Source organism: Streptomyces sp. NPDC002884, from assembly GCF_040295245.1.
Classification (GTDB): domain Bacteria; phylum Actinomycetota; class Actinomycetes; order Streptomycetales; family Streptomycetaceae; genus Streptomyces.
The window spans coordinates 1-57,671 of the sequence record NZ_JBEOVB010000005.1; the positions used below are offsets into that span (position 1 = coordinate 1).

Genomic DNA, 57,671 nt, shown 5'->3' on the forward strand with positions numbered 1-57,671 from the left:
CGTGGTGCCGCCCGGCGAGGGCCGGCACCACTGGGCTCCAGGAGCCGCCCGCGGACCCCGATCCGTGGATGAGCACCAGCGGCGGCGCCTGCCGCAGGCCGTCATGGACCACGTGTATCCCGTGCGCGTGCTTGACGTCGTAGTTACCCATGTACAGGACGATGCCGGGGCCACCGACTGTCCGTCTTGTACAAATGTCGTCGCGGGGATGACGATCGCCAAGCACTTTTGTCTCCACGGCGGGCAGGATCTGCTGACCCCCCGCCCGCACCGCCGTCTCGTTCAGAACCGGGTTGCGCAGGTCAATCGTTTGGCCATCGCCTGCGATCAGCTGAAGGCCATGCACGACCGCCCCTCTGAGAGGCCGCGCCGGCGCGGGTCGAGGCCGGTGACGCGGATCCGGCGTGCCGCACGTGCGGCGGGATCCTGAAGTCGGCCACGGTGATGTTCGGCGAGCGGCTCGACCCGGTGGTGCCGGGCGAGGCCGCCGCCGTCACCAAGGCCTGCCACGTCTTCGTCGCCGTCGGCACCGGCCTCCAGGTCCAGCCCGCCGCCGGGCCGGCCGGCGTCGCCGCCGACCACGGGGCCCGGCTCGTCGTCAACGCCGAGCCGACGCCGTACGACGAGATCGCCGACGAGGTCGTGCGGGAGCCGATCGGGACGGCGCTGCCGAAGCTGTTGCGGGAACTGACCGGGCCTGAGTTCTGACGGAGTTCTGACGGGACGTCCGCCGTCACCCCAGGTAGGCGGGGGCGACGGCGGACCTCATGAGGGTGCGGGCCGCGCCGCCTCCGTCGGCGGGGACGGTCCACAGGTCCGAGCCGTAGTCGCCGGGGAGGGCGTAGACGAGGGTGGAGTCGTCGGCCCACAGGGCCTGGTCGTCGATGTTGCGGCGCTCGGCGGTGGCGGTCTCCTTCAGGGTGCGCAGGTCGAGGACGTACAGCCGCCAGGGGGCGTCGGGCGAGGCTCCCGGGACGCGTTTCTTGTAGGCGATCCGGGTGCCGTCGGGCGAGAGCGAGGGGCATTCGACGTTGCCGTGCAAGGTGGTGAGGGTGCGTGCGCCGACGTCGCCGCGGACCAGGTAGGTCCGGCCGCCGGACGCCAGCGTGGCGTAGAAGCGGGTGTCGTCCGCGAAGGTGACGCCCCAGATGTTGATGTCCGCCGCGCGGTAGGTCCGGCCGTCCCTGATGATGCGGAAGGTCTCCAGGTTGTCGTCGACGGCCCAGGTCCGGGTGTCGGCGATGGCGGTGCGGGTGGAGAAGGCGGTGCCGGCGTAGGAGTCCCCGCTGACGAATACCGTCCAGGCCACCAGATGACCGGAGGGTGAGACCCGGGCCCGGGTGGGGATGCCCGGCGCCGGGAAGCGGTGCAGCTCGTGCAGGTGCGCGTCGAGCACCACCGCCCGGTAGGTGTCCCGCAGCGCGCCGTGTACGGCCTGGAGGCAGACGCCGGTTCCCGCGGCCGCGTGGAAGCGCAGGCACTTGACGCCGGACGCGGTGCGCGGCCCCTGCGGATCGTCGGCGGGCACGGTGGCGATCTCGTCGCGGTGCGGGCCCCAGGCCAGGTTGCGCACCAGCAGCCGGCGGCCGGACGTCGGCCGGAGCGAGACCGTACCGGCCCGCACGGTCGGACCGTCGGCCCGCTGCTCGTCGCGCAGGCCCGACCGGTGGGCTGCGTACAGCACCGACCCGGTGCCGACCGTGCCGAGCAGCACCACGGCGACCAGCAGGACCGTCAGGCGGATCGTCCGGCTCATGCGGGCACCTCATCGGTGGTTCGGAGGACGAACGAGGCCACGACGGCGCTGACGGCCAGCGCGGCGGCGGTGACCGCGAGGGCGGTGCGCCCGCCCCACAGGCTCCAGGCCGCGCCGAAGGCGAGCGAGCAGGTGAAGCGGGCCAGGGCCTGGCCGGTGCCGACCAGTGCCTGACCGGCGCCCTGTCGGCGGTCCGGCACGGCGCCTGCGGTGGCGGCCGCGAGGACCCCGTCGGTGGCGGCGTAGAAGGTGCCGTGCAGGACGAGGACGGCCACCACGGCGGGGGCGCCCTGCCAGGGAGAGAGCACCAGGCCGTAGCCGAGCAGCAGGACGCCGTGGCCGGCCAGGAAGAGCCGGCGGCTGCCGACGCGGTCGGCGAGGACGCCGAGCGGGAGTGCGAGCACCAGGAAGACGGCGGCGGTGCCGAGCGGCAGCAACGGGAAGAGAGCGGCGGACAGGGCCCCTTCGCGCTGGAGCAGCAGATAGAGGAAGGAGTCGCTGACGGTGGTCAGGCCGAGCAGGGTCGCGCACACGGTGAGCCTGCGCAGTTCGGGGCGGCGCAGCAGCCCCGGCGCGTCCCGGAGCACGGGCCGGGCCGGTTCGGGTGGTTGCGCCGCCCCGGCGGGGACGAGGTGGCGCGGCACGAAGAGCACCAGCACCAGGACTCCGAGCACGGCGACGCAGCCGCTGACGGCGAAGACGGCGTCGTAGCCGTCTACGGTGGCCCGCAGCACGGCGAAGGCGACCAGCGGGCCGAGCAGCGCGCCGGTGGTGTCCATGGCGCGGTGCACCCCGAACGCCCGTCCCCGGTACCGCGGTTCGGTGGCCAACGAGATCATCGCGTCCCGGGGGGCGGTCCGCAGCCCCTTGCCGGTGCGGTCGGCGGCGAGCACGGCGCCGATCACGGGAACGGTGTGGGCGAGCAGCAGCAACGGCTTGCACAACGCCGACAGGCCGTAGCCGAGGCCGGCCACGACCTTGTGCCGACGGCCTCCCCGGTCGGCGAGATGGCCCCCGGCCAGCCGGACCAGGGCCCCGACACCGTTGTTGATGCCGTCGAGGAGCCCGAACCCGAGCGGCGAGAGACCGAGGCCGGCCACGACGTAGAGCGGCAGGACGGCGGTGACCATCTCCGAGGAGACGTCCGTGATCAGGCTGACCGCGCCGAGGGCCAGCACGGTGGAGGGCACGGCGGCCCGCCGCCGCCCCGGACGGAGGTCCGGGGCGGCGGCGGGCTCGGGGCTGCGGGAGTCCGCGAGATACACGGGCGTCAGTTCCAGATGCCGGTGATGTCGGACGCCGAGGAGGCGTTGCCCGCGTGTGTGGTCAGACCGGCCAGGTCCTCCACGGTCCGCAGGACGTTGTAGTGGTTGTAGGTGGTGGAGCTGGAGCTGCCGGGAGTGACGTGCTGCCCGTAGAAAACGGTGGGGATGCGGTTGCCGGACAGCTTGTTGTCCTCGTCGAAGGTGACGGCGAGGATGCTGTTGTGGGTCCTGGCCCAGGTGGCGTAGGCGCCCAGGTTGTTCTTGATCCAGGTGTCGCCCGTGGAGACCGAGCAGTCGTGCATGTCACTGCACAGGTTCGGGACGACGAACGAGACCTTCGGGAGGGTGGTCCAGTCGGTCGGGAACTGCGTCATCGTCCTGGCGGTGCTCGTGGGCACATTGGAGAACCCGAACCACGGGTTGTGCTTCTGGGCGTAGTTGCCGCTGCTGCACGTCGTGGAGCCCTGGCTGGGCAGCGACTCGTTGTAGCTGGCCCAGGTCTTGCCCGCGGCGATCAGTTCCGAGGCGAGGTTCGGCTGGGAGAGGGACCCGACCGGCACGCAGCTGTCGTCGGTGCGGCCCTGGCCGGAGCCCGAGAACAGCATGTAGTAGTTCGGCTCGCTGGGGTGGGTGAGACCGTAGGACCGGGTCAGGTCGGCGCCGCCCGCCTTGAGGGTGTTGTTGAGGTAGGGGGCGCCGGAGCTCCCGATCACCTGTGAGTAGGCGTGGTTCTCCATCACCACGACCACCACGTGGTCGGGGGTCGGGAGAGCGGCCGCCTGAGCGGTGGAGGCCGTGGCGGTCCACACGCCGATCGACGTGGCGGTGAGGGCGAGGGCCCCGGCGAGTGCGGCGAGGGGGCGTCGGTTGCGCGGGGATGCCTTGACGGCGGCCATGACTGTCCTCCGGACAGTAGTGACGGACGTGCGGGGGGCAGCGCCGCAACCCTAGGAGCCCCGGACCGGGCCTGGGTGAAGGCCAGACGAACGGTGGGCCCCACCGGGCAAAGGTCGTCCCCGGCACAGGTCATGCACAGGTCATGGACAGCAGGAGCCCCGGGCCACCCGCCCGGTCGCCGTCGTGGGGACCGGGCGCCCACCCGGACTGGCCGGTGGGGCCCGGTCCGGATGCGCGGTCCCTACGCCTCGAGCCGGAAGAGGGCCGTGTCGCCGGGGGTAGCCCCGCCCTCGAAGTCCAGCAGGCGCCGCTTGCGCTCCAGACCGCCGCCGTAGCCGGTGAGGCCGCCGCCTGCGCCGATCACGCGGTGGCAGGGCACGATGATGCCGATGGGATTCCGGCCGTTGGCGAGGCCCACCGCGCGGGAGGCGGCCGGATTGCCGAGGGCTTCGGCGAGTTCGCCGTAGGTGCGGGTCTCGCCGTACGGGATCTTCCGGAGTTCGGCCCATACGGACCGCTGGAACGGGGTTCCGTGCAGGCGGAGTTCGAGAGCGAAGTCCTTCGACTCGCCCGCGAAATAGGCCTCCAGCTGTTCCTCCGCCGCACGGAAGAGGGTGTCGTCGCGGGGGCCGAAATCCTCCTCCGGTGGGCGGTGTCGCTGTTCGGTCATGTAGAGGCCGCACAGGACGCCGTCGTCGGCGACGAGCGTGAGAGGGCCGTACGGGCTGTCGACGATCGTGTGCTGTTTCACTGAAGTTCCTTACACGGGCAGGAAGTTGATCGGATGACTGTCGGTCGCCCAGAGGTACTGGACGGCGTACGCCCGCCAGGGGCGCCAGCCCGCCGCGCGGGCGGTGAGCGCCGCCGGGGTGGAGGGCAGGCCCAACTGCTGTGCGGCGCGCCGGACTCCGAGGTCGGTGGGGAGGAAGGCGTCGGGGTCGCCGAGGGCCCGCATCGCGATGACGTCGACCGTCCAGGGTCCGAAGCCGGGCAGCGCGAGCAGCGCGGCGCGCGCCTTCGGCCAGTCGCTCTCCACACCCAGGTGCAGTGAGCCGTCGGCGAGGTGTCCGACGAGGGTGGTGAAGGTGGTGCGGCGCGTACGGGGCATCGCCAGCGTCTCGGGGTCGACGGCGGCGAGCGCCTCGGCGGTCGGGAACAGGTGGGTGAGGCCGCCCTCCGGGTCGTCGACCGGTTCGCCGTGCGCGGTGACCAGGCGGGCCGCGTGGGTCCGGGCGGCCGCCGTGGAGACCTGCTGCCCCAGCACGGCGCGGACGGCGAACTCCGCCTCGTCGACCGTACGGGGCACCCGGCGGCCGGGGGCCTTGTCCACCAGGGGTGCGAGCAGCGGATCCGTGCGCAGCTGGTCGTCGACGGCGACCGGGTCGGCGTCCAGGTCGAGCATGCGCCGGCAGCGGCTGATCGCGACCGTGAGGTCGCGCAGGTCGCTGAGGGTGAGGCGGCAGCCGATGTGGTCGGGGTTCGGGGTGAGCGCCACGATGCCGTGCCCGTACGGCAGCCGGAGCGTGCGCCGGAACGCGCCGTCCCGCCACTCCTCGACACCCGGGACGCCGGTGGCGGCGAGGTGCCCGAAGAGGTTGTCGGGGTTGAGCGGGGCCCGGAAGGGGAGGCGCAGGGCGAGCGTGCCGGGCGTGGCCGGACGGGCCGAGGGGTTCTTGCGCGGGACACGGGCGCGCAGTTCGCTCGGGGAGAGCGCGAAGACCTCGCGCACGGTGTCGTTGAAGGTACGGATGGAGGCGAAGCCGGACGCGAACGCCGCCTCAGCCATGGGGAGTTCGGTCGTCTCGATGAGCAGGCGAGCGGTCTGGGCGCGCTGCGCGCGGGCCAACGCGAGTGGGCCCGCGCCGAGTTCGGCGAGGAGTTGGCGCTCGACCTGGCGGGTGCTGTAGCCGAGGCGGGCCGCCAGTCCGGGTACGCCTTCACGGTCGACGACGCCGTCGGCGATCAGGCGCATGGCGCGGGCGACCAGATCGGCGCGCTGGTTCCACTCCGGGGAGCCGGGCGTGGTGTCGGGCCGGCAGCGCTTGCAGGCGCGGAAGCCGGCCTGCTGACAGGCGGCGGCGCTCGGGTGGAAGACCATGTTCTGCGGCTTGGGCGGCACGACGGGGCAGCTGGGCCGGCAGTAGATGCCGGTGGTCAGGACCGCGGTGAAGAACCAGCCGTCGAACCGCGCGTCCTTGGACCGCACGGCGCGCACACAGTGCTCGCGATCGGTGTACATCCCGTTCTGCATACGTCCAGCATCCACCGGCCGCCGATCGGGCGCTGGCGAGAATCCGACATCGGCCTCGCACGGCCCGGCACCGCCCGCCGGCTCCTGCGAAGGGGGCCGGAGGCCCTCCCGCCGGCCCTCAGCCCGCCCTCTCCTGCCAGGTCGCCAGCGACCAGATCACGAACACGTCGATCGCCATGACGACGATCGACCAGAGCGGCTGGTAGGGCAGGAACAGGAACTGGGTGACCAGGCTCAGCGCGGCGAGGAAGATGCCCGTGAAACGCGCCCAGGTCATGCCCTTGAGCAGGGCCGCGCCGGTCGCCGCCGCGACCACGCCGAGGACGAGGTGGATCCAGCCCCAGCCGGTGAGATCGAGCTCGTAGGCGTACGAGCCGACGCGGGCGTAGATGTCGTCCTCGGCGATGGCCGCGATGCCCTGGAGGACGGCGAGCACGCCGCTGCACAGCAGCAGCACGCCGGCGAAGACGACGCCGCTGTCGGCCCGGCTGCCGTGCGTGCCGGACCCGGACGGGCCGCCGCGCGGCGTGGACCAGGCGCCGCCTATCTCACCGTGCGGCTCTCCGGTCGGGGAGTGCGAGCTCATGCGGGGCTGTCCTTTCGGTGGGGCCGGGTCGCGAGGAAGTCGACGATGCCCAGCGCGAAGAGCAGGGCGAGAGCCAGGCCGACCACGACCCAGCCGGTCGGGTACGGCCACAGGACAAAGGCCAGGACGGCTCCCGCGGTCAGGATCCAGGTGATCCAGGTGCGGTAGCGGTCGACGAACGGGCCGACGGGACCGGTGCTCAGTCCGGCGTGATCGGCGGTCCCGCGCACGGCGCCGATGCCCGAGTGCCAGAGCCGCCGCACCAGAGCGGCGTGACGGCCGGGCCCGGTCAGCCAGGCCGCGAGGGCGATCACCACGCCGAGGGCGACCACCGACCGCACGGAGGTGCGCAGGAACCGGGTGAGCGTGTCGTACACCGACCCGGCGGCCGGCTGGGAGACGCCGGCCGGGAGCGCGTCCAGGTAGACGACCCGGAAGACGGTCAGCGCGACGCCCAGCAGGAGGGTGGCGAAGGCGAAGCAGAGCGCGGCGACGATCAGGACGCGGCGGCGGTGCGCCGAGAGCAGCACGCCCGCCGCCACCAGCAGGACCGCGATCACGGGAAGCCAGACACCGGCCAGCTGGAGCAGCCGGAAGTAGGTCTTGACCTTGCCGATGTCCTCGGACTCCACGACGGTGAAGTTCGTGTGGATCTCGGGGATCTTCCCCGCGACCGTCATCCCGGAGTCGACGAGCCGTTGCTTGACCTGCTCGACGACCGGGGCGAGGTCGATCGTCACCGTGTCGTTCTCGATCTTCACCGCGCCGCCGCCGCTGCCCGTGAGGGCCTTCTCGACGGAACTGTGGATGCGGCGGTTGGCGTCGACCCAGATCCTCTCGAAGGCGTCGGAGGCCATGACCGCCTGCGCCTTGTCGTGCACGAAGCTGCCGACGGCGCTCTCGAGCGAGGGCCCCAGCCTGCCGAGGGCCTTCTCCAGCAGCGGACGCTGGGCCGGGGCCGCGTCCTGGAGGAGGGCGGTGAGGTCCAGGCGTTCCATCAGCGCGTTCGTGACGCGGGTGGCGGCCGCGTTCTGGATGTCCTTGTCGGAGGCCAGCGGGCGGACGGTGTCGACATAGCGTCCGGTGTCGCCCACGATGCTCGAGGTCCAGGCCGCCACCACGCCCAGCGGGGCCAGGACACAGCCGAGGACGATGAGGACGACCGCGACGATCGAGCGGACCCGGTGGTGGGTGGGACGACGGGTGCGCTCCTCCTCCAGTGCCGCGATACGGGCTCTGAGCGCGTCCAGCTCCGCGTCGGCGGGGACACCGCTTTCCGGCATGGCGGACTCCCTCGCCGTCGGTCGGGTCCGGCCCGGGGTCGGTCCGGTGGATGCCAGCACATCCCGGCCGTGCGGCGGCGGCGAGCGAAGCGGGGCCGTTCGGGTGAACGACCCCGCCCGTACGGGGGCCGCTACATGTTGATCATGTGCCCGGCCAGTCCGTGGACGGCCTCCTTGACGGCCTCGCCCAGCGTCGGGTGGGCGTGCACGTTGCGGGCGACCTCGTGGACGGTGAGGTCCCACTGCTGGGCGAGCGTCAGCTCGGGAAGCAGTTCGGTGACGTCGGGACCGATCAGATGACCGCCGATCAGCTCGCCGTACCGGGCGTCGCTGATCAGTTTCACGAAACCGGTGGTGTCGCCGAGGCCGTGCGACTTCCCGTTCGCGGTGAACGGGAACTTGGCCACCTTGACGTCGTAACCCTTTTCCCGCGCCTGGGCCTCGGTGTAGCCGAAGCTGGCGACCTGGGGCTGGCAGTAGGTGGCGCGCGGGATCATGGCGTAGTCCAGCTCCATGGTCTCCGCGTCGGCGAGGGTCTCGGCGGCGATGACGCCCATGGCCTCGGCCGCGTGCGCGAGCATCAGTTTCGCGGTGACGTCGCCGATGGCGTAGATGTGCGGGACGGAGGTGCGACAGCGGCCGTCGACGTCGATCGCGCCGCGCTCGGTGACCGCCACGCCCGTGTTCTCCAGGCCGTAGCCGGTGACGTTCGGGGCGAAGCCGATCGCCTGGAGCACCTTGTCGGACTCCAGGACCTGCTGGGCGCCGTCCTTGCCGGTGACGGTGACACGGACCCGCGGACCGGACTCGTCGATGGACTCCACCCGGGTGGAGGTGAGTACGTCGATGCCCAGCTTCCGGTACTGCTTGGCCAGTTCGGCGGAGACCTCGGCGTCCTCCAGGGGGGCGACCCGGTCCAGGAACTCGACGATCGTGACCTTCACACCGTAGTTGTGCAGGACGTACGCGAACTCGATGCCGATGGCGCCGGCGCCCGCGATGACGATCGACTGCGGAAGGTCGTCGGCGAGGATCTGCTCCTCGTACGTCACCACGCGCGCGCTGCGCTTGGTGCCGGGGAGCAGCTTGGGGGTGGCGCCGGTGGCGATGATGCAGTGGTCGAAACCGATGGTGCGGGTCTCCCCGTCGTAACCGGTTACCCGCAGGGTTCGGTCGTCGACGAAGGCGCCGCGGCCGTCGAACTCGGTGATCTTGTTCTTCTTCATCAGGTAGTGGACGCCCTTGACCCGGCCGTCGGCGACCTTGCGGCTGCGGCGGTACGCCTCTCCGTAGTCGAAGGAGACCTGTCCGTCGACCTTGATGCCGAAGGTCTTCGCCTCACGGGTGAAGATGTGGGCGAGTTCGGCGTTGCGCAGGAGGGCCTTGGTGGGGATGCAGCCCACATTGAGGCAGACGCCGCCCCAGTACTTCTCCTCGACGACGGCGACGCGCTTGCCCAGCTGGGCGGCGCGGACCGCGGCGACGTAGCCGCCCGGACCGGCGCCGAGGACCACGACGTCGAAGCGTTCGTCCTGCTCGGTCATGGATTCGTTTCCTTTTCCGTGGAGTGCGATACGGGTGATACGTGCTGCCGTTCCGATTCTCGCGCGCCGCCGGGGAGAATGTGTGAGTGATCGATCACTGCTGTGCGGAGATGACCCGCCAGGCCGACTGGCGTTGCCGGGCCCACGCCGATGTCTTCGACTGCCCGGACGCGCTGGTGCGGTTCGAACCGAGGTTCCGGGAGTACGGGCTGATCGTCCACGACGGGGGGTCGGCCTCCCGGGAGATCGGCTTCTGCCCGTGGTGCGGCGCGCGGCTGCCGGAGTCGCTGCGCGACCGGTGGTCGCAGGCACTCGAGGCACGCGGGATCGACCCCTGGGAGGACGCTGTGCCGCCGGAGTTCGAGGACGACCGGTGGCTGCGGGAAGGCCACACCGGCCCGGCGTCGGCCGGCGAGGACCCACCGCGTGCCGGCTGAAGCGCTCCGAGAGCGCCGGCGGTACGGCCAGGTCCGGCATCCATGGCCGAACCCGTGTCCGTACCGCCGGCGGCGGTGAAACTGGTGGAACCGGTTACTCGGAGGTCGCCGTCGGCCGCCGCGACGCGGCCGTCGCCCTGCCGACGTCGGTCAACGGCCGGAGCCGATAGGTGTACGCGTAGTCGCGGTCGGCGAACAGCTTGTACTCGTCGTGGGTGTGCGCGCCCCAGCTGTTGTCGCCGCCGACGCCCATCTGCCGGTGGTTCAGGCGCAGTACGACCTCCTTGCGAGGGGTGAGCTGGTAGTCGTGGCGGGCTCCGACGGACAGGTCCTCCGGAGTGAGGTGCGAGGCGTTGAACTCCAGCAGCGGCTCGCCGCTGACCAGCAGGCCGGTGCCGTCGCCGCCGGTGAGGGCGACCCAGCGGACGTCGGTCCTGTTGCCGTTCTCCTGGGGCCGCAGATAGGAGGTCCACTGCCCGGTGACGGTGCCGGAGTAGCGGCCCACGTCGGTGGCGTCGTTGCGGTCCCAGTGGTTCTCCTCGGGACCGCGGCCGTAGTAGTGCAGCTTCTCCAGGCGGGCGGGCAGGAACAGCAGCGTGCCGATCTCCGGGATGTACGGCAGGGAGGCGGCGCCCGGGTGCAGGGTGTTGTCGACCTTGATCTCACCGTTTCCGAAAACGGTGTAGGTGGTGGTGTACGTCGACTCCGTCGTGGTGGGCAGCGTCCCGGCGACCTTGATCTCGACGGCCCGGTCGCGCAGCGCCCGCACGCTCACATCGGTCACCCTGCGACGCGCGCTGGCGTCGCGCCAGGTCTGGTTGCGGGTGTGCTGTCCGTTTCCCCGGTCGTTGTCGGTCGGGGCGCGCCAGAAGTTGGGGGCCGGTCCCGAGGAGATCAATGGGGTGCCGTCGGCCTCGTAGGAGGTGATGACGCCGGTCTCCTTGTCGACGGTGACCGAGAAGTTCCGGCCCTTGACGGTGACCGATCCGGCACTGTCCCGATGACTGAGCGCCGGGACGCCGGCCAGTGGCACGGGCGTGACGGCGGGGCTCCCGGCGTCGACGGCGAGTTGCTGCCTCGCCACCTCGAAGCCGGACTTCGCCCACTTCGTCTTCTCCCTGGTGGTGAACGACAGGTGGAGGAAGTACTCGGCGCCCGGCGCCGGGTGGTCCGGCAGCTCGAAGGGGACGGTGACGTCCTTGCTCGACAGCGCGGGCACGTCGAGCAGGTCACGGCCCAGCTTTCCGCGCCGGACCACTTCGCCGTCCCGCACGAGTTCCCAACGTCCGTCGAATTCCCGGAGGTTGGTGAACAGGTACTCGTTGGTGAGGGTGACCGCCGCGCCCGGGGTGAGCAGGTCGCCGCCGGCGGCAGGTGCGGCGTGGACGGCCTGGTAGATCCGCTTGACCTCGGCGGACTTGCCGGTGGCCCCGCGGTCGGCGGTGACGATGCCGTCGCCGGAGAAGGCCCCGTCGTTGGGGTTGTCGCCCCAGTCGCCGCCGTAGGCACGGAACGACTTCTCGCGAGGGCGTTTCTCGGTGAGGCCGACGGTGGCGGCGTCGAACCAGAACCGTACGCCGTCGTCGCCGGGACCACGCCCGGCGACGGCCAGTTCGGCCGCGCTCAGCGCCCGGGCGTACACGCGTGCCCGCCGGACGGTGCCGCTGAACTCCCGGGTCGGGTTGTCGACATCGGTGGCCAGGGACAGGGGCGCGGTGTTGTTGCCGGGGCGCACCGTGGTGGTGCGGGTGGCGCGGACCGCGCCGTCGACGTACAGGGTCAGCGTGCCGGCCGCCGCGTCGAAGACGCCGGCGACATGGTGCTCGGAGCCGGTCCAGTCGTCCGGCAGTGCCCAGCTCGCGGTGATCCACTGGCCGCTGCCGTAGATGAAGAACTCGAGGGTCCGGTTCGTCTGCTTCAGGGCGTACTGGGTGTCGCCCTTGGCGAGGATCGGCTGGTGGTAACCGGTTACGTGCGGGGTGACCCACGCTTCCAGCGTGAGGGAGCCGGTGAGGTCCAGCGATGCGTCACGGGCGAAAACGGTTGCACCGGAGATGCCCGCGTCGCGGGTGAAGGCGCCTCCGGAGGCGATGAGCTCGCCCCGGAGAGCGGCGGGCCCGGCCTCGGTGAACAGCTTGCGGACGGGGGTGGGCCAGTCGAGGGCCTGGTCGGCGAAGTCCCAGATCCAGCCGCCCTGGAGCACTTCATGACGGCGGATCAGGTCCCAGTACTTCTTGAAGTTCCCGCTGGAGTTCCCCATCGCGTGGGAGTACTCGATCATCACGTACGGCCGGGTGTCGCTCGTGTCCGCGGCCCGCGCCGCGACGCGGGCGGGGGTGTCGTACATCTCGGAGCGGATGTCGCTGATCCCCTGGCGGTCGTCGCCCTCGTACTGGATGACGCGGGTGGTGTCGTAGGAGCGGATCCAGTCGTGCATGGCGTTGAACGTGGTGCCGCCGCCGGCCTCGTTGCCGAGCGACCAGATGACGACCGAGGCGTGGTTCTTGTCGCGGTGGACCATGTTCTGGGCACGGGCCACGCAGGCCCTCGTCCACTCCGCGTGGTTGCCCGGGTACTCGCCCCGGATGCCGTGGGTCTCGAGGTTGGTCTCGTCCACGAGGTACAGGCCGTACTCGTCGGCGAGCTCCAGCCACAGCGGGTTGTTGGGGTAGTGCGAGGTGCGGACGGTGTTGATGTTCAGCCGCTTGATGATCCCGATGTCCTCGACGAGGTCGGCGCGGGTGAGGGCCGAGCCACGGGTCGGGTGCATCTCGTGCCGGTTGGTGCCCCGGAAGGAGACCGGCTTGCCGTTGATGCGCATCAGGCCGTCCTTGAGCGCGAACTCGCGCAGGCCCACGCGGTGGGAAAGGGTTTCGATCACCTTTCCCGACGGGTCGCGCAGGCGGAGCACGGCGGTGTAGAGGTACGGATGCTCGGCCGACCACAGGCGTGGCGCGGGCACGGCCTTCGCGGCCCGTACGGCCGTCTCCTCCCCGGAGCCGAGCGCGACGGCCTGCTGCAGGGGCCGGGGCCACACCGGGTGCCCGCTCCCGTCGTACAGCTGGGTCTCGACGGAGTACGTGCCGGCGCCCTGTCCGCCGTAGTCCCGCACGCTCGCGGTGACCGACAGTTCGGCCGTCCTGTAGTCGTCGCCCAGCGGGGTGTCCAGCCTGAAGTCACGCAGGTGCACGGCCGGTGTGGAGTACAGGTAGACCGAGCGGAAGATGCCGCTCAGCCGGATCATGTCCTGGTCCTCCAGCCAGTCGCCGTCCGAGTAGCGGTAGACCTCCACCGCGATCTGGTTGGTGCCCGGCTTGAGGTGCGGAGTGATGTCGTACTCGGCGGGGTCGTAGGAATCCTCGTGGTAACCGACCAACTCACCGTTGATCCACACGTAGTGGGCGGACTTGACCCCCTCGAAGTGAAGGAACGTGCGCCGTCCCGCCCAGCCGCCCGGGACCGTGAAGGTGCGACGGTACTGGCCCACGGGGTTGTAGCGGGTGGGGGCGGCCGGTGGCTGCGCCTCCTCCCCCAGCCCGTTGGCGCCCCACCACGGATAGGTGATGTTGATGTAGATCGGGCGGTCGTGACCGTGCAACTGCCAGGCGGCGGGCACCGGGATGGTGTCCCAGCCGCTGTCGTCGACGTCGGTGCGGTGGAAGTCGGGGTCCCGGTCGTCGGGACGGTCGGCGTGGGCGAACTTCCAGGTGCCGTCGAGGCTCAGCCGGTAGGGCGAGCGGGTCCGGTCGGCGGCGAGCGCCTGGGCGAGGTCCGCGTACGGCATGAGCGTGGTGTGCGGTGCTTCGGTGCCGAGCCGGAAGACGTCGATGGCGCCGTTCCACTCCGGGGTGCCGTCCGCGGCGACGGCCCGGCGGGCGGTGGACGGCGCGGACAGGGCGAGCGCGCCGAGGACGGCGGCCGACCCTTCGAGCAGACGACGACGGCTGACGACCGTCCGCCGGGGGTGGTCCGGTTCCACCCACTGGGGGCGGTCCGGCCGGTCCATGGACGACACATGCGGGTGCGACATGACCACGACCTTCCTCGGGGCGACCCGTGCGGCTTCGCACGGACGGAGGGTGCGTCAGATCTTGTCCACTCCTGTTGAAAAAACGAACATAGACGCGCCGCGATGTCCGAATATCAACTCTCTTCGGCGCAACGCCACTTGGTACCCGCGCTCCCCACGGGCTTTTTTGGTGACTCCCGTCAGTAGACGTCCCGCACGTACCGCTTGTCGGAGGCGAGCTGCTTCACATAGGCCGCCGCCTCCGCCTCGCTCAGGCCGCCGTGCAGGACCGCCACGTCACGCAGGGCCACGTCGACGTCCTTGGCCATCCGGGAGGCGTCGCCGCAGACGTAGAAGTGGGCGCCGTCCTGGAGCCAGGACCACAGATGGGAGCCGTGCTCGCGGATCCGGTCCTGGACGTAGACCTTGGCGCGCTGGTCGCGGGAGAAGGCGGTGTCCAGCCGGGCGAGGATGCCGTCGCCCCGGAGAGCGGCCAGCTCCTCCTCGTAGTAGAAGTCCGTCGCCCGGTGCTGCTCGCCGAAGAACAGCCAGTTGGGAGCCCGGTGCCCCCGTGCCCGGCGCTCCTCGAGGAAGCCGACGAAAGGCGCCACGCCGGTGCCGGGGCCGACCATCACCATCGGGGTCGCCGGGTCCGCCGGCGGGCGGAAGTGCGGGGAGCGCTGCACATGGACGGCCACCTCGGTGCCGGGCTCGGCGTCGGCCAGGAAGGGCGAGCAGACGCCCTGCCGGGGGCGGCCGGCCAGGTTCTCGTACCGCACGACGGAGACGGTGAGCGAGACGAGATGACGGTCGGTCAGCGGACTGGACGAGATGGAGTACAGCCGCGGCTGCAGCCGTCCCAGCAGCTCGGCCCACTCCTGCGCGCCGGCCCGGACACCGAACTCGGCGGCCACGTCGACGGCCTGGCGGCCCCAGGACCACTTCGCCAGCTCGTCCTTGTTGTCGGGGCGCAGCAGCTTGCGCAGTTCCCGCGGGTCGCGGGTGCGGTCGGCGGTGAAGCGCAGCAGGGCCGGGGTGATCCGGGTGATGTCCAGGTGGCGCAGGAAGGCCTCGCCGAGCTCGACCTCCCCGACGCCGTTCACCTGCACGCGTGCCTGCGCGTCGAGTCCGGTGACGCCCAGCCACTCCGCGACCATGTCCGGCGAGTTGAGGGGGCGTACGCCCAGGGCGTCGCCCGCCTCGTAGACGAGCGGGGTCTCACTGTCGCGGGTGTCGAAGGTGAAGCGGCGGACCTCCTTGCCGGAGCCCGGCAGACTCAGCAGCCGGTTGCCGGTCAGCCGGGCGACGACGGGAGCGGGGCGCCTGGGGCGGGCAGCGGCGGGGGCCTTCGAAACGGTGCCGGAACCGGTTTCCGCAACGATTGCCGACGCGCGAGCGGCGGCGGGACCCGCGGTCGCCGGGATCTGGGCCGGAGCCGCGGGCACCAGCTCCGTGGCCTCCTTCAGGGCGGTGGCCACCTGGTCGAGCCAGGCCTCCGCCTCCGTCTCGAAGTCCGGCTCGCAGTCGGTGCGGGGGGCCAGCCGGACCGCGCCGAGTTCGTCCAACCGCCGGTCCAGCCGCCGCCCGTGCCCGCAGAAGTCGTCGTACGAGGAGTCCCCGAAGGCGAGGACGGCGTAGCGGTGGCCTTCCAGCCGACCGGTGTCCAGCGCGGCGAGGCCGTCCCAGAAGCCGGCGCCGTTGTCGGGGGCGTCGCCGTCGCCGAAGGTGCTGGTGATCAGCAGCAGGTCGGCGTCGGAGGGCAGCGCGGCCGGGTCGGCCTCGTCCATGGCGACGAGGGACGCCGGGTGACCGCCCGCCGTGAGCCGCTCGGCGGTGGTGGTCGCGAAGTCCTCGGCGTTGCCGGTCTGCGAGGCCCACAGGATCACCACCCGGCGCGCCGGGGTCGTCGGACCTGAGGGTGCGGTGGCGGTACGGGAGTACATGCCGGCGAGGGTGCCGTTGACCCACAGCGCGTGCTCGGGAGCGAAGGGCGCGTCCGCCGGCAGCACCGGTACGCCGGGGGCGCCGGCCGGGATCCCGGCGAGGAAACCGACCAGGTACTGCCGTTCGCGCTCGGTCAGGACCGGCGGCGGGGCGGGGCGCAGACCGAAGACCTCGGCCGCGGACGGCAGGACGGCGGTCGGCACGAGGACGGCGCCGGGTCCTTCCGGCAGCGGGGCCCGGTCGCCCGGCGCGTTGCCGAGGAGGTTCCGCGGCGCCGGGGTCTCCGTGGCCGGCGGCTGCACGGTAACCGGTGTCGACACCTTCGTCAGGGAGACCGCGCACACCTTCAGCTCGGGCTGGAAGGACAGCGGGTCGACGGCGTCGCTGGTGACGGCGTTGACGCTGAGGTACTCGCCGAACAGGTCGTTCCAGTGGAACGGCGCGAAGCAGGAACCGGGCAGGACGCGGTCGGTGACGACGGCCGGCAGGACGGCCCGGCCGCGCCGCGAGGCGACCTCGACGGAGTCGCCGTCGGCCACGCCGAGCGCGGCGGCGTCCTCGGGGTGCACCTCCACGAAGGGGCCGGGGTTCAGCTTGTTGAGCTTGGCCACCCTCGCGGTCTTCGTCAGGGTGTGCCACTGGTGCTGGAGGCGGCCGGTGTTCAGGAAGAACGGGTAGTCGTCGTCCGGCATCTCGGCGGGCGGGACATGCGGACGCGGGTGGAAGACCGCGCGGCCGGAAGCCGTGGGAAAGGTGAGCGAGCCGTCCTCGTTCACATAGCGGATCGGGTTGCGGTCGGGCCCGTCGGCGGTGGCCGCCGGCCACTGCACCGGGGTGGCGCGCAGCCGGTCGTAGGTCACTCCGCGCAGGTCGTAGCCGGTCTGCGCGTTGTGGGCGCGCTTGATCTCCTCGAAGACCTGCTCGGCGGTGTCGTAGGTGAAACCGCTTTCGTAACCCATGGCGCGGGCGACGGCCGCGATGAGCTGCCAGTCCGCCATGGCCTCGCCGGGCGGGTCGGCGGCGGGGCGGGCGAGGGTGAGGTTGCGCTCGCTGTTGATGAGGACGCCCTCGGTCTCGGTCCACAGCGCGCCCGGCAGGACGATGTCGGCGTAAGCGTTTGTCTCCGTTTCGGCGAAGACGTCCTGCGCGACGACGAACTCGGCGGCTTCCAGCCCCTCGATGACCGTCCTGCGGTTGGCGACGGAGGCGACCGGGTTGGTGCAGATGATCCAGCAGGCCTTGATGTCGCCCTCGGCCATCTTCCGGAACATCTCGATCGTGCCCTTGCCGACGCCGTCGGCCCTGATCGTGCCCGGCGCGAGCCCCCACAGGTCCTCGACGAAGGCACGGTCGCCCTCGACGAGGACGGAGCGCTGACCGGGCAGCCCCGGGCCCATGTAACCCATTTCCCGGCCGCCCATGGCATTGGGCTGGCCGGTGAGGGAGAAGGGGCCGCTGCCCGGGCGGCAGATCCTGCCGGTGGCGAGGTGGAGGTTGATGAGCGCGTTGGTGTTCCAGGTGCCGTGCGTGGACTGGTTGAGGCCCATGGTCCAGCAGCTGGTCCACTCCCCCGCCTCGCCGATCAGCCGGGCCGCCGCACGGAGGTCGTCCTCCGGTATGCCGGTGATCTCCGCGACCGTCGCGGGCGCGTAGTCGGCGAGGAACGCCGGCATGGCCTCCCAGCCCTCGGTGTACGCGGCGACGAAGTCGGGGTCGGTGTGGCCGTTCTCGTGCAGGAGACGGAGCAGACCGTTGAGGAGGGCGAGGTCGGTGCCCGGCGCGACCTGGAGGAACAGGTCGGCCTTCGCGGCGGTGGCGGTGCGGCGCGGGTCGACGACGATCAGTTTGGCGCCCGCCTTCACCCGGTCCATCATCCGGAGGAACAGGATCGGGTGGCAGTCGGCCATGTTGGAACCGATGACGAGGAAGACGTCCGCCTTGTCGAGGTCCTCGTACGAACCGGGCGGGCCGTCGGCGCCGAGCGAGAGCTTGTAACCGGTTCCCGCGCTTGCCATGCACAGGCGGGAGTTCGACTCGATCTGGTTGGTACGGAGATAGCCCTTGGCCAGCTTGTTGGCCAGGTACTGCGCTTCGAGGCTCATCTGGCCGGACACGTAGAGGGCGACCGCGTCGGGGCCGTGTTCGTCGACGATCGCCCGCAGCCGCCGTGCCGTCTCGGCGATCGCCGCGTCCACGGGGGCGGGCTCCGGTTCCGCGCCGCGGTCCGAGCGGACGAGCGCGCCGGTCAGCCGGCCGGGCGCGGCGAGCATGTCGGCGGTGGTCGCGCCCTTGGTGCACAGCCGGCCGAAGTTCGCCGGGTGCTGCTTGTCGCCGGACGCCTTCAGGACCGTACGGCGCCCGTCCGGTCCGCGGCCGATGTCGAGGAGCATGCCGCAGCCCACACCGCAGTACGAGCAGACCGTGCGCACCTGGGTCGTGGTCGCGCTGTCGGTCCGCGGGTCCAACGCGGCCACGGGCGCCCCTTTCCTTCTGACGATCAGCCTGGTGAGAGCCTTTGCAAGCCTCTGCGACGGTACGAACCGTGCATTACACAGGTGTCTCCCGGACCGGCCGCCGGGAGTTAAGCCCGGCGCACACCGGGGGGCGGGCGGATGTGAGCGAGCCGCTGCCGCCGCAGGTGGGCAGGCTACCCGGAGCCGCGAACGGACACGTTCGGCGTCCGCGGGGGGCCTCGTCCGTGGGGGCCTCGTCCGTGGGCGGGCCGCGTCCTAGCAGGGAGGGGGCCGCGTCCGCGCGAGGCGGGGGCCGCATCCACGCGAGGCGGGGGCCGCGTCCATGCGGGGAGCGCGTCAGCGTCCATAGGGGCGCGGCCCGTGGAGGGCCGGCCCATGAGGGGGGCGGCCCGCTAGGGGGGCGGCCCATGAGGGGGTCGGCGCATGAGGGGGTCGGCCCATGAGGGGGGCTGGTTCCGGCCGGGGTTCAGTGCGGGGGCGATCTCCCCCGCCGCGCCGCGCCGGCGGTCAGGTCCTGCCGCGACGGCCTATGCGGGCGGGGCTCGCGCCACCGCCCGCACAGGCCGTTGCCCACGGGCGGGAACGGTCCCGGCCGTTCCCGCTCCGCGTCCGGCGGATCACCGTGCTCTCCCGTGCCGTGCCCGAGAGAACGAGCCGGTCGAGCGAAGGCCCATGACGGACCGGGCGGCTCCTCGGCAGCTCCTAGGCGTAGGTCTCGAACTCGGCCACCCTCGGGGTGGCGGTCGAGCCCGTGATCTCGAAGGTGACCTTCTTCAGGGAGGTGGACGTGAAGGAGATGGTTCCCGCTCCGCTGCCCGAGGTCAGCACCGCCCCGGTGTCGGCGTTGAGCAGCCGCCAGGAACCGATGTTGCCGGTGGCGCCGGAGGCCTCCCTGATGTTGATCTTGGAGACGGTGGTCGCCGAGCCCCACTTGATCGAGATGGAACCAGTCGAGCCGCTCGGCGACCAGTAGGTGCTCGTGTCGCCGTCGCGGACGTTGCCGTAGCTGGTGCCGGACGCCTTGCTGGAACCGTCGGAGTCGGCGCCGATGCTCAGGTTGGTCCCGGAGGGCGTCGACGTCGCGGTGGCCGTCGGCGAGGCGGTGGCGGTCGGCGTGGCGGTGGAGGTCGACGTGGCCGTCGCGGTGGGCGTCGTCGCCGCGCAGTTGCCGTCCGACACCTTCAGGCCGTTGTTGGCGCCCGCCGTCGCGGTCACGATCGACGGCACGCAGGAGGCGGCGTCGAGGGTGTAGGCGTAGGGAATGCTGACGGTCGTGTTCGACGTCGGGTTCGGCCCGGCGGGGTTGTTGTCCTCACCCGGCTCCGACCAGGTCACGTTGTCGAAGATGTTTCCGCTGACCTGCCAGTATCCGGGCAGGTCGGTGTAGAAGGTGCCGAGGACGTCCTTGGAGTCCTTGAAGTAGTTGTTGTCGACCTTGGCCTTGCCGCCGGCCCGGGGGTTGATGCCCGATTCGTTCAGGCTGACGTAGTAGTTGTTGTAGACGTGGGCGGTGGCGCCGCGCAGCAGGGGCGTACGGGAGTCGATGTTCTCGTAACGGTTGTGGTGGAAGGTGACCGGCCCGTTGGCGAGGTCGCTGTCGCTGGAGCCGACGAGACCGCCACGGCCGGAGTTGCGCAGGATGCTGTAGGACAGGGTCACGTACTGGGTGCTGTCCTTCATGTCGAACAGGCCGTCGAAGCCCTCCGACTCACCGCCCGAGGCGATCAGCGTGGCGTGGTCGACCCAGACGTTGTGGACGTCGGACTCCATGCCGATGGCGTCACCGCCGTTGGAGGTGGGCGAGCCCGACTTCTTCACGTTCTGGACGGTCACGTTCTGGACGATGACGTTGCTGGACTGGCGGATATGGATGCCGATCTGGTCGAAAACGGCTCCGCCGCCGACGCCGACGAGGGTGACGTTGCTGATGCCCTTCAGCTCGATCACGCCGGCGGCGGTGTTGCAGCCGGCGCCCGACACCTTCGCGGTGTTGCCGACGGTGACCGTCCCCTCGACCTGGATGGTGATCGGGGTGCTGGTACTGGCCCGGCCGCACAGGGCCTCGTGGATCTGGGTGCCCGTGGTGGCCTTGACCGTCGTCCCGCCGGCGCCGCCGGTGGTGCCGCCGTTCTGAGTGGCGAACCCGGTCGCGCCGGCGGCGGCCGCCGACGCCGTGGGCATACCCAGGACCACGCCTGTCGCCGCCGCCAGGGCCAGCGTGCCGAGTGCCGCGGAGAGTCGCAGAGCGACTGGCTTTCTCATCCTCGCCTCGTCTTTCGTCATCGCGTACCGGGGGTGCCGCGCACGTCCGTGCGGGATTCGAGGGCCGAGGGCCGTCGAGGGCGCGCACCCATGCCATGTCCATGCCATATATGTGCCGAAGCAGGCCCCTGCCCGTCCGATCCGCATGCCGTTCTCGTCGCGGGCCGGAAGGGACGGTGCCGTTGATGTGGCGACGGCAGCACCGCCGCGGTACCTGTTGTGCCGTGGCGCCCGTGACGCCTGTGGTGTCAGCGGTGCCGGTGGTGTCCGTGGTGCCGGTGGTGTCCGTGGTGCCTTTGGTGTCAGTGGCGCCTTTGGCATCTGTGGTGCTGTTGGTGCCAGGGGTGCCAGCGGTGCGACCGCCGCGCGTGCGGGTGACGCGGTCGGCGCCAGGCCGTCGAGGCGCATGCCTGCCAGGCGATGCGGACGAAGGCACCACTGAGGGCGGGACGGCCGGGGGAACGGGGCCGTACAGGTCCCGGCCGACCCCTGATACGGGTGCCCGCCACCGCGGCCACGGCGACGAGCGCGATGCGTCCGCGCCCCCGGAGCGCATCCCGGAATCCTGGCGCGTCGACATTCTCGGTGCGGTCAGCCCTGGTCAGCCTTGCGCCGGATCGGTTGCGGCACGCGGGCTGACCCACGGCCGATACCGCGGGCCGCTTTCTCCGGCACGGTCAGCAGGTGCCGGGAAAGCGCTTTCTCCCCGTGAGGATAGGGCGGCCACTACCGGCTGACAAGTATGTGAACGCTGATCGACTGGTCAGACATCCGCCCCTGCACGACGGAAGCATCCCCTGCACGACAGGAACACCCTCCGCACGGCGGGAGACCCGGCCCCGGTGTCCCGCACAGTCCGGGGTTCATGTACGTGAACTCCAGCGGGCGTGGTGCAGGGTGGCCGGCCGTCGGTGTCGTCAGGCGACTGCCAGGAGGATGGCCGTGTACTGCGCGGTGAAGGCGGCGATGGTCAGGGCGTGGAAGACCTCGTGGAAGCCGAACCAGGCAGGTGAGGGGTCGGGGCGTTTGAGTCCGTAGACGACCGCACCCGCCGTGTAGAGCAGACCGCCGACGATGACGAGTACGACGACCGCGGTGCCGCCGGCGCGTGCGAAGTCGGGCAGGTTGAAGACGGCCACCCAGCCCAGGGCGATGTAGCACGGCGTGTACAGCCACCTCGGAGCCCCGATCCACAGGATGCGGAAGGCGATGCCGGCCAGCGCGCCCGCCCACACCACGGCCAGCAGCACTCGCTGCCGGCTCTCGGGCAGCAGCAACACCGCCAACGGGGTGTAGGTGCCCGCGATGATCAGGAAGATGTTCGCGTGGTCCAGCCGCCGCAGGACCGCCTCCCCGCGCGGGCCCCACGTTCCGCGGTGGTAGACCGCGCTGGTGCCGAACAGCAGGCTGGCCGACAGCGCGTACACCGTGCAGGCCGCCACCGCGGCTGCCGAGCGCGAGACGACGATCAGGACGATGCCGCCGGCCAGCGCCAGGGGGAACACGCCGGCGTGCAGCCAGCCACGCATCTTCGGCTTCAGCACAGCCGCCGCGCGCTCCACCCCGCTTTCCAGGCCGGCGACAGTCCGCCCGGCGGTCCGCCGACCGGTCGGGCCGGGGGGTGCGTCGGTCGCCGGGGGGCGCAGGGCGTCGAGTGTGGCGTCGGGGGCGGGCTGGGGATCCCGTCCGGGTACCGGCGGTTGGGCGTCTTCGGCGATCATGCGCTCTTATTCTGAAGTCGGCGGTGGGGGCGGCCCGGCGCGTCGTTGGAACCTGTGGTTCAGGTGTCGACTGTGTGCCGGGAGGGGGCGCGGCGGTGTTCGGCGTCGACGCGCCGGGCTTCTTCGAGCCGGTCCTCGAGGATGACGATGCGGCAGGCGGCCTCGACGGGCGTGTTGTGGCCGACGAGTTCGCGGGCGCGGGCGGCGATCCGCGGCCGGTAGCGGGAGCAGTAGGGGTAGGGGTAGGGGTAGGGGTAGGGGCGCTGTCCGCCCCCGGACCGCGGCAAGCTAGTGCGGCGGGCCGTGCCGATGGCACGCGGGAAGCCCTGCGTGGCACCGAGCATCTCCGCGGCCCGGCAGCCCATCGGGTCAGCGGAACAGCCGTCGTCGTCGAGACGGCCGAAACAATCGCCTGCTGTCACCTGCACCTCTTCATGGAACGCGGAGAGGAGCCTTGGCACCGTACGGCGCCAAGGCCCGAAAGAACTACTACACCATCCGCCGGCCCCGCTCCCGTGCCGGCCTTCTGCCACCGCACACCCGACCCGCCTGCAACCGCTCTGGCTCCGGAACTCCACCGCCGCACCGTCCTGCGCACTGCAACTGCGGTACCGCCGCCCGACAGTTCGCGTCCGCCGGACCCTCCTGCCTCTCCGGCTTTTCGGGCTCGGTGCGGTGAGGAACGACCGTGGAGCGCCGCTCCGCCGAGTGCCTGCCCTGCACCTCGAACGCCGCCTGCGCCGTCGCCGTCCCGACTGCGAGTACGGGACTCCAGGATCGCGAGAGCCCGGGACTCCAGGATCGCGAGAGCCCGGGACTCCAGGATCGCGAGAGCCGGGACTCCAGGGTCGCGAGCCGGAGACTTCAGGGCTGCGAGAGCCGGGACTCCAGGGTCGCGGGTCGGAGGCTTCAGGGCTGTGAGTGCGGGACTCCAGGGCCGTGAGCGGGGGCGTTGCGTCCGGTTGCGGCGGGACCCTTTGCCAAAGCCTGATGGCATGGCCGCGTCAAATCTGTCAGGCTTCCGGCAGCCGTCGCGCACCGCCCTCCGGCACACCCACGCCGTCGGGGACAGCCACCGAGCAGGCCGGAAACCCGGCCGCCGCAAAGGAGCCACGTGTGAGACCCACCCCCCGCAAGGCCTTCGCCACGAGCGCGCTCACCCTCGCCGCGCTGGCCGCCGTCTCGCTCCCCGCCACACCCGCGGCAGCCGCGCCGGAGCGGGCCGCCCCGGTCGCGACGGCGCCCGGGACCGCCGCCCCCGCGACAGCCGTCGCAGCGGACGGAATCGCCTCCACGAGCGTCGCAGCGCCCGGCAGCGCGGCTGTCGCGCCCGCAAAGGCGGCTGCCGCGGCCGACGCCTGCACACCGGCCCAGGTGGTCACCAACGGTGGCTTCGAGAGCGGCGTCTCGCCGTGGACCCAGTCCTCGACCAGCGTGATCACCAGCCGCACCGGGCAGAGCGCGCACGGCGGCACCGCCTTCGCCTGGCTGGACGGCGTGGGCAGCACCCACACCGACACCCTTTCGCAGAGCGTCACGATCCCGTCCGGGTGCGCCGCCGCCACCCTCACGTTCTGGCTGCACATCGACACGGCCGAGACGACCTCGTCCACCGCGTACGACAAGCTGACGGCCAAGATCGGCACGACGACGCTGGCCACGTACTCGAACCTCGACAAGAACACCGGCTACGTGCAGAAGTCGTTCGACGTGTCGGCGTTCGCGGGCCAGACCGTGAGCCTCGCCTTCACCGGCACCGAGGACTCCAGCCTCCAGTCGAGCTTCGTCCTCGACGACCTCGCGCTCAACACCTCCGGCGACACCGCTCCGCCCGCCGACTCCACGCGCACCCCGGCGGCGCCGTCGTACACCGTCAGCCTGACCAGCAACACGGCCGGCACGGTCTGGACCGGGCACGAGAGCGCGACCTTCACCAACGCCTCCTCGACCGCGCTCAGTGAGGTGTACCTGCGGCTCTGGGACAACTACCACGGCACCTGCACCTCGATGCCGATCGCGGTCAGCAACGTCACCGGCGGCACGGCGGGCGCCCTCTCCGTGGGCTGCACGGCCCTCCAGATCACGCTCGCCAGTCCCCTGGCCCAGGGGCAGAGCGCCACGATCGGCTTCGATCTGGGTATCACCGTGCCCAGCGGCGCCGACCGGTTCGGCTACGACGGGGCGTTCAGCTTCATCGGCAACGCGCTGCCCCTGCTGGCGGTGAAGGACGGGACGGGCTGGCACCTGGACCCGTACACGAACAACGGCGAGTCGTTCTACTCGCTGGCCGCGGACTTCAGGGTGACCCTCGACCACCCGACCACGCTCCTGGTGCCGGCCACCGGCGCCTCGGTCGACGTTGCCGGCAGCAGCGGCCGCACCGTCACCACGGCCACCGCCACCAAGGTCCGCGACTTCGCTTGGGCGGCCGGCCCGTTCAGCAAGATCTCCGGCGCCTCGACCGCCGGGACACCGATCAACGTCTACTCCGTCACCGGCATCAGTTCGGCCAACGCGCAGTCGATGCTCACCACCGCCAAGACCGCCGTGGACGCGCACGCCTCCCGCTTCGGCGCCTACCCGTACGGCGAGTTGGACGCCGTCATCGACAACAACTTCTGGTTCGGCGGCATGGAGTACCCCGGCTTCGTCCTCGACCTGGTCAGCACCACGGCGCTGACCCATGAGATCGGCCACCAGTGGTGGTACGGGATCGTCGGCGACGACGAGTACAACAGCCCCTGGCTGGACGAGTCGTTCACCGACTACGCCACCGACCTGGCGCTGGGCAAGACGGGCACCAGCTGCTGGAGCAGCGTCTCATGGGCCTCGTCGGCGGAGAAGATCACCAACTCGATGGCCTACTGGGACACGCACTCCTCCCGGTACTCCACCGTCGTCTACGGCTACGGCAAGTGCGCCCTGCACGACCTGCGGCGGCTCATCGGCGACACCGCGATGGCCAAGCTGCTGAAGGACTACGCCACTTCGCACTGGTACGGCGTCTCCACCACGGCCGAGTTCAAGGCGGCCGCCCAGGCCGCCACGACCACGGACCTGACGTCGTTCTGGACCACCCACCGCATCGAGGGCTGACCCGGCTCGGGCCACCGTCGATCGCCCAACGCCCAACGCCCAACGCCCAACGCCCAACGCCCAACGCCCAACGCCCACCGGCTCCGGGGGTGACGCCGGACGGCGTCACCCCCGGAGCCGGTGCCGGTCGTCGCCCCTCGCGGTCCGGTCAGTGGATCAGCTCGGCGAACACCTGGTACGCCTTGTCGTCGAAGAGCACGAACCGCACCTCTTCGACCGCCGTCCGCGCCGTGCGCACCGCCTCGACCGCGATACGGGCGGCATCCGCCATCGGCCAGCCGTACACCCCGGTCGAGACGGCCGGGAACGCGACGGTACGCGCGCCCAGCTCGTCCGCGACCTCCAGCGACGCGCGGTAGCAGGAGGCCAGCAGGGAGGGGTCGCTGCCGGAGGCCTGGTACACGGGGCCCACGGTGTGGATCACCCAGCGCGCGTCCAGTTCCCCCGCGGTCGTGGCGACCGCCCGGCCGGTGGCCAGGCCCTTGCCGTAGTGGGAGGCGCGCAGCCGACGGCAGTCGGCGAGGATCTCGGGGCCGCCCCGGCGGTGGATGGCACCGTCGACGCCACCGCCGCCGAGCAGCGAGGAGTTGGCCGCGTTGACGATGGCGTCCACGGACTGCCGGGTGATGTCGCCCTGGACGATGGTGATCGTGGTCATGACGGTGTGTATACCAACGGGAACCGGCCGTCCGCTCAGCTTTGTTGCCGCAGCCTGCGCCATACGGCCTTCGCCGCGTTGTGGCCCGACATCCCGTGCACGCCGGGTCCGGGTGGGGTGGCCGAGGAGCAGATGAAGACGGCCGGGTGCGGAGTGGCGTACGGGAACGGCGTCAGCTTGGGACGCAGCAGGATCTGGAGTCCGGAGACCGCTCCGGAGGCGATGTCCCCGCCCACGTAGTTGGCGTTGCGGGCGGCGAGTTCGGCGGGGCCCGCGGTGGCACGGGCGAGGACCCGGTCGCGGAACCCCGGTGCGAAGCGCTCCAGTTGGCGTTCCATGGCGTCGGTGAGATCGCCGGTCCAGCCGCTGGGCACATGGCCGTAGGCCCAGAAGACGTGCCGGCCGGCCGGGGCCCGGCCGGGGTCGACGACACCGGGCTGCACCGTGATCATGAAGGGCCGGTCGGGCGCCCGGTCCTCCCGGGAGACCGCTCTGAGGGCGGCGCCGATCTCCGCGCTGTCCGCGCCGATCTGTACGGTGCCGGCGGCGCGGGCCTCCTTCGCGGTCCACGGGACCGGACCGTCGAGCGCGTAATCGATCTTGAAGACGCCGGGTCCGTACCGGTATCCCTCGTAGTAGTTGCCGAAGCCGGCGATGCGGCCGAGCGCGGTGGGCGAGGTGTCGAAGATGTAGGCGCGGGCCGGGGGCAGGTCGTCGAGGCGCTTGACCTCGTAGTCGGTGTGGATACTGCCGCCGAGATCCTTGAGGTAGGCGGCGAGGGCGTCCGAGATGGACTGGGAGCCGCCGCGGGCCACCGGCCAGCCGCGGGCGTGCGCGGCGAGGGCGAAGACCAGGCCGATGGCGCCGGTGGCGAAGCCGCTCAGCGGGGCCATGACATGCCCGACGAGTCCGGCGAAGAACGTCCTGGCCCGTTCGTCGCGGAAGCGGCGGATCAGCCAGCTGGACGGGGGCAGGCCGACGAGGCCGAACCGGGCCAGGGTGACCGGGTCGCGCGGGAGCGCGGTCAGCGGCAGTGACATGAAGTCGCGGGCCAGGGTGTCCCACTTGGGCAGGAAGGGCTCGACCAGCCGGCGGTACGTGCCCGCGTCACGCGGCCCGAAGGAGGCGGCCGTCTCGGCGACCGACCTCGACAGCACCGCGGCACTGCCGTCGGGGAAGGGGTGGGCCATGGGGAGCTCGGCGTGCAGCCACTCCAGGCCGTAGCGCTCCAGGGGCAGCGCGCGGAACGCGGGTGAGTTGATGCCGAGGGGGTGCGCGGCGGAGCACGGGTCGTGGTGGAATCCCGGCAGCGTGAGTTCCTCGGTGCGTGCTCCCCCGCCCACGGTGTCCCGCGCTTCGAAGATCGCCACGGAGAAGCCACGCCTGGCCAGCTCCACCGCCGCGGTCAGCCCGTTGGGCCCCGCTCCCACCACGACCGCATCGAGCATCGACGGCACTTCGACCCCTTCGTCAGCCGGTGACCTCCGTAGACCGGTGGCCCCCACAAGCAGGATATGCCGGGGGTACGACAACACCTGCGGCACGGGGCCCTCGAAACATCCCCGAATGCCACGATCGAACCGTCCCGGGAGGGCGTCCGCAGGGCTCTGCGTACAGGTCCCGGACGCGGCCCAGGGTCTCCCGACGCGGCAGGGTCCGGCTCGCGCCCGGCCGGAGCGGCGTCAGTCCCGTCGAGATCGCCGCGCCGGAATCTCCCCGGCCCGCCTCACCTCGGGTCCGGCCCGACGCCCGACAGCAGTCCCGCCACGCGGCGGGCCGTCGCCGCGTCCCGGGCCGCCGTGAACGGCAGGGAGTTGCCGCCCGTGACGCGGAACGGCCCGCCGTCGAGAGTGAGATGGGCACCGCCCGCCTCCTCGACCAGCAGCAGGCCGGCCGCATGGTCCCAGGCCGCCTCCCAGGAGAACGCCGTGGCGTCCAACTCGCCCCGGGCTATGGCGAGATACTCCAGCCCGGCCGATCCGCACGCGCGCGGTGCGACGCCGTCCGTCCACACACCCAGCAGGGCACGCTTCTGCTCGTCGGTCGTGTAATCGGGGTGGGACGTGGCCACCTCGAGGTCGCGGCCCGGCTCGGGCGGACCGGCGAACAGTCGCTCCCCGTCCAGGAAGGCGCCGCCGCCGCGGACGGCCGTGGCCAGCTGGTCGCGGGCGGGAGCGTAGGTCCAGGAGGCGAGCAGGACGCCGTGCCGGACGAGCGCGACCAGGGTGCAGAAGCCGTCGTCGCCGTGCACGAACTGCCGTGTCCCGTCGACCGGGTCGACGATCCAGACCGGCGCGTCGCCCTGTATCGCCCCGTACGTGGCCGGGTTGGCGTGCACGGCCTCCTCGCCGACGACGACGGAGCCGGGCAGGAGAGCGCCCAGGGCCCGTGTGAGGTACAGCTCGGCATTGCGGTCGGCGTCCGTCACCAGGTCGTGGGGTCCGCTCTTCTGGTCGACCTCGTGCGCGCCGAGCTGCCGGAAGCGGGGCATGATCTCGGCCGCGGCGGCCTTGCGGACCGCCTCCTCCACGTCGGCCGAGTGGCGGGCGAGAAACTCGTCGATGGTTTCCGTGTCTACGATCATGCCTCCATGAGAGCACGCCCCACTGACAATCCCCACCTGCCCGGTGCATCCCGGGTGGAATCGGGATGAAGAACGGGAACGCGTCCCTCCGCTCACCCGCGTAAGCCGCGCTCCGCGCACCCGCATCCGCCGCCCTCCGCTCAGCCGCGTAAGCCGCGCTCCGCGCACCCGTGCCGCCGACCCGCCCCCGCACGCGCGTCTCGGCGATCCGCCCCGCACGCGCGCCGGAGACCCGGGCCGGAGACCCGCGCCGCCGACCCGTGCCGCATCCGCGTCAGCGGCCCACCGCGTATCCCTGCATCCCGCGCGGGTTCGCGGCGGCGAGCAGGATCCCGGTCTCCGGGTCGCGGGCGACCGCGCACAGCCGGCCCTCGGACCACGGGTCGCCGAGGGTCACGTCATGGCCGCGTCGGCGCAGCTCCTCCACCACCCCGGACGGCATCCGGGACTCCACGGTGACGCTGCCCGGCCGCATGCCGCGCGGATAGAAGGAACCGGGGAAGGCGTCGTTGTGCCAGTTCGGAGCGTCGATCGCGCCCTGGAGGTCGAGACCGCCGCGCACCCGCGGGCGGAGCGCGACGGCCAGCAGGAAGTGCAGCTGCCACTGGTCCTGCTGGTCCCCGCCGGGGGTGCCGAACGCCAGCACCGGCACCCCGTCGCGCAGCGCGATCGAGGGGGTGAGGGTGGTGCGGGGGCGGCGGCCGGGCGTCAGCGAGTTCGGCAGGCCCTCCTCCAGCCAGGTCATCTGGAGCCGGGTGCCGAGCGGGAAGCCCAGCTCGGGCACGACCGGGTTGGACTGCAGCCAGCCTCCGCTGGGCGTGGCGGCGACCATGTTGCCCCAGCGGTCGACGACGTCGAGGTGGCAGGTGTCCCCCCGGGTGACCCCGTCCGCGCCGACCTCCGGTTCGCCCGGGACGGGGTACGTCGTGTTCTTGGCGACCGTCGGCTCGCCGGCGCCCAGGGAGCCGAAGGCGGGGTCGTCGCCGGTGACCACGTACGCGTGCCTGCTCAGCCGCGGGACACGCCCGCCGGGGCTGCCGGGCCGCAGCTCGTACGACGCCTTGTCGCCGATCAGCCGGCGCCGGTCCGCGTTGTAACCGGCGTCGAGCAGCTCGCCCAGCGGGACCTCGGCCGCGTCGCCGTACCAGGCCTCACGGTCGGCCATGGCGAGCTTGCAGCCCTCGATCAGGAGGTGGACGTAGTCGGCGGAGCCGTACGCGGGCAGCTCGGGCGGGAGCAGGGCGAGCTGCTGGAGCAGGACCGGGCCCTGGCTCCAGGGGCCGGCCTTGCACACCGTCCAGCCGTTCCGGTCGTACGTCGCCGGTGCCTCGTAGGACGCGGACCAGGCCGCGAGATCGGCGGCCGTGAGCGTGCCGGCGTGGCGCTCCCCGCTGGTGTCCATGGTGGGCCGCGCGGCCTGCCGGACGAGGGCCTCGGCGACGAACCCGGTCCGCCACACCGCTCGCGCGGCCTCGATCCGCGCCTCCCGGTCGCCCGCCCCGGCGGTCTCGGCGAGCAGTCTCCTCCAGGTGGCGGCGAGGGCGGGGTTGCGCAGCAGCGCGCCGGGGCGCGGCGGCCTCCCGTCCGGCAGGTACACCTCCGCCGACGAGGTCCACTCCGTCTCGAACAGCCCCCGTACGGTCTCGACGGTCGCGCCGACGTTCTCCACGGGCGCGTGCCCGTGTTCGGCGTATCCGACGGCGTACTTCAGTACGTCGTCGAGGGACTTGGTGCCGTGGTCGCGCAGCAGGAGCATCCAGGCGTCGAACGCGCCGGGCACGGCCGCGGCCAGCGGTCCGGTGCCGGGGACGAGGTCCAGGCCGAGTGCCCGGTAGTGGGCGACCGTCGCGCCCGCCGGCGCCACTCCCTGCCCGCACAGCACGCGCACCTCGCCGCCGGCCGGGGCGAGCAGGATGGGGACCTCCCCCGCGGGCCCGTTGAGATGCGGTTCGACGACGTGCAGCACGAAGGCGCCGGCGACGGCCGCGTCGTAGGCGTTGCCGCCGCCCTCCAGGACGGCCATGGCCGACTGCGAGGCCAGCCAGTGGGTGGAGGACACCATGCCGAAGGTTCCCTGGAGGGTGGGGCGGGTGGTGAACACGGGGGGCTCCTCACTGCGCTGCGACCGCTCTCCCGGGATCGTACGCACCAGGCGCCGCGCGCCCGCGCCGTTCCCTGGCCCGTGCCCCATGAACAACCGCGATGTCCCGGTTGGTTCGGGCCCCTTCGTCACCGCGCAGCCACGGAGCGAGTTCACGCTTCCGCCCCACAGGGAGTCGTGTGACACTGGCGTCTCCTGTCCGCACTGCGGACCCCGTCCGCACCGTCCCCCACGAAAGTGCGCCGTGCGCTCACTCCCACTGCCGCTCGCCCTCACCGCGCGCCTGACCCCCGTGGTCGTGCTCGCCTGCGCGGGCTGGGCGATGTCGTCCGGGCCCCTCACCGAAGAGCAGGACACGGCGGCCAAGGACACGCAGAAGACCCAGTCCGAGAAGACGTCCGGACCCTCCTCCACGGCCGTGTCCAAGACGTACGCCGCCGCGCCCGCACCGTGCACCAGCGTCGCCGCGAAGACGGTCACCGCACTCGTGCCGGCCGCCAAGACGGCGGGCAAGGAGATCCCGTCCACGGACACCGATCTGCGCCGCACCTGCTCCTGGAACGCGCTCAAGGGATACGACTACCGGTGGCTCGACATCTCCTTCGAGATCACGGAGTCGGACGACGCGGCACAGACCTCGTACAAGGAGCGGACCGGCGAGAAGAGCGGCGGCGGCGCGGTCCCGGGGCTCGGTGACGAGGCGTACTCGGTGGTGAACCTCACGACCGAGGACAAGCAGCAGACCCGTGAGGGCATCGTCTTCGCCCGGGTGTCCAACGCGCTGGTGGTCGTCAACTACAACGGCAGCGACTTCGAGACGAAGAAGGCGCCCAGCACCGACGAGATCAACAAGGGCGCGATCAAGGCCGCGAAGGAAGTGGTGGCCGCCCTGCTGAACGGCAAGAAGAGCTGAGCGCTCCCGTCGCACCTCGCGCAGACCGAGCCGCACGGGCCGAGCCGCGCAGACCTGGCCGCACAAAGCACGACGCACGGACCGAGACGGGCGAACGGCCGGAGGAGCGCGGTCGCTCCTCCGGCCGTTCGCGCACCGTCCGTCAGACGGCGTCCTGTTCCTGTTCCTGCCGTGGGGGCAGCAGCAGCATCAGGGCCAGATACAGCACCATCGAGGTGCCGAGCCCGACCGCCCAGCCGTAGTCGGCGAGGGATTCCAGCGCCGGGATCGGCCGTCCGTCGACCAGCGGCTTGAAGCTGGCGCCGCCGACGGCGAGCACTCCGCCGGTCACGAAGGCCACCACGGCCCGCCAGTTCCAACCGCCGTCGTACCAGTAGCGGCCGCCCGTGCGGTACAGATCGGTCAGGTCGAGCTTGCCGCGGCGCAGGATCCAGTAGTCGGCGATGAGGATGCCGGCGACCGTGCCCAGCAGACCGCCGACCAGACCGAGCCAGGTGAAGATGTATCCCTGCGGGTCGGAGTACAGCTTCCACGGGAAGATCAGCACGCCGAGTACACAGGTGGCGAGGGCGCCGGTACGGAAACTGATCTTCCGGGGCGCGATGTTGGAGAAGTCGAAGGCCGGCGAGACCAGGTTGGCCGCGACGTTCACGGACAGGGTCGCCACCAGCACGGTCACCAGCGCGAACAGCAGACCGAAGACGTTGTCCGTCTTGGCGGCGAGCTGTACCGGATCCCAGATCGTCTCGCCGTACACGGCCTGCGAACCGGAGGTGACCATCACCGACAGCAGCGCGAACAGCGTCATGGTGGTCGGCAGACCGAGCGCCTGTCCCCAGGTCTGCGCTTTCTGCGACTTTCCGTACCGCGTGAAGTCCGGGATGTTCAGCGACAGCGTCGACCAGAAACCGATCATGCCCATCAGGGAAGGCCAGAACAGCTTCCAGAAGTCGCCGCCCCAGCCGAGCTTGGACGGCTGGTCGAGCAACGGGCCGAAACCGCCTGCCTTGTTGCTCATCCAGATCAGCATGACCAGCGCGCCGACCAGGACGAACGGCGCCGCCCAGTTCTCGAAGCGGCGGATCGTCTCCATGCCCCGGTAGATGATCGCGACCTGGATCGCCCAGAAGATCGCGAACGACAGCCACATCGTCCAGGCGTAGCCGCCGATCTCACCGGCGTCGCTCCAGCCGTTTCCGATCAGTTTCCCGGCGAGGAAGTAGATCGCCTCGCCGCCGATCCAGGTCTGGATGCCGAACCAGCCGCAGGCCACCAACGCCCGTACGACGGCGGGCAGGTTGGCGCCGCGGACCCCGAAGGAGGCGCGGGCGAAGACCGGGAAGGGGATCCCGTACTTCGGCCCCGCGTGCCCGGTGAGCAGCATCGGGACCAGCACGATGACGTTGGCCAGGGCGATGGTGAGCACCGCCTGCTTCCAGTCCATGCCGACGGCTATCAGACCGGAGGCGAGCGTCCACGACGCCGTGTTGTGGGCCATGCCGACCCACAGCGCGGAGAAGTTGTACGTGGTCCAGGTGCGCTTCTCCACGGGGACCGGAAGCAGGTCCTCGTTGGCGTAGGGGCCGCTGGGCTGCGGCGAACCAGGGGCGATCTCCACCCGGCCGTCGGCGAGGGTGACTTGTGAAGTCGGCGGTATGGCCGTGGGAGCGGTGTCGGTCATGGGCAGGCCAATCAAACGAGGGGCGGATCCGGAAAGGCCGTGCGGGCTCCGGCCCCCTCCTCCGGGACGTCGGAGGAGGGGAGAACTGGAGTGGGGGGATGGGGAGTCGAGCGGTTTCCATGGTTTTCCGACGCCCTACGGCGGTCCGTGACGCCGTAGGGCGGCCGTGACGCCGTAGGGCGGCCGTGACGCCGTAGGGCGGTCCGTGCGCGCGGGTCAGCCGTTGACGGCCGGGATCACCCGCGCCCCGTAGGCGTCGATGGTGGCCTCCTGGGCGTCGTGCATGTCGTAGACGGCGAACTGGTCCACGCCGAGCGCACGCAGCGCCTCGAGCTTCTCGATGTGCTTCTCGACCGGGCCGATGACGCAGAACCGGTCGACGATCTCGTCGGGCACGAACGCCGTGTCGGGGTTGTCGGCCCGCCCGTGGTGCGAGTAGTCGTACCCCTCACGGGACTTGATGTAGTCGGTGAGTTCGTCCGGTACGGCGGCGGAGTGCTCGCCGTACTTGGACACCAGGTCGGCGACATGGTTGCCGACCATCCCGCCGAACCAGCGGCACTGCTCACGCGCGTGGGCGAGCGCCTCGGGCGAGTCGTCCTCGGTGACGTACGCCGGTGCGGCGACGCAGATCTTCACCTCGTCGGGGTCACGGCCGGCGGCGACGGCGGCGTCCTTGACGGCCTTCACCATGTACTCGGTGAGATAGAGGTCGGCGAGCTGGAGGATGAAGCCGTCGGCCTCCTCGCCGGTCATCTTCAGCGCCTTGGGGCCGTACGCGGCCATCCAGACGGGAAGTTGCGCGTCCTCCTTGATCCACGGGAACCTGACGACCGTGCCGCCGAGGTCCGCCTCCTGGCCCGAGCCGAGCGCCCTGATGACCTTCATGGCCTCGCTGATCCGGGCGAGCGTGTTCGGGGCACGGCCGGCGACCCGCATCGCGGAGTCGCCGCGGCCGATGCCGCACACCGTGCGGTTGCCGAACATGTCGTTGAGGGTGGCGAAGGTGGAGGCGGTGACCTCCCAGGTGCGGGTGCCCGGGTTGGTCACCATCGGGCCCACCGTCAGCCTGCTGGTGTTCGCCAGGATCTGGCTGTAGATCACAAACGGTTCCTGCCAGAGCACGGCGGAGTCGAAGGTCCAGCCGTACGTGAAGCCGTTGCCCTCGGCGCGCTTCATCAGCTCGACGACCTTCGAGGCCGGCGGGTCGGTCTGCAGGACGAGTCCGAAGTCCATGTGCGCTGCTCCTAGTTGAGGTACTGACAGGTGGAGCGCGGGGTGTAGGCGCCGTGACCGGCGTGTCCGGTGTACTCCCGCTCGGTGATGACGAGTTCGCCCCGCGACAGGACCGTCTCGACGCGGCCGGTGAGCCGCTTGCCCTCGTACGCCGAGTAGTCGACGTTCATGTGGTGCGTGTCCGCGGAGATGATCTGCTCGGCGTGCGGGTCGTAGATCACGACGTCGGCGTCGGCGCCCGGCGCGATGGTGCCCTTCTTCGGGTACATGCCGAACATGCGGGCCGGGGTGGCGCAGGCGATCTCGATCCAGCGGCGGCGGCTGATGTGCCCGTCGACGACGGCCTGGTGCAGCAGGTCCATCCGGTTCTCGACCCCCGGCAGACCGTTGGGGATCTTCGAGAAGTCGCCCCGGCCGAGCTCCTTCTGGCCCACGAAGCAGAAGGGGCAGTGGTCGGTGGAGACGACCTGGAGGTCGTTGGTCCGCAGGCCCTGCCACAGCTTGGCCTGGTGCTCCTTGGGCCGCAGCGGGGTCGAGCACACGTACTTCGAGCCCTCGAAATCGGGTTCCGCGAGGTTGTCCGTCGACAGGAACAGGTACTGCGGACAGGTCTCGCCGAAGACGTTGAGCCCCTCGTCGCGCGCCCGGGCCAGTTCCGCAACCGCTTCCATCGCCGATACGTGCACCACGTACAGCGGAGCACCCGCGACCTGCGCGAGTTTGATGGCGCGGTGGGTGGCCTCGGCCTCGAGGAGGGCCTTGCGGACCTCGCCGTGGTACCTCGGGTCCGTCTCGCCGCGGGCCAGCGCCTGCTCGACCAGGACGTCGATGGCGATCCCGTTCTCCGCGTGCATCATGATCAGTCCGCCGTTCTCGGCGGAGCGCTGCATGGCGCGCAGGATCTGACCGTCGTCGCTGTAGAAGACGCCGGGGTAGGCCATGAACTGCTTGAAGGAGGTGACGCCCTCCTCCACCAGCAGGTCCATCTCCTTCAGCGTGTCCTGGTTCACGTCGGAGACGATCATGTGGAAGCCGTAGTCGACGGCGCAGTTGCCCTCGGCCTTCGCGTGCCAGGCGTCCAGCCCCTCGCGCAGGCTGCGTCCGACGCTCTGCACGGCGAAGTCGACGATGGTCGTCGTGCCGCCCCAGGCGGCCGCCCGGGTGCCGGTCTCGAAGGTGTCGGAGGCGAAGGTGCCGCCGAACGGCAGCTCCATGTGGGTGTGGACGTCGACTCCGCCCGGGATCACGTACTTCCCGGTGGCGTCGATGACCCTCTCGGCGGTCCAGGCCCCGGCGGCCGTGGTACCGGAGGCGGCGAGGGCGGCGATACGGCCGTCCTCGATCAGGACGTCGGCGTGGATCTCGTCGGACGCGGTGACGACGAGGCCGCCGCGGATGACGGTACGGGTGCTCATACGTGGACGCTCCGCTGGGTTGTGGTCGTGGCATGCGGGTCGTTCGAGGCCGGTCGCGCCCCGCGGCGGAGCCGCCCACGGGCGCTGCCCCGCGTCCCGGACGGGGACGCGGGGGCCTCGGGTCTTACGGTGCGGTCAGCGGGCCGTAGGCCTCCGGGCGACGGTCCCGGTAGAACTGCCAGCGGTCGCGGACCTCGCGCAGCTTGGCCATGTCGAGGTCGCGGACGACGAGTTCGCTCTCCTTGTCGCTCGCCACCTCGCCGACGAACTGGGCCTCCGGGTCCACGAAGTACGAGGTCCCGTAGAAGTCGTTGTCGCCGAGTTCCTCGACGCCGACCCGGTTGATCGCGCCGACGAAGTACTCGTTGGCGACGGCCGCCGCCGGCTGCTCCAGCTGCCACAGGTACGCGGACAGACCACGCGAGGTCGCCGACGGGTTGAAGACGATCTCGGCGCCCTCCAGCCCCAGCGCGCGCCAGCCCTCGGGGAAGTGGCGGTCGTAGCAGATGTAGACGCCCACCTTGCCGACGGCCGTCTCGAAGACCGGCCAGCCCACGTTCCCGGGCCGGAAGTAGAACTTCTCCCAGAAACCCTTTACCTGCGGGATGTGGTGCTTGCGGTACTTGCCGAGGTACGAGCCGTCGGCGTCGATCACGGCGGCGGTGTTGTAGAGGACGCCCGGCTGCTCCTCCTCGTACATCGGCAGCACCAGGACGATGCCGTGCTCCTTGGCGAGCGCCTGGAAACGCTTGACGATCGGGCCGTCCGGGATCTGCTCGGCGTACTCGTAGAACTGCGGGTCCTGGACCTGGCAGAAGTACGGTCCGTAGAACAGCTCCTGGAAACACAGGACCTGAGCACCCTGCGCGGCCGCGTCGCGGACCGCCTGCTCGTGCACCTGGATCATCGATTCCTTGTCGCCGGTCCAGGCCGTCTGGAAGACGGCGGCACGGATCACTCTGCTCATCGGGACCTCCGGTCGCTCGGTGTACGAGGAGCCTAGGAAGCCGGGGAGCCCGCTTTGAGTTGCACGGTGTCACGCCTGCGGGCGTCCGGCGTGCCACCGTGTCACGTCTTGCCGGACCCATGTTTCACCACCGTTTTCCCTGGTCGTTCCATGTTTCGGAGCTGTTGCCCGCGGTGCGCGGTCAGCCCTGTTGCGCGTCGTGCGCGAGAAGCGCGATGTGCACCGAGGCGGCCTGTTCGAAGTCGTCGAGGTCCACGCCCAGCCGCCCCTCTATCGCCTCCAGCCGTCGGTACAGCGCGGGCCGGGAGACATGGTGGAGCTGGGCGGTGCGGGACTTGTTGCGGCCGGTGGCCAGATAGGTCCGCAGCACGGCGAGCAGGTCGTCCCCGGCCGCGCACAGCAGCCCGTCCAGCTCCCGCTCGGCGAAGGACTGCACATGCGGGTCGTCCCGCAGCAGCCGGACCAGGCCGCGCAGATGGACGTCCTTGAGGCGGACGACGGCCGGGAGGTCGAGGGCGGCCGAGGAGTCGGTCACGGCGTCCGCGACATGCTGGGCCTCGCGCAGCCCGGCGGGCACGTCGTCCCAGACGGTGCGCGGGTCGGCCGCCGCGACGACCGTACGGCTCTCCCCCGACTCGGTCCGCAGCCGGGCGGCGAAGTGCGCGGCGAGTGCCCCGGCGTCCTGGTCGCGGGCGAGACTGAGCAGTACGGCGGTGGCCCCGTCGGCGAGCTCGGCGACCAGCCCGGGCAACCCCAGCAGGCGGAGCATGCGCTCGAGTTGGGCGGGATCGCCGTCACGGACGACCAGCGGGACGAAGGTCCGCCGGTTGACGGGGAGCCCGGCCGCCCGGGCCCGGGGCAGCAGTTGCCGGGCCGGCACGACCCCGGAGATCAGGTCGGTGAGCAGGCTCTGCGCGGACTGCTCCTCCCAGGTGTGGGCGGAGGTGCCGCCGAGCATGCGGTGCAGGACGAGGGCCTCGGCGGCCCGGTCGGCCAGGAGCCGTCCGCCGGCGGTGTCGCCGCGGTGGCCGCAGAGCATGATCTGCCCCCAGCGCTCGCCGCGTCCGCCCAGCTCGGCGCGGATCCAGCCGTCGCCCTCGCTGCCGCCGGCCTGGCGGGCGATGCGTTCCCAGTCCCGCAGCACGTCGTCGACCGCCGACCGCTCCCCCGCCGTCGCGAGCACCCGGTGGGCGAGGTTGGTGACGACGACGGGACAGGCGGCGTGCTGGGCGATCACGTCGAGCAGCAGTTGCAACGGGGCGCCCGCGGTGATCAGTCCGGTGAGGGCGGTCCGTACGGCCTCGGACAGGCTGACGGCGGCGAACTTCCGCCGGACCAGCCGGGACTGGACCTCTTCCGTCAACTCGGCGAAGGGGAAGGGGCGGTGGAGTACGACCATCGGCAGTCCGCACCGCTCGGCGGCGCGCCGCATCACGGCCGGCGGGGCCGGGAACGCCCGTCCCAGCCCCAGCACCACGGCCGCGGCCTCCGCGCGGTGCAGGGACTGGATGTACTCGGTCTGCGCGTTCTCGTCACCGGCGAGCAGCACTCCGGTGGTGAGGACCATCTCGCCGCCGCTGAGCATCACGCCGACGTCCGCGGCCTCGGCGACGTGCACCCAGCGCACCGGCCGGTCGAGCTGGCCCGCGCCGGCCACCACCTCGGGCTCCCCGGCCAGCACCCTTTCCAGGGCCAGGACCTGACGGACCGACAGGGCGGGTTCCAGGGGCTCTACGGGCCCCCAGGGCTCCAGGGTGATGGTCATTGCGTTGTGTTCCCTTGGCTCAGGCCTGCGCTACTGCGTGCTCCTCAGCGCGCCTTCGAGGATCGCGGCGCCCTCCTCGGCCTCCGCCACCGTCAGGGACAGCGGCGGGGCGACGCGCAGGGCGCTGGTGTCGTGGCCGCCGCCCTTGCCGATCAGCAGCCCGTCGGCGCGGGCCGCCTCCAGCACGGCGGCCGCGCGGTCCGGGTCCGCCCGGTCGGTGCCGGGTTTCGTGAGCTCGACGCCGATCATCAGGCCGCGCCCGCGCACCTCCCGTACCCCCGGATCCTGGGCGGCGACGGCCCGCAGCCGCTCGATGAGCAGGCCGCCGACCCGCCGGGCGTTGCCCTGGAGGTCGTGTTCCAGCAGGTAGGAGAGGTTGGCGAGGCCGGCCGCCATGGTGACCTGGGTGCCGCCGAACGTGGAGATGCTGTTGGCGTCCAGGCAGTTCATGATCTCGGAGCGGGCGATGACACCGCCGATGGACGTGCCGTTGCCGATGCCCTTGGCGAAGGTGACGATGTCCGGCGGCCCGCTGCGACCGTGCGCCTGCCAGCCCCAGAAGTGCTCGCCGGTGCGGCCCCAGCCGGTCTGCACCTCGTCGGCGATCCACAGGATCCCGTACTCGTTCAGCACGTCGCGGAATGCCGCGTACAGGCCGTCCGGCGGCGAGGTGAACCCGCCGACCCCCTGGATGGGCTCGGCGATCAGGGCCGCCGGCGGGCGGGTGTGACCGAGCAGGTCCCTCAGGTCCGCGACGCAGGCCTCGATGAACTCGGCGTCGGAGAGAGCGGCGAACGGACCGCGTCCGCGTACCCCGCCGTGCACGTAGAGCGTCTGGAGCGGGGACAGCGAGGTCGGCGACCAGCCGCGGTTGCCGGTGATGCCGACCGCGCTGAAGGAACGGCCGTGGTAACTGTTGCGCATCGCCAGGACGGTGTTGCTGCGCCGGTGGGTGGTGGCGAGCAGGAGCGCCGTGTCGTTGGCCTCGGTGCCCGAGGTGGTGAAGAAGACGCGGGCGTCGGGGATGCCGCTGAGGTGGGCGATGCGCTCGGCGAGGTCGACCATGGGCCGGTTGAGATAGAGCGTGGAGGAGTGGATGATCCGCCCGGCCTGCTCGCTCACCGCCTTGGTGACCTCGGGCAGCGCGTGCGCGGTCATGGTGGTGAGGATGCCGCCGAAGAAGTCGAGGTACTTGTTGCCCTCGGCGTCCCAGACGTGCCGGCCCTCGCCGTGGGTGATCTCCAGCGGGTTCTCGTAGTAGAGGGCGAGCCAGTCCGGCAGGACCTTGCGGTGGCGGGCGTGGAGGTCGCTCACGGCTGCACCAGCCCGTCGTAGGCGTCGGGACGGCGGTCGCGGTAGAAGGCCCACTGCTGCCGGACCTCCTCGACCAGGTCGAAGTCGAGGTCGCGGACCACGAGTTCCTCGTCCTTGTCGCTGGCGACCTCGCCGACGAACCGGCCGCGCGGGTCGACGAAGTACGAGGTCCCGTAGAAGTCGTTGTCCCCGTACTCCTCGACGCCGACCCGGTTGATCGCGGCGACGAAGTACTCGTTGGCGACCGCTGCCGCGGGCTGTTCCAGCTGCCAGAGGTGGGCGGAGAGGCCGCGGTGGGTGGCGGACGGGTTGTAGACCAGCTGGGCGCCGTTGAGACCGAGTTGGCGCCAGCCCTCCGGGAAGTGCCGGTCGTAGCAGATGTACACGCCCACCTTGCCGACGGCCGTGTCGAAGACGGGCCAGCCGATGTTGCCGGGCTTGAAGTAGTACTTCTCCCAGAAACCCTTTACCTGCGGGATGTGGTGTTTCCGGTACTTGCCGAGATACGAACCGTCGGCGTCGATCACGGCGGCGGTGTTGTAGTAGAAACCGGACTGCTCGACCTCGAAGACCGGCACGACGACGACCATGCCCGTCTCGCGCGCGAGCTCCTGCATACGACGCACGGTCGGCCCGTCGGGGACCGGCTCGGCCCAGCGGTAGTGCTCCGGCTCCTGGACCTGACAGAAGTAGGGAGCGTTGAACACCTCCTGGAACCCGATGATCTTCGCGCCCCGGCGGGCCGCCTCGCGGGCGTGCTCCTCGTGTTTCGCCACCATGGACTCGGTGTCGCCGGTCCAGGTGGCCTGGACGAGTGCGGCACGTACGACGTTGGCCATGAGCTGCTCCTTCGACGGGACGTCAGAGCCTCTACGCCCGTAGACGAAGGTCGTAGAGGGACGAACGTAAGCCTCCGGGACGGGCTTGCCAAGACCATCGTCGTTAACCCGCCGAGTCGATCGCGTTTCACACTCCGGTGGGTGAGTCGCGGGGCGTACGGCGTAAGGGGTGACCGGGTCAGGCGGTGAAGCCGGCGACCCGGAGGGCGTGCACCAGGTCCCAGTGGCGTTCCTCCGACACGGACCGGGCGGCCTCCAGCACGAGGGGGACGAGGGTCTGCGGGGCCGGGGCGACGCTGCGGGCGGCCTCCTCGGGGGTGCGGACCCGGACGTAGGCGTCGAGCAGCGCGCGGACCTCGCGCCGCCGGCCCTCCTCGACCAGGCCGAGGACGGCCTGTCCGATCTCGGCGGCGGGCCGGGCGACGCCCTGGCGCAGGATCTGCTCGCCGTCGGCCGTGCGCCCCACCGCGACCAGCGCGTCGGCCGCGGCGACGAGCCGGTCGGCGGGGAGGGAGGCGGCCTCCCAGAGCAGGGTGGTCCAGTCGGCGGTGAGCCCGGCGCGCTGGAGTTCGGCGGCGAGCAGCGGGATGCGGGCGGCCGGCCAGTAGGCGAGCTCGACGAGCAGGGCGTGCGCCTCGCCGCTGCGGCCCTCCCCGCGCAGGCGCACCAGCCGCTCGACCGTCTCGACGGTCTCCCGTCGGGCCACCGTGTCCAGCGGCTCACGGCGCGGCTCGGACCGCTGCCCGGTCTGCTCGGCGGCCCCGGCGAAGCGGGCGCCGCGCGGGGTGCGGCGCCCGGTCGGGGCGGGCGCGGGCGTCACCGGTTCGGTGTCGGGCGGTACGTCGACGGAGGTGGCGTCCTCCTCCTCGGCCAGGCCGGCGAAACGGGCGCTGCCGCGGCGGCGCTTGCGCTGTTTGGGGACGGGGGCCGCGGCGGGGGCGGGGGTGTCCTCGGCGGGAGCGGACCGGGAGGCGGGGGCGTCGGCCGCCGGGGCCTCGGCCTCGTACGCGCCGGCCGTCGGTCCGGCCAGGTGCTCGGCGGCGTCCCGGCCGACCGGGACGTCGTACCCGGTGGGGGCGTCGTACCCGGTGGGGGCTCCATGGGCGGCAGGCGTCTCGTAGGCGGGGTCGGCGGCGGTGCGCGGGGCGGGCCCGGGGCGCGCGCCGGTCGCCGGGAGCCGGTCCGACTCCGCTATCCGGTAGCGGAGTTCGGCGCACCGCGCGGTGGCCCGTTCATGGTCGTCATGGGCCCAGGCGAGGTCGAGACGGACGGCGTCGGCCTGTTCCCGGGTGGCCGCGGACGGGAGCCTGCGCCCCAGTTCGGCCAGCCGTTCGGCCGCGTAGCGCTGTTCGCGGAGCATGACGTCGAGCCGGTCGCCGAGGGCGTCGCGGCCACCGGGCCGGGCGTCGTGGGCGGCGAGAGCGGCGGCGTGCAGGGGCCGGACCCGTTCCGCCTGCTGCTCGGCGACCTCGGTCCCGTACTCGGCGGCGAGGTCCTGGAGCACCGCCTCCACCACGTCCCAGGGCGGCACCTCCCGCCCGTCGAGGCAGGCCTGCATGCCGTCGGGATCGCGTTGCCAGAACACCGCGCACCAGCCGGCGCCCTGATCGAGGCGCGACAGCAGCCCGTTCAGGTAGCTCGCGAACTCCCGTACCCGGCCCGGGAGTTGATCCACAGCCATCGCTCGACTCCCGCCCCGACCGGAACACTCCGGTTCGTAGAAAACACCAACCGTGTTACAGCGCGGCTACGGCCGGTTTTCGAAACCGACGCGACGACATGCGCGTGCGATCCCCACCGGGCGCGGACAGCGACCCCAGGGTGTCACGCGGGGGCGGGCACGCACAGCCCCGCCAGCTCGTCCATCGACAGACCGAGCACGCGGGCGAGCGCGGCGACGGTGAAGAACGCCGGGGTGGGGGCGCGGCCGGTCTCGATCTTGCGGAGGGTCTCGGCGGAGAGGCCGGCGCACGCCGCGACGTCGGCCATGCTCCGTCCGCCGCGGGCCTCGCGCAGCAGCAGACCGAGCCGCTCGCCGCGTTCGCGTTCTTCCGGGGTGAGGGGGGTGCGCACCATGACGCCATTCTAATACCGGTATAGTAATTGGCATGGTGGAGCTCAAGACAGACACATCGATCGAGGCCATGTACGCGGCGGGACAGGTCGTCGCGCGGGCACTGACAGCCGTACGGGACGCCGCCGACGTGGGCGTATCCCTGCTGGAGCTGAACGAACTGGCACAAGACGTGCTCCGGGAGGCGGGGGCGACGTCCCCCTTCCTCGGCTACCGCCCGTCCTTCGCCATGACCCCCTTCCCGGCGGTGCTCTGCGCGTCCGTGAACGACGCGATCGTGCACGGCATCCCCACCGGCTACCGGCTGCGCGACGGCGACCTCCTCTCGGCCGACTTCGGCGCCACCCTCGACGGCTGGGCCGGCGACTCCGCGATCAGCTTCGTCGTGGGCACGCCGCGCCCGGCGGACGTCCGGCTGATCGAGACCGCCGAGCGCGCCCTCGCGGCCGGCATCGAGGCGGCGGTCGTCGGCAACCGCATCGGCGACATCGCGCACGCGATCGGCACGGTGTGCCGGTCGGCGGGCTACGGCATCCCGGAGGGCTTCGGAGGGCACGGAATCGGCCGCCACATGCACGAGGACCCCTCGGTCCCCAACGAGGGCCGCCCGGGCCGCGGCTACCCGCTGCGCCACGGTATGGCCATCGCGATCGAACCGATGCTGATCGCGAGCGGCAAGGACGGCTATCACGAGGCCGAGGACGGCTGGACCCTGTGCACGAACGACGGTTCGCGGGCGGCCCACGCGGAGCACACGGTGGCGATCACGGACAGCGGACCGAGGATCCTCACCGAGCGCCGGTAGAACCGTTCCGCCGAGGGGCGCGGGGCCGCGCCGGTCAGCGGCTCCGGGGCGTGGGCGGGACCGGCCGCGCACGATCCGCGGACGCCGTGCGGCGGCGGGTCCCAGGACATGCCGCGCCCTGCGGATCGTGCCATCGTGGTGTAGCCCGGCACGGATGAGGTCACCCGTCCGCGCCGGCAGCGCAAGACGATCGAACGGAACGCCATGACCAGCGACTTCTCCAGCCCGGAGGGGTACGGCGACCCCTTCGGCGAGTTCCTGGCCCGCTTCTTCGGCGGACCCCGCCCCGGCCCCCGGCAGATCAACATCGGCCAGCTCCTCAGCCGGCCCGCGAGGGAGCTCGTGCGCGGCGCGGCCCAGTACGCCGCCGAGCACGGCAGCCGCGACCTGGACACCGAGCACCTCCTGCGCGCGGCCCTCGGCGCGGAGCCGACGCGCACACTGCTCAGCCGGGCCGGCGCCGACCCCGAGTCCCTCGCGTCGGAGATCGACGAGCGCTCGGGCCCGGTCCTGCACCCGCCGGGCGAGGTACCGCCGCCCACGTCGCTGTCGCTGACCCCGGCCGCCAAGCGCGCCCTGCTGGACGCGCACGACCTGGCCCGCTCGCGCGGCGCCGGCTACATCGGCCCGGAACACGTGCTCAGCGCCCTCGCCTCGAACCCGGACTCCGCGGCCGGGCACATCCTCAACGCGGCCCGCTTCGCCGCCACGGGCCTGCCGAGCGACCCCCCGGACACCGCGCAGGCGCCCCGCCCCGGCGACCGGCAGCGGCCCACCGGCACGCCCACCCTGGACAAGTACGGCACGGATCTCACGGAGCTGGCCCGCCAGGGCCGGATCGACCCGGTGATCGGCCGGGACGACGAGATCGAGCAGACCATCGAGGTGCTCTCCCGGCGCGGCAAGAACAACCCGGTGCTGATCGGTGACGCGGGCGTCGGCAAGACCGCCATCGTGGAGGGACTGGCCCAGCGGATCACGGACGGGGACGTGCCGGACGTCCTCGTCGCGCGGCGCGTGGTCGCCCTGGACCTGACGGGCGTGGTCGCGGGCACCCGCTACCGCGGCGACTTCGAGGAGCGGCTGACCAACATCGTCGACGAGATCCGCGCCCACTCCGACGAGCTGATCGTCTTCATCGACGAGCTGCACACGGTCGTCGGCGCGGGCGGCGGCGGCGAGGGCGGGGGGTCGATGGACGCCGGCAACATCCTCAAGCCGGCCCTGGCCCGCGGCGAGCTGCACATCGTGGGCGCGACGACGCTGGAGGAGTACCGGCGGATCGAGAAGGACGCGGCGCTCGCCCGCCGCTTCCAGCCGATCCTCGTCCCGGAGCCGTCCGTCGCCGACGCGCTGGAGATCCTGCGCGGGCTGCGCGACCGCTACGAGGCCCACCACCAGGTCCGCTACACCGACGAGGCGCTCGTCGCGGCCGTGGAGCTGTCCGACCGCTACCTCACCGACCGCCGTCTGCCCGACAAGGCGATCGACCTGATCGACCAGGCCGGCGCCCGGGTGCGGCTCGGCGCCCGCACCAAGGGCACGGACGTACGGGCCATGGAGCGCGAGGCCGAGGAACTGGCCCGCGACAAGGACCAGGCGGTCGCGGACGAACAGTACGAGCAGGCCACCCGGCTGCGGGACCGCATCGTCGAGTTGAAGCAGCGCATCGCCGACGCGAGCGGCGAGGCCACCTCCGACGAGGGCCGGCATCTGGAGGTCACCGCGGAGGCGATCGCCGAGGTGGTGTCCCGGCAGACCGGCATCCCGGTCGCCAGTCTCACCCAGGAGGAGAAGGACCGTCTGCTCGCCCTGGAGGAGCACCTGCACGAGCGGGTCGTCGGCCAGGAGGAGGCCGTACGGGTCGTCGCGGACGCGGTGCTGCGCTCGCGTGCCGGGCTCGCCAGCCCGGACCGGCCGATCGGCAGCTTCCTCTTCCTCGGCCCGACCGGTGTCGGCAAGACCGAACTGGCACGCGCGCTCGCCGAGTCGCTGTTCGGCAGCGAGGAGCGCATGGTCCGGCTCGACATGAGCGAGTACCAGGAGCGGCACACGGTGAGCCGTCTGATCGGTGCCCCGCCCGGCTACGTCGGCCACGAGGAGGCCGGGCAGCTGACGGAGACCGTCCGCCGGCACCCCTACTCCCTGCTCCTGCTCGACGAGGTGGAGAAGGCGCACCCGGATGTCTTCAACATCCTGCTCCAGGTCCTCGACGACGGCAGGCTCACCGACTCCCAGGGCCGTACGGTCGACTTCACCAACACGGTGATCGTGATGACCAGCAACCTGGGTTCGGAGGCGATCACCCGGCGCGGCGCCGGCATCGGCTTCGGCTCGGGTGGCGCGGACGCCGACGAGGAGGCGCGACGCGAGCAGATCCTGCGTCCGCTGCGCGAGCACTTCCGGCCGGAGTTCCTCAACCGGATCGACGAGATCGTCGTGTTCCGGCAGCTCACGGGCGAGCAACTGCGGCGGATCACCGATCTGTTGCTGGAGCGGACGCGGCGGCTGGTGCAGGCGCGGGGCGTCACGGCCGAGTTCACCGACGCGGCCGTCGACTGGCTCGCCGAACGCGGCTACCAGCCCGAGTACGGCGCCCGCCCGCTGCGCCGCACGATCCAGCGCGAGGTCGACAACCAGCTGTCCCGGCTGCTGCTCGACGGGCGGGTCGAGGAGGGCGACCGGGTCACGGTGGAGGTGAAGGACGGGCGGCTCGTGTTCCGTACGAACACCGGCGAACCGCCCGCCCCCGAACGCTGAGCGCCCCGAACGCTGAGCGCCCCGAAGCGAGCGGACGCTCCGGACCGTGTCCGCCCTAGGGCGCCGGACGCACCACCTGTGCCGAACCGCCGCCGCGTCGCACGGTTTCGGCGGCGGCCAGCCACTTGCCGCCGGGCAGCCGCTGCACGGCGGTCGCCGCGCCGATCTCGGGGTTGAGCCTGAAGGAGTGCCCGATGGCCTCCAGCCGGGCCCGCAGCCCGTCGGGGCTGGTGTCGTTGTACAGCGCGGGCTCCAACTCCGTCTGGGCGGCGTTGCGTTGGCTGGCGCGCGGAGCGGCGATGGCGTCGACGAGCGGCAGCCCTCGGTCGACGAACTCGGTCAGGGTCTGCAGCACGGTGGTGATGATGGTCGCGCCGCCGGGCGAACCCAGCGCCACCACGGGCTTGCCGGTGCGGTCGAGCACGATCGTCGGCGAGATCGACGAGCGCGGCCGCTTGCCCGGGCCGGGCAGGTTCGGGTCGTGGACGGCCGGACTGGCGGGGGCGAAGGAGAAGTCCGTCAGCTCGTTGTTGAGCAGGAAGCCACGGCCGGGCACGGTGATGCCGCTGCCGCCGGTCTGCTCGATGGTGAGCGTGTAGGAGACCACGTTGCCCCACTTGTCGGCGACGGTGAGGTGCGTGGTGTTCTCGCCCTCGTACGTCGTCGGCGCGGCCGTGCCGCCCGGCTGGCAGGCGGCCGGGTCACGCGGGTCGCCGGGCGCCACCGGGCTGGTGAGGACCGCGTCGTCCTTGATGAGGCAGGCGCGTGAGTCGGCGTACTTCTGCGACAGCAGCTGCTCGGTGGGTACGTCCTCGAAGGCGGGGTCGCCGACCCAGCGCCCGCGGTCGGCGAAGGAGATCCGGCTGGCTTCGAGGTAGCGGTGCAGGTACTGGACCTCGCTCGCCTTCGAAAGGTCCGTCCCCTCCAGGATGTTGAGGGCCTCGCCGACCGTCGTGCCGCCCGAGGACGAGGGCGCGATGGAGTAGACGCCCAGGCCGCGGTACGAGGTCTTCGTGGGCGCCTGGAGCTTGGCGCGGTAGGCCGCTAGGTCCTTGGCGGACAGCTCGCCCGGCCGGGCGTTCCAGCCCGAACCCGGGTCCACGGGCGGCTTGTTCACCGTGGAGACGATGTCCTTGCCGAGGTCGCCGCGGTAGATCGCGCCGACGCCCCCGCGGGCCAGCTCCTCGTAGGTGCGGGCGAGGTCGGGGTTCTTGAACGTCGAGCCCACCACGGGGAGTTGACCGCCGGGCAGGAACAGCTTCGCCGTGTCCGGGAAGTAGCGGAAGCGGGTCTCGTTGGCCGCGGTCTGGGTGCGGAAGGTGTCGTCGACGGTGAAGCCGTCACGGGCGATGCGCTGGGCGGGCTTCAGGACCGTGCCGAGCTTCTCGCTGCCCCACTCCTTCAGCGCGGTCGCCCAGGTGGCGGGAGTCCCCGGCGTGCCGACGCCCAGACCGCTGCTGACGGCGTCGGCGAAGGCGAGCGGCTTGCCGTTCTCCAGGAAGAGACCGGAGTCCGCGCTCAGCGGGGCGGTCTCCCGGCCGTCGATTGTGTGCACCGTACGGGACCTGGCGTCGTAGTAGACGAAGTAGCCGCCTCCGCCGATGCCCGAGGAGTAGGGCTCGGTGACGCCGAGGGCGGCGGCGGTGGCCACGGCCGCGTCGACGGCGTTACCCCCCTTGCGCAGTACCTCGATGCCGGCCGCGGAGGCGTCCGCGTCGACGCTCGCGACGGCACCGCCGTAGCCGACGGCGACCGGGACCTTCGCAACAGTGGCTCTCTCCGCGGCGGGTGGCGCCGCGGCCCCCACCGTGACCACGGCGGCCGAGACCGCCAGGACCGACAGTTTCCGCGCGACAGGGCGACGCATCCGTACCTCCAGTCCAGGAACGTCCGCGCAGCGTAACCAGATTCCCGGGGCCCCGACAGCCTCCTTCCGGGCACTGTCATACGACTGCCACACCTCGAACACGGGTACGCCCCGGCCGTGCTCGCCCGCTAGCATGCGCGCCCATGAACGACGACGTGCGCAATATCGTCCTGGGCGTGGTCGCGGCCGGCATCAGTGCCGCGCTCGGCTGGTTGACCCGCACCTACCTGTGGAAGCGCAGACTCCGGCGCAAGCAGGCCTTCTTCGGGCTGCCCGAGAACTCGGAGTGCCTGCTCGTCGTCAACCGCGACGCGGGCAGCCCCGACCTCGCGGTGCACCGCCACGACGTGTTCGCGCTCCTGGAACTCGCCGCGCTCATCAAGGACTGCGGTGCGGGCGCCGAGGTGGTCACCCAGGACGTGGCCCGGCAGGGTTTCGGAGAGCGGACGGAGTTCTGCGTCGGCGGCCCGGGATCGAACCGGCGGATGGCGGCGCACATCCAGGCCATGCTGCCCGGGGTGCGCGTCAACACCGACCGCGAACCGGGCCCGGACCGGCTCGCGTTCCAGATAGGCGGCGAGCACCACCGTATGGAACCGGGCGTCACCGAGTACGTCCTGCTGGCCCGGCTCACCGCCGGCCGGCGGCGCGAGGCGCGGCCGGTGTTCCTGTTCTGCGGCCAGCGCGCGATCAACAACCAGGCCGCCACGCGCTACCTGGTCCGCAACCACGAGCGGCTGGCCCGCAAACACGGGAACGGCTCCTTCGTACTGCTCCTGAAGGTCATCAACTCCCAGGCGTACGGCCCCGATGTGGTCGAACTGGTCGAGGACGTGACCCGGGCCGCGCAGGCTCCCCTGCCGGACACGACAATTGTTACTCCCACGTAACTTACCGACGGTTACCTCAGGTGGGGCGGAGCGGTTACCGTCGGGTCACTTTGCGATGGCGCAGGCAAGAGGAGTGACCCGTGGGACGACCGCACCGCATGGCCCTTCGTACGACCGCCATGGGCGCCGTCTCCGCGACCCTGGTCGCCGGCGGGGTACTGGGCCTGACGCCCGAGGCCCGGGCCGCCACCGGCGCGGTCCGGTACGTCGACATCGCCGGGGAAGGCGGCACGGTCCTCAAGGCCAACGTGGTCACCCCCGCCGACGGCACCAGCCGTCACCCGCTGATCGTGCTGCCGACGAGCTGGGGCTTCCCCCAGGTGGAGTACCTCGCCCAGGCACGGCGGCTCGCCGACTCCGGGTATGTCGTGCTCAGTTACAACGTGCGGGGCTTCTGGCAGTCCGGCGGCGAGATCGACGTGGCCGGGCCGCACGATGTCGCCGACGCCGCCGCGGTCGTCGACTGGGCACTCGCCAACACCCCCAGCGACCCGGAGAACGTCGGCATGGCGGGCGTCTCGTACGGCGCCGGGATCAGCCTGCTGGCCGCCGCCCACGACCCGCGGGTCAAGGCCGTCGCCTCGCTCAGCGGCTGGGGCGACCTGATCGACTCGATCTACTCCGGCCGCACCCAGCACGTCCAGGCCGCCGCCGTGCTCGACACCGTGGGCGCGGTCACCGGTCGCCGGAGCGCCGAGTCCCAGGAGGTCTTCTCGGCCTTCTACGCCTCCGACCTGTCGAAGGAGAAGGACATCGTCGCCTGGGGGCAGAAACGTTCCCCCGCCGCCTACCTGGACCGGCTCAACAAGAACGGCACGGCGATCATGCTCGCCGGCGGCTGGGGCGACACGATCTTCCCGCCCAACCAGTCCGCCGCCTTCTACGAGCGGCTGACCGGCCCCAAGCGGCTGGAGTTCCGCCCCGGCGACCACGCGACCGCCGAGCTCCCCGGTCTGTTCGGAGTGCCCAACGACGTGTGGACCGACACCGAGCGCTGGTTCGGCCACTACCTCAAGGGCGAGGACAACGGCATCGACCGCGAGCAGCCCGTCCGGCTCAAGTCCCGTTCCACCGGCGGCTACGAGGGATATCCGGACTGGAAGTCGGTGAACGCGACCCGGCGGAAGATCGCCCTCGCGGGCTCCACCACGATCCACACCAATGTGGACTCGGGAGCCGACGGCGGCATCGTGTTCCTGTCCAGCATCCTCGACCAGGTGACGAAGCTGCCCCCGGTGGCCGCGATCCCCCTGCTCCCGCGCCGCTGGGCCGCCGTATGGCAGTCCGGGAAGTACGCCACCGCCCAGCGGGTGCGTGGCACCGCGAAGCTGCACACCACCGTCACCCCGACCGAGGAGAGCGGCACCCTCGTCGCCTACCTCTACGACGTGGGGCCGCTCGGCCTCGGCAAGCTGGTCACCAACGCGCCGTACACCTTCCACGGGAACACGCCCGGCAAGCCGTTCGGCCTCGACCTGGACCTGTTCTCCACGGCCTACGACGTGCCGGCGGGGCACAAGCTCGCCCTGGTCGTCGACACCGTCGACCCGCTCTACATCGAGCACAACCCGTCCGGCGCGCGGCTGACCTTCTCCTCGCCGGCGGACGACCCGTCGTACGTGTCGGTCCCGCTGCGCGAGCAGTGATCCCCGGCCGCCGCCGGGGCGGGTGGGCCCCGCGGCCGGCGCCGTCGCTCAGTGCTTGAGGATCTTGGAGAGGAAGTCCTTGGCGCGGTCGCTGCGCGGCGCGGTGAAGAACTCCTCGGGGGTGCGGTCCTCGACGATGCGGCCGTCGGCCATGAAGACCACGCGATTGGCGGCCGAGCGCGCGAAGCCCATCTCGTGGGTGACCACGACCATGGTCATGCCCTCCTGGGCGAGCTGCTGCATGACCTCGAGAACCTCGTTGATCATCTCGGGGTCGAGGGCGGAGGTGGGCTCGTCGAACAGGAGCGCCTTGGGATCCATGGCGAGGGCGCGGGCGATGGCCACGCGCTGCTGCTGGCCTCCGGAGAGCTGGGCGGGGAACTTGTCGGCCTGGTCGGCGAGGCCCACCCGGTCGAGCAGTTCACGGGAGCGCCGGTCGGCCTCGTCCTTCTTGCGCCTGCGCACCTTCACCTGGCCCAGCGAGATGTTCTGGAGAACGGTCTTGTGGGCGAACAGGTTGAAGGACTGGAAGACCATGCCGACCTCGGACCGCAGTCCCGCCAGCGCCTTGCCCTCCTCGGGCAGCGGCTGTCCGTCGAGCGTGATCGAACCGGAGTGGATGGGCTCCAGCCGGTTGATCGCGCGGCACAGTGTCGACTTCCCCGACCCCGAAGGGCCGATCACCACGACCACCTCCCCCCTGCCGACGGTGAGGTTGACGTCCTGCAGGACATGCAGATCCCCGAAGTACTTGTTGACGTCACGCAGTTCGATCAACGGATCGACGGCCATGCGCAGCCCTACTCACTCTCAGCTGTGTCGTGGTTGCCGCAAACTATCCAGCCAGGATCGGAGTCGAGGCACGACACGCACCCTTCCGCCATTAGCCGTATTTACGTGCTCGCGCCTCAGTTCTCGGCCACCTCGGCGTACAGCTGGGACAGTTCGGGGGTCCCGGTCGCGGCCCACTCGCGCCCCGCGGTGACCACGTCGACCTCGCGGCCGGACGCCAGCCGGACGACCGGTTCCCCGCCGGGCCAGATCGCCCAGACGGCGCCGGGCACCGTACGCACCACGACCGTGCCCAGGTAGAGCCCCGCGTCGTGACCGAACCAGGGCAGGGTCTCCTCGTCCTCGCGCCAGCGCGGCGGAAGCTGGTCCAGCGCCTCCAACGAGACGGCCGTGTCGTCGAGTCCGATCCCCTGCCGGGCCGCGTGCGAACGCAACAGCTCGCATTCGGAGAGGAGTTCGGCGATCCCCTCGGGGTCCTCGGCCAGCACCGTCGCACGGTACTTCTTGCTCCTGTTGCCCAGGAAAGGGATGTTCATAAGCCCAGCGTGACATTCGTACCGGCGTGCGCACCACAGGCGCGCTGGCATACGCCGACGGCCGAAAGCCCGGCCCGGCGGGCCTCAGAGACGTCACACGCCGCCGGCCGAGCCCCCGGCTCCCGCTACACGTCGAGGTCGACCACGACCGGCGCGTGATCAGAGGCACCCTTGCCCTTGCGCTCCTCGCGGTCGACGTAGGAGTCCTTGACGGCCGCGGCGAACGGCTCGTTGCCGTACACCAGGTCGATGCGCATACCGCGGTTCTTGGGGAACGCCAGCTGGCGGTAGTCCCAGTACGTGAACGGGTGGTCGTACTTCAGGGGGCGCGGGACGACGTCCGACAGGCCGGCCTCGCGCAGCGACGCCAGGGCGGCGCGCTCGGCCGGGGTGACATGGGTGAGGCCTTCGAAGGCGGCCACGTCGTACACGTCGTCGTCGGTCGGCGCCACGTTGTAGTCGCCCAGTACCGCGAAGGGGCGGCCGCCCGCCGCGTCGCCCGCGACGGCCGCCCTGAGCGCCTCGAACCACTGGAGCTTGTAGGCGTAGTGCGGGTGGTCGACCTCGCGGCCGTTCGGCACGTACACCGACCAGACGCGGACCGGACCACAGGTCGCCGCAACGGCGCGCGGCTCCTGCGCCCCGTCGTAGCCGGGGTCGCCGGGCAGGCCCTTGACGACGTCCGCCAGACCGACGCGGGAGATCACCGCCACGCCGTTCCACCGGCCCGTGGCGTGCACCGCCGCCTCGTAGCCCAGCTCGCGCAGCTGGTCGAGCGGGAACTGCGCCTCGGCGACCTTGGCCTCCTGGAGGCACAGCACGTCGGTGCCACTGCTCTCCAGCCAGGCCAGCAGCCTCGGCAGGCGGGCGGTGATCGAGTTCACGTTCCAGGTCGCGATACGCATGCCTCACAACCTACCCGGCGGGTCCGACAACGCCCGCCCTCAGACCTCCGCGGACGCCCCCGGAGCAAGCCGCACGTGGTCGGCGCCGCCCAGGTTGCCCAGGTGGGTGTCGTAGATCGGGCGGGCGAGGTCGGTGAGGAGGGCGTCGTGGATGTCGTAGACGCGCTGCGGCCGGATCTCGCGGACGTACTCGATGACCTCGGAGATCTTGTTCCAGGGGGCCTGGACCGGGGCCAGCAGCGTCTCCACCGGGTGCTCGGGGACGGTGAGCGCGTCTCCCGGGTGGAAGACGCGGCCGCCGTCGACGAGGAAGCCGACGTTGGTCACGCGCGGCAGGTCGGGGTGGATGACGGCGTGCAGCTCGCCGTGGACCTGGACGTCGAAACCCGCGGCGGTGAACGTGTCGCCGTGGCCGACCGTGTGCACCCGGCCGGGGAACGCGGTGGAGAGCTTTTCCGCGACGGACCTCAGGGTCCAGATCCCGACGGCCGGGTCGGCCTCCAGGGCCGCCCGCAGCCGCTGCTCGTCGAAGTGGTCGGGATGCTCGTGCGTGACCAGGATGGCGTCCGCGCCGACAGCGGCGTCCGCCTCGCTGAACCCCCCGGGGTCGAGGACGAGTGTGCGCCCGTCCTTCTCCAGGCGCACACACGCGTGCGACTTCTTGGTGAGTCTCAGAGCCGTCATGAGATCCATCCTGCCCCCGCGGCGCGCGCGGGGCTCACTCGGTGGGGGTGGTCTCCTCCCGGATGACCTGCTGCGCCACCTTGAACGCGCTGTTCGCCGCCGGTACGCCGCAGTAGACGGCCGCCTGCAGCAGCACCTCCTTGATCTCGTCGGGGGTGAGGCCGTTGCGCAGCGCGGCGCGGATGTGGAAGGCGAGCTCCTCCAGGTGGCCGCCCGCGACCAGCGCGGTGAGCGTGACGCAGGAGCGGGAGCGGCGGTCGAGACCGGGCCGGTCCCAGATCTCGCCCCAGGCGTAGCGGGTGACGAACTCCTGGAAGTCCCCCGAGAAGTCGTCGGCCTGGGACAGCGCCCGGTCGACATGGGCGTCGCCGAGGACCTCCCGGCGCACCTTGAGACCGGCGTCGTACGGATCGGGGCGGCCCATGACCTGCAACGGTTCGAGGACGGGGGCGGGCGCGATCTCCGCGATGGCCACCGGCTGCAAGGGCTGCTGGGGCACGGTCGGGACCACCCTGACGGGGATCCCCGGGACGGCCGTCTGCCCGGTGGCGGAGTCGTAGGCGGGCTGCCAGGCGGTGGAGAAGTGGCGGACCAGCAGGTCGGTCACGGCCGCGGGCTGCTCCACCGGGACCAGGTGCGAGGCGCCCGGTACGACGGCCAGCCGGGCGTCCGGGATTCCGGCCACCAGGGTGCGCGCCTCGGCGGGGCCGGTGACCTGGTCGTCCGAGCCGACGAGGACCAGCGTCGGCACCCCGACGAGGCCGATCTCGGCCCGCACGTCGAAGGCGGCGAGGGCCTCGCAGGCCGCTATGTAGCAGCCGGGGTCGGTGGTGCGCACCATCTGCACGGCCCACTCGGTGATCGCGGGCTGTGCGGCCGCGAAGCCGCTGGTGAACCAGCGGTCGGGCGAGCTGCGGGCGATCGGGTCCAGGCCGTTGGTGCGGACTATCACGCCCCGCTGCCGGAACTCGTCGGCCGTGCCGAACCGCGGGGAGGCCGCGATCAGCGCGAGCGAGGCGACCCGCTCCGGGTGCCGCAGCGCCAGCTCCACGCCGACCGCGCCGCCGAACGCGCAGCCCGCGTAGCCGAAGCGCTGCACTCCGAGCGCGTCGAGGGTGGCGAGCAGCCGCCCGGCCAGGTCGGACACCGAGCCGACCGGGTGGGCCGGGGCGCCGCCGTGGCCGGGCAGGTCGTAGCGGAAGATCCGCCACTGCTGGGCCAGCTCGGGAACCTGACGGTCCCACATGTGCCATGTCGTACCCAGTGAGGGGCCCAGGATCAGGACAGGGGCGTCCTCCGGCCCGTCGAAGCGGTATTGCAGGGTGTTGGTCGTACTCTCGCTCACCCGGCTCACGCTCCCACATCTCACAATTTCTCACGCGCTTGGGTCGGAACCCCGTGCAAGCCGTCCCAGGTTGTGGCAGCCCCGCGAAGATCCTCTGCACCGGACTTCACCCACCCCGCCGGGCGGCAGGTGAGACCCGACGCGCGTGCATCGTACAGAGGGACCCCGCGAAACCCGTGCCGGAGCCGCGGCCGACGTCTTTGCGCCGTACACCCGTTCCCCTCACACCGCCCGTACGGGGTGGCGGACCACGGCGTCGAACAGATAGCCCTGGGTGTTCGGGACGGTCGTGTCGGGCTGGGTGCGGCCGGTGCTGTCGGTGGCCCGGGCCAGCAGGGTGTACCCGCCGGGGGCCGACGGGCGCCAGTCGGTGGACCAGCGGACCCAGCCGGCCCGGCGCGGGGCGTCGTGCAGCCGGGCGCGCCGCCAGCGGTTGCCCCCGTCGGTGCTGACGTCGACGCGCACGACCGCGCCCGCGCCGGACCAGGAGCGTCCGGTCAGACGGTGCACGGCGCCCGCGCCGAGGCTCGCGTCCCAGGGCAGCTCCCAGGCGCTCTTGACGGTCTGCCGGGTCAGCGGGGCGCTGCCGCCCTCGGGGTGGGCGCTGCCGAACAGCCGGTAGAAGTCGGTGTTCCAGGGCGAGTAGAGGGGCTGCGCGGACACCTCGATGTCACCGACCCACTTGACCGAGGCGATGCCGATCCAGTTCGGCACCAGGACCCGTACGGGGAAACCGTGGTCGTACGGCAGCGGCTCGCCGTTCATCTCGTAGGCGAGGAGGACGTCGTCGAGCGCCTTGGACGCCGGCAGGGGGCGGCGGACCCGGCCGAGGTTCGTGCCGTCGGCGGTGACGTAGTCGGCGTCGAGGCCGCGGGGCAGGACGTCGACGGCGTCACGGGCGAGCCCCGCCCGCCGCAGGACGTCGGCGAGGCGGACCCCGCGCCAGCGCGCGGTGCCGATCGCGCCCAGCGTCCACGCCGTGCCGGTGACGCTCTGGCCCTGCTGGGAGGTGAAGAAGCTGCGGCCGTTGCCCGCGCACTCCACGAACGCCGTGCGGGTGACCGCGGGGAACTTCTTCAGGTCGTCGAGGGTGAACTCGACGGGGTGGGCGTGGGTGAGGCCGTCGCCGTGGACGGTGAGGGTCCAGTCGGCGGCGTCGAGGACGGGGGTGGAGGTGTGGTTGCGGACGAAGAAGTGGTCGACGGGGGTGTGGTAGCCGGTCCCGGCGAGAGAGGCGAACTTCGTCTCGGCGTTGGTGCCCCGGACGGTGAACCGGTCGTCGGGGAGCGCCTTGACGATACCGGGCGACGTCGCCGCCGCGGCCGGCGCGGAGAACGCGGGAGTCACGGCGGTCGCGATTCCGGCGGCGGCGGCGAGACGGAGGAGATCACGCCGGGAGACACCGTCGGCGCGGGCCTCGCCGGCCAGCCACTGGTGCAGTCTGCGGCGGTCGTAGGCGGATTCGGGCGTGGGAGACGTGGGCATGGGCCTGCCTTTCCGGAGGCGGGGGTGCCTGGACCGGGACGCGGTCGGGGCGTCAGAAGGCGCGGCGCGTCCACGGCAGGAGGGCGGAGAAGGGGGAGAGGAGGAAGGTGAGGATCAACAACAGCCGCGCGAGAGCAGCGCGCGGTACCGCGGGGCGGGGCGGTGGTCGTCGAGAGTCACGGGCGCCATCGTACGAGGCGGCGGCGAAGTGGGGAGCGGATTCGGGGAGTTGGGGCGGTCCCGCGGAGTTGGGGCGGTCTCGGGGAGTCGGGGCGGTCCCGGGGAGTCGGGGCGGTCCCGGGCGGCGGTCACCGGCCGGGCCGCGCTGCGCGCTGCTGCGGTCGGGGACGCGTCAGAACTCGTCCGACCCGCCCAGGCCGGTCAGCGCGCCCACCGGGTCCAGGTCGGGGGTGCCCCGTGGCCACCAGTCGTCGTGGCCCGGCTCGGACTCGTACGCGTACCACAACCCGTCCCGGCCGAAGCGGAGTTGGACGTGGCCACGGGGGTGGGTGAGATGGTTGCGGCGCGGCCGGAAGGCCGGCAGGTCGGCGGCGAGGAGGAGCGGCCGGGCCCGGTCGAAGCGGCCGGCCGGCGGGTCCCAGGTCTCCTCCAGGACGGTGAGCCCGTCCGGGCCGCCCTGCCGCCAGGCGGCCACCGCGCGGGCCAGCTCGACCGGGGTACGGCCGGCGGCGGAGGCGAGCGCGGCGTAGAGGGCGCGGGTGGTGACCGTGAGCCCGGAACCGGGGCGGGACGCGGCGAGCCGTACGGCGTCCCGCCAGAGGGTCAGTTCGCCGATCTCGTCCCGGCCGGTGACCAGCAGGGCGTGGGCGCGGGCGGCGGCGTCGGTCGCGAGGTGGTCCAGCGCGAAGGAGTCGGGGCCGTTC

Annotated in this window: 41 protein-coding genes and 2 pseudogenes (1 of these 43 running past the window's edge); 8 read left to right on the top strand and 35 right to left on the bottom strand. The window is 71.8% G+C overall.

From position 1 onward, the window contains the following. Nucleotides 1-346: pseudogene (locus tag ABT070_RS12610) on the bottom strand (hypothetical protein); the annotation flags it as partial. Nucleotides 347-360: 14 nt separating this feature from the next. On the opposite strand from ABT070_RS12610, the pseudogene ABT070_RS12615 reads away from it, so the two are divergent. Beyond that, nucleotides 361-708: pseudogene (locus tag ABT070_RS12615) on the top strand (Sir2 family NAD-dependent protein deacetylase); the annotation flags it as partial. Between the two features lie 25 nt (nt 709-733). Here the strand turns inward: ABT070_RS12615 and ABT070_RS12620 are convergent. The 8 genes from ABT070_RS12620 to lpdA all read right to left on the bottom strand — a co-directional run bounded on the left by ABT070_RS12620 (nt 734) and on the right by lpdA (nt 9,582). Continuing rightward, nucleotides 734-1,756, bottom strand: a complete 1,023-nt coding sequence (locus tag ABT070_RS12620) for a TolB family protein (protein WP_351758590.1) — start codon at nt 1,754-1,756, stop codon at nt 734-736. After that, on the bottom strand, nt 1,753-3,021 hold the full coding sequence (locus ABT070_RS12625; RefSeq protein ID WP_351758593.1) for an MFS transporter: 1,269 nt from the start codon (nt 3,019-3,021) through the stop codon (nt 1,753-1,755). The genes ABT070_RS12620 and ABT070_RS12625 overlap by 4 nt, the downstream gene beginning before the upstream one ends. A 5-nt stretch (nt 3,022-3,026) precedes the next feature. Beyond that, the gene (locus tag ABT070_RS12630) at nt 3,027-3,917 is read right to left on the bottom strand and encodes an alkaline phosphatase family protein (RefSeq protein ID WP_351758596.1); all 891 of its coding nucleotides are present in this window, start codon (nt 3,915-3,917) and stop codon (nt 3,027-3,029) included. 242 nt (nt 3,918-4,159) lie between these two features. Next, on the bottom strand, nt 4,160-4,669 hold the full coding sequence (locus tag ABT070_RS12635) for a methylated-DNA--[protein]-cysteine S-methyltransferase (RefSeq protein ID WP_351758599.1): 510 nt from the start codon (nt 4,667-4,669) through the stop codon (nt 4,160-4,162). Nucleotides 4,670-4,678: 9 nt separating this feature from the next. Next, nucleotides 4,679-6,169, bottom strand: a complete 1,491-nt coding sequence (locus ABT070_RS12640; RefSeq protein WP_351758601.1) for an AlkA N-terminal domain-containing protein — start codon at nt 6,167-6,169, stop codon at nt 4,679-4,681. A gap of 118 nt (nt 6,170-6,287) precedes the next feature. After that, on the bottom strand, nt 6,288-6,755 hold the full coding sequence (locus tag ABT070_RS12645; protein WP_351758603.1) for a DUF7144 family membrane protein: 468 nt from the start codon (nt 6,753-6,755) through the stop codon (nt 6,288-6,290). After that, the gene (locus ABT070_RS12650; RefSeq protein WP_351758604.1) at nt 6,752-8,038 is read right to left on the bottom strand and encodes a hypothetical protein; all 1,287 of its coding nucleotides are present in this window, start codon (nt 8,036-8,038) and stop codon (nt 6,752-6,754) included. The genes ABT070_RS12645 and ABT070_RS12650 overlap by 4 nt, the downstream gene beginning before the upstream one ends. 131 nt (nt 8,039-8,169) lie before the next feature. After that, nucleotides 8,170-9,582: a dihydrolipoyl dehydrogenase gene (gene lpdA, locus ABT070_RS12655; protein WP_351758607.1), complete on the bottom strand. Its 1,413-nt coding sequence runs from the start codon at nt 9,580-9,582 to the stop codon at nt 8,170-8,172. 86 nt (nt 9,583-9,668) lie between these two features. On the opposite strand from lpdA, the gene ABT070_RS12660 reads away from it, so the two are divergent. Next, nucleotides 9,669-10,019 carry a DUF6980 family protein gene (locus tag ABT070_RS12660; protein WP_351758610.1) on the top strand — a complete coding sequence of 117 codons (351 nt, stop codon included), beginning with the start codon at nt 9,669-9,671 and terminating at the stop codon, nt 10,017-10,019. Between the two features lie 94 nt (nt 10,020-10,113). On the opposite strand, the gene ABT070_RS12665 is transcribed toward ABT070_RS12660, so the two are convergent. The 5 genes from ABT070_RS12665 to ABT070_RS12685 form a co-directional block, all read right to left on the bottom strand. Next, nucleotides 10,114-14,025, bottom strand: coding sequence for a glycoside hydrolase family 2 TIM barrel-domain containing protein (locus ABT070_RS12665; RefSeq protein WP_351759613.1), 3,912 nt, complete (start codon nt 14,023-14,025; stop codon nt 10,114-10,116). A 203-nt stretch (nt 14,026-14,228) separates the two neighbouring features. Then, nucleotides 14,229-18,362, bottom strand: coding sequence for a bifunctional nitrate reductase/sulfite reductase flavoprotein subunit alpha (locus tag ABT070_RS12670; RefSeq protein WP_451101595.1), 4,134 nt, complete (start codon nt 18,360-18,362; stop codon nt 14,229-14,231). A 786-nt stretch (nt 18,363-19,148) separates the two neighbouring features. After that, nucleotides 19,149-20,708, bottom strand: a complete 1,560-nt coding sequence (locus tag ABT070_RS12675) for a pectate lyase family protein (protein WP_351758615.1) — start codon at nt 20,706-20,708, stop codon at nt 19,149-19,151. Between the two features lie 917 nt (nt 20,709-21,625). Continuing rightward, a complete protein-coding gene (gene trhA, locus ABT070_RS12680) occupies nt 21,626-22,429 on the bottom strand; it encodes a PAQR family membrane homeostasis protein TrhA (RefSeq protein ID WP_451101581.1) in 804 nt (267 codons plus the stop codon). Between the two features lie 59 nt (nt 22,430-22,488). Beyond that, a complete protein-coding gene (locus ABT070_RS12685) occupies nt 22,489-22,851 on the bottom strand; it encodes a MerR family transcriptional regulator (protein ID WP_351758618.1) in 363 nt (120 codons plus the stop codon). A gap of 694 nt (nt 22,852-23,545) precedes the next feature. On the opposite strand from ABT070_RS12685, the gene ABT070_RS12690 reads away from it, so the two are divergent. Continuing rightward, the gene (locus ABT070_RS12690) at nt 23,546-25,525 is read left to right on the top strand and encodes a M1 family metallopeptidase (RefSeq protein WP_351758621.1); all 1,980 of its coding nucleotides are present in this window, start codon (nt 23,546-23,548) and stop codon (nt 25,523-25,525) included. A 148-nt stretch (nt 25,526-25,673) separates the two neighbouring features. On the opposite strand, the gene ABT070_RS12695 is transcribed toward ABT070_RS12690, so the two are convergent. The 4 genes from ABT070_RS12695 to ABT070_RS12710 all read right to left on the bottom strand — a co-directional run bounded on the left by ABT070_RS12695 (nt 25,674) and on the right by ABT070_RS12710 (nt 30,868). Continuing rightward, nucleotides 25,674-26,183 (bottom strand): O-acetyl-ADP-ribose deacetylase, encoded by a 510-nt coding sequence (locus ABT070_RS12695; RefSeq protein WP_351758623.1) that lies wholly within the window; start codon nt 26,181-26,183, stop codon nt 25,674-25,676. A 35-nt stretch (nt 26,184-26,218) separates the two neighbouring features. After that, complete coding sequence (locus ABT070_RS12700; protein WP_351758626.1) at nt 26,219-27,631, bottom strand: phytoene desaturase family protein; 1,413 nt, start codon at nt 27,629-27,631, stop codon at nt 26,219-26,221. A 278-nt stretch (nt 27,632-27,909) separates the two neighbouring features. Next, on the bottom strand, nt 27,910-28,767 hold the full coding sequence (locus ABT070_RS12705; protein WP_351758629.1) for an inositol monophosphatase family protein: 858 nt from the start codon (nt 28,765-28,767) through the stop codon (nt 27,910-27,912). 274 nt (nt 28,768-29,041) lie between these two features. Then, nucleotides 29,042-30,868: a gamma-glutamyltransferase family protein gene (locus ABT070_RS12710; protein ID WP_351758631.1), complete on the bottom strand. Its 1,827-nt coding sequence runs from the start codon at nt 30,866-30,868 to the stop codon at nt 29,042-29,044. A 244-nt stretch (nt 30,869-31,112) separates the two neighbouring features. Here ABT070_RS12710 and ABT070_RS12715 point away from each other — a divergent pair, with 244 nt between their 5' ends. Further along, the gene (locus tag ABT070_RS12715; protein ID WP_351758633.1) at nt 31,113-31,781 is read left to right on the top strand and encodes a hypothetical protein; all 669 of its coding nucleotides are present in this window, start codon (nt 31,113-31,115) and stop codon (nt 31,779-31,781) included. Nucleotides 31,782-31,923: 142 nt separating this feature from the next. Here ABT070_RS12715 and ABT070_RS12720 read toward each other — a convergent pair whose 3' ends face one another. The 9 genes from ABT070_RS12720 to ABT070_RS12760 form a co-directional block, all read right to left on the bottom strand. Beyond that, nucleotides 31,924-33,462, bottom strand: coding sequence for an NCS1 family nucleobase:cation symporter-1 (locus ABT070_RS12720; RefSeq protein WP_351758635.1), 1,539 nt, complete (start codon nt 33,460-33,462; stop codon nt 31,924-31,926). Between the two features lie 216 nt (nt 33,463-33,678). Next, nucleotides 33,679-34,698 carry a TIGR03842 family LLM class F420-dependent oxidoreductase gene (locus ABT070_RS12725; protein ID WP_351758637.1) on the bottom strand — a complete coding sequence of 340 codons (1,020 nt, stop codon included), beginning with the start codon at nt 34,696-34,698 and terminating at the stop codon, nt 33,679-33,681. 11 nt (nt 34,699-34,709) lie between these two features. Then, complete coding sequence (gene hydA, locus ABT070_RS12730; RefSeq protein ID WP_351758640.1) at nt 34,710-36,113, bottom strand: dihydropyrimidinase; 1,404 nt, start codon at nt 36,111-36,113, stop codon at nt 34,710-34,712. A 124-nt stretch (nt 36,114-36,237) separates the two neighbouring features. Further along, nucleotides 36,238-37,080 carry a nitrilase-related carbon-nitrogen hydrolase gene (locus ABT070_RS12735; RefSeq protein ID WP_054243088.1) on the bottom strand — a complete coding sequence of 281 codons (843 nt, stop codon included), beginning with the start codon at nt 37,078-37,080 and terminating at the stop codon, nt 36,238-36,240. Nucleotides 37,081-37,261: 181 nt separating this feature from the next. Next, entirely contained in the window at nt 37,262-38,845 is a 1,584-nt protein-coding gene (locus tag ABT070_RS12740; protein ID WP_351758643.1) for a PucR family transcriptional regulator, read from the bottom strand. A gap of 30 nt (nt 38,846-38,875) precedes the next feature. Then, the gene (locus ABT070_RS12745) at nt 38,876-40,159 is read right to left on the bottom strand and encodes an aspartate aminotransferase family protein (protein WP_351758646.1); all 1,284 of its coding nucleotides are present in this window, start codon (nt 40,157-40,159) and stop codon (nt 38,876-38,878) included. Beyond that, nucleotides 40,156-40,998 carry a nitrilase-related carbon-nitrogen hydrolase gene (locus tag ABT070_RS12750; RefSeq protein ID WP_351758649.1) on the bottom strand — a complete coding sequence of 281 codons (843 nt, stop codon included), beginning with the start codon at nt 40,996-40,998 and terminating at the stop codon, nt 40,156-40,158. The genes ABT070_RS12745 and ABT070_RS12750 overlap by 4 nt, the downstream gene beginning before the upstream one ends. Nucleotides 40,999-41,176: 178 nt before the next feature. Beyond that, on the bottom strand, nt 41,177-42,679 hold the full coding sequence (locus ABT070_RS12755; RefSeq protein WP_351758652.1) for a hypothetical protein: 1,503 nt from the start codon (nt 42,677-42,679) through the stop codon (nt 41,177-41,179). Between the two features lie 143 nt (nt 42,680-42,822). After that, a complete protein-coding gene (locus ABT070_RS12760; protein WP_351758655.1) occupies nt 42,823-43,074 on the bottom strand; it encodes a helix-turn-helix domain-containing protein in 252 nt (83 codons plus the stop codon). A 32-nt stretch (nt 43,075-43,106) separates the two neighbouring features. Between ABT070_RS12760 and map the strand changes: the two genes are divergently transcribed. Together map and ABT070_RS12770 are read left to right on the top strand one after the other, a co-directional pair. Continuing rightward, nucleotides 43,107-43,877 (top strand): type I methionyl aminopeptidase, encoded by a 771-nt coding sequence (gene map / locus ABT070_RS12765; protein WP_351758657.1) that lies wholly within the window; start codon nt 43,107-43,109, stop codon nt 43,875-43,877. Between the two features lie 204 nt (nt 43,878-44,081). Beyond that, the gene (locus tag ABT070_RS12770) at nt 44,082-46,637 is read left to right on the top strand and encodes an ATP-dependent Clp protease ATP-binding subunit (protein ID WP_351758659.1); all 2,556 of its coding nucleotides are present in this window, start codon (nt 44,082-44,084) and stop codon (nt 46,635-46,637) included. 55 nt (nt 46,638-46,692) lie between these two features. Here ABT070_RS12770 and ggt read toward each other — a convergent pair whose 3' ends face one another. Continuing rightward, nucleotides 46,693-48,504: a gamma-glutamyltransferase gene (ggt, locus tag ABT070_RS12775; protein WP_351758662.1), complete on the bottom strand. Its 1,812-nt coding sequence runs from the start codon at nt 48,502-48,504 to the stop codon at nt 46,693-46,695. 143 nt (nt 48,505-48,647) lie between these two features. Between ggt and ABT070_RS12780 the strand changes: the two genes are divergently transcribed. Continuing rightward, nucleotides 48,648-49,394: a hypothetical protein gene (locus tag ABT070_RS12780; protein WP_351758664.1), complete on the top strand. Its 747-nt coding sequence runs from the start codon at nt 48,648-48,650 to the stop codon at nt 49,392-49,394. A 98-nt stretch (nt 49,395-49,492) separates the two neighbouring features. Further along, on the top strand, nt 49,493-51,040 hold the full coding sequence (locus tag ABT070_RS12785) for a CocE/NonD family hydrolase (RefSeq protein WP_451101592.1): 1,548 nt from the start codon (nt 49,493-49,495) through the stop codon (nt 51,038-51,040). A 48-nt stretch (nt 51,041-51,088) separates the two neighbouring features. On the opposite strand, the gene ABT070_RS12790 is transcribed toward ABT070_RS12785, so the two are convergent. The 7 genes from ABT070_RS12790 to ABT070_RS12820 all read right to left on the bottom strand — a co-directional run. Continuing rightward, complete coding sequence (locus ABT070_RS12790) at nt 51,089-51,832, bottom strand: amino acid ABC transporter ATP-binding protein (protein WP_351758670.1); 744 nt, start codon at nt 51,830-51,832, stop codon at nt 51,089-51,091. Nucleotides 51,833-51,948: 116 nt separating this feature from the next. Beyond that, nucleotides 51,949-52,368 (bottom strand): DUF6278 family protein, encoded by a 420-nt coding sequence (locus ABT070_RS12795; protein WP_351758672.1) that lies wholly within the window; start codon nt 52,366-52,368, stop codon nt 51,949-51,951. Between the two features lie 125 nt (nt 52,369-52,493). Then, a complete protein-coding gene (locus ABT070_RS12800; RefSeq protein ID WP_351758675.1) occupies nt 52,494-53,273 on the bottom strand; it encodes an exodeoxyribonuclease III in 780 nt (259 codons plus the stop codon). 39 nt (nt 53,274-53,312) lie between these two features. Then, entirely contained in the window at nt 53,313-53,948 is a 636-nt protein-coding gene (locus ABT070_RS12805) for an MBL fold metallo-hydrolase (RefSeq protein ID WP_351759617.1), read from the bottom strand. 43 nt (nt 53,949-53,991) lie between these two features. Beyond that, nucleotides 53,992-55,302: a bifunctional 3-oxoadipate enol-lactonase/4-carboxymuconolactone decarboxylase PcaDC gene (pcaDC, locus tag ABT070_RS12810; protein WP_351758678.1), complete on the bottom strand. Its 1,311-nt coding sequence runs from the start codon at nt 55,300-55,302 to the stop codon at nt 53,992-53,994. A gap of 222 nt (nt 55,303-55,524) precedes the next feature. After that, complete coding sequence (locus ABT070_RS12815) at nt 55,525-56,787, bottom strand: sulfite oxidase (protein WP_351758680.1); 1,263 nt, start codon at nt 56,785-56,787, stop codon at nt 55,525-55,527. A gap of 352 nt (nt 56,788-57,139) precedes the next feature. Further along, nucleotides 57,140-57,671, bottom strand: partial view of an SWIM zinc finger family protein gene (locus tag ABT070_RS12820; protein WP_351758682.1) — the end only. Its footprint extends 1,916 nt past the window's final position; the window shows 532 of its 2,448 coding nt (coding positions 1,917-2,448); its start codon lies beyond the right edge, outside the window — the gene reads right to left on this strand; its stop codon occupies nt 57,140-57,142.

What these genes read in the sequence shown, in the direction of transcription:
- ABT070_RS12620 (WP_351758590.1), bottom strand. Translation starts at nt 1,756, where the DNA reads ATGAGCCGGACGATCCGCCTGACGGTCCTGCTGGTCGCCGTGGTGCTG.
- ABT070_RS12630 (WP_351758596.1), bottom strand. Translation starts at nt 3,917, where the DNA reads ATGGCCGCCGTCAAGGCATCCCCGCGCAACCGACGCCCCCTCGCCGCA.
- ABT070_RS12640 (WP_351758601.1), bottom strand. Translation starts at nt 6,169, where the DNA reads ATGCAGAACGGGATGTACACCGATCGCGAGCACTGTGTGCGCGCCGTG.
- ABT070_RS12645 (WP_351758603.1), bottom strand. Translation starts at nt 6,755, where the DNA reads ATGAGCTCGCACTCCCCGACCGGAGAGCCGCACGGTGAGATAGGCGGC.
- ABT070_RS12650 (WP_351758604.1), bottom strand. Translation starts at nt 8,038, where the DNA reads ATGCCGGAAAGCGGTGTCCCCGCCGACGCGGAGCTGGACGCGCTCAGA.
- lpdA (WP_351758607.1), bottom strand. Translation starts at nt 9,582, where the DNA reads ATGACCGAGCAGGACGAACGCTTCGACGTCGTGGTCCTCGGCGCCGGT.
- ABT070_RS12665 (WP_351759613.1), bottom strand. Translation starts at nt 14,025, where the DNA reads ATGGACCGGCCGGACCGCCCCCAGTGGGTGGAACCGGACCACCCCCGG.
- ABT070_RS12670 (WP_451101595.1), bottom strand. Translation starts at nt 18,362, where the DNA reads ATGCTCCTCGACATCGGCCGCGGACCGGACGGGCGCCGTACGGTCCTG.
- ABT070_RS12675 (WP_351758615.1), bottom strand. Translation starts at nt 20,708, where the DNA reads ATGAGAAAGCCAGTCGCTCTGCGACTCTCCGCGGCACTCGGCACGCTG.
- trhA (WP_451101581.1), bottom strand. Translation starts at nt 22,429, where the DNA reads ATGATCGCCGAAGACGCCCAACCGCCGGTACCCGGACGGGATCCCCAG.
- ABT070_RS12695 (WP_351758623.1), bottom strand. Translation starts at nt 26,183, where the DNA reads ATGACCACGATCACCATCGTCCAGGGCGACATCACCCGGCAGTCCGTG.
- ABT070_RS12700 (WP_351758626.1), bottom strand. Translation starts at nt 27,631, where the DNA reads ATGCTCGATGCGGTCGTGGTGGGAGCGGGGCCCAACGGGCTGACCGCG.
- ABT070_RS12705 (WP_351758629.1), bottom strand. Translation starts at nt 28,767, where the DNA reads ATGATCGTAGACACGGAAACCATCGACGAGTTTCTCGCCCGCCACTCG.
- ABT070_RS12720 (WP_351758635.1), bottom strand. Translation starts at nt 33,462, where the DNA reads ATGACCGACACCGCTCCCACGGCCATACCGCCGACTTCACAAGTCACC.
- ABT070_RS12725 (WP_351758637.1), bottom strand. Translation starts at nt 34,698, where the DNA reads ATGGACTTCGGACTCGTCCTGCAGACCGACCCGCCGGCCTCGAAGGTC.
- hydA (WP_351758640.1), bottom strand. Translation starts at nt 36,113, where the DNA reads ATGAGCACCCGTACCGTCATCCGCGGCGGCCTCGTCGTCACCGCGTCC.
- ABT070_RS12735 (WP_054243088.1), bottom strand. Translation starts at nt 37,080, where the DNA reads ATGAGCAGAGTGATCCGTGCCGCCGTCTTCCAGACGGCCTGGACCGGC.
- ABT070_RS12740 (WP_351758643.1), bottom strand. Translation starts at nt 38,845, where the DNA reads ATGACCATCACCCTGGAGCCCTGGGGGCCCGTAGAGCCCCTGGAACCC.
- ABT070_RS12750 (WP_351758649.1), bottom strand. Translation starts at nt 40,998, where the DNA reads ATGGCCAACGTCGTACGTGCCGCACTCGTCCAGGCCACCTGGACCGGC.
- ABT070_RS12755 (WP_351758652.1), bottom strand. Translation starts at nt 42,679, where the DNA reads ATGGCTGTGGATCAACTCCCGGGCCGGGTACGGGAGTTCGCGAGCTAC.
- ABT070_RS12760 (WP_351758655.1), bottom strand. Translation starts at nt 43,074, where the DNA reads ATGGTGCGCACCCCCCTCACCCCGGAAGAACGCGAACGCGGCGAGCGG.
- map (WP_351758657.1), top strand. Translation starts at nt 43,107, where the DNA reads ATGGTGGAGCTCAAGACAGACACATCGATCGAGGCCATGTACGCGGCG.
- ABT070_RS12770 (WP_351758659.1), top strand. Translation starts at nt 44,082, where the DNA reads ATGACCAGCGACTTCTCCAGCCCGGAGGGGTACGGCGACCCCTTCGGC.
- ggt (WP_351758662.1), bottom strand. Translation starts at nt 48,504, where the DNA reads ATGCGTCGCCCTGTCGCGCGGAAACTGTCGGTCCTGGCGGTCTCGGCC.
- ABT070_RS12780 (WP_351758664.1), top strand. Translation starts at nt 48,648, where the DNA reads ATGAACGACGACGTGCGCAATATCGTCCTGGGCGTGGTCGCGGCCGGC.
- ABT070_RS12785 (WP_451101592.1), top strand. Translation starts at nt 49,493, where the DNA reads ATGGCCCTTCGTACGACCGCCATGGGCGCCGTCTCCGCGACCCTGGTC.
- ABT070_RS12790 (WP_351758670.1), bottom strand. Translation starts at nt 51,832, where the DNA reads ATGGCCGTCGATCCGTTGATCGAACTGCGTGACGTCAACAAGTACTTC.
- ABT070_RS12795 (WP_351758672.1), bottom strand. Translation starts at nt 52,368, where the DNA reads ATGAACATCCCTTTCCTGGGCAACAGGAGCAAGAAGTACCGTGCGACG.
- ABT070_RS12800 (WP_351758675.1), bottom strand. Translation starts at nt 53,273, where the DNA reads ATGCGTATCGCGACCTGGAACGTGAACTCGATCACCGCCCGCCTGCCG.
- ABT070_RS12815 (WP_351758680.1), bottom strand. Translation starts at nt 56,787, where the DNA reads ATGCCCACGTCTCCCACGCCCGAATCCGCCTACGACCGCCGCAGACTG.